This window comes from Streptomyces sp. cmx-18-6 (genome assembly GCF_046548915.1).
Lineage (GTDB): Bacteria > Actinomycetota > Actinomycetes > Streptomycetales > Streptomycetaceae > Streptomyces.
In genome coordinates this window covers 1-56,438 of sequence record NZ_JAEBEP010000012.1, presented here as the reverse complement: position 1 = coordinate 56,438, position 56,438 = coordinate 1, and the positions used below count along the sequence as shown (strand labels likewise).

Below are 56,438 nucleotides of genomic sequence, written 5' to 3'. Positions count from 1 at the left end.
TCGAGGGCCGTCAGCGCCCCCTCGTCGCCCGCCGCTTCGGCCCGCGCCCGCGCCACGGCGAGGAGATAGGTCGGCTTGCCCTCGCGGATGTCGTCGCCGGACGGCTTCCCGGTCCGTTCCGGGTCGCCGAAGACCCCGAGCAGGTCGTCCCGCAACTGGAAGGCGATGCCCGCATACCGGCCGGCCGAGCGCAGCGCGGCCGTGGTGCGCTCATCGGCGCCGGCGAGAGCTGCCCCGATCGCGAGAGGCCGCTCGACCGAGTACAGGGCGCTCTTGAGACACGCGGTCCGTATCGCCCGCGCCGCCGAACCGCCTCCGGTGGCCTGGCCGTGCAGATCGAGATACTGCCCGGCGACCATCTCGGTCCTCATGGAGCGCCATACGGCCCCGACCCGCCGTCGTACATGCGCGGACAGCGCGGTCTCCGCCACGGTGTCGTCGGCCCACACCAGCGCGAGATCCCCGGCCAGCACGGCGGCCGACGCGCCGAAGGCGGAACCCCGCTCCGATTCCGGCGGGAGTCCCGCCCGGCCGGCGAGCTGGACGTGCACGGCCGGCCGGCCCCGGCGCAGCCGCGAGCGGTCCATCACATCGTCGTGGATCAGCGCGCAGGTCTGGATGAGTTCCAGCGCGACCCCCAGCCGCAGCGCGGCCGCGGTGGCCCCGGCGTCCGGCGCACCGCAGGCGCGCATCCCCCACCACAGGAGCCGGGGACGCATGCGCTTGCCGCCGTCGAGGGTGAAGTCGCGGACCCGTCCGGCCAGCTCCCCGGCGAAGGAAGCGTCGATCTCCGACGCCTCGGCGACCCGTTCCGTGAGGACCGCCCGCGCGGTACGCAGCACGGCGCCGATCACGTCCGCGTCCACGGACCGGGCCTTCTCGGCTTCCTCCGCCGTCCGGGCAGCCGTCCCGGCTTCCTGAACTGCCCGGGCAGCCGTCCCGGCCTCTTCCGATGACGGATCGTGCCGGATCCCCTCGGCCGCCTCGGACCCCCTGATCGAAGGGCCGGAGCCCGCCGGGGGCGGGCTTTCGGCGAAGGAGTGCTCCACGGCCTGGATACGGGCCACCTCACGTCCTTCCGGTCATGGTGCTGACGAACGACTCGCCTTCCCTTCCCGCCTCGTACCCCGTTCGGATGCGCTTGCTCAGAACCAGTGACCGGGCGCGGGAACACAGGGGGCGGGGAGCGGTGGTCCGAGACGATCACGACAGCCGCACCCTCCCGGCGGAGAAACACCCGGCGGCCCGCCCCGACAAGCGCCACCCCGCCCGTTCGGCCTACGAAAACAGGGAGGCGGACCGTGCGGCGGGGGTTCAGCGTCGAGGTACGGACCAACTCGGCCGTCTAACTCCGTGATTCATGGGCACACGGCTCTCACCACACTAGGAAGGGAAATAAACCATGCTCGGTATAGCCGCGGCAGTCCTGTTCTTCATCGCCTTCCTGATCAACGCGGCGGACATCTCGACGAACGACGTGTTCGCCTCGACGAATGTCATGCTCCTCGGTCTGACCCTGCTCGCCCTGCACGTCGCAGGGGTCGGTTCCGGTCTGCGCACGGGTGCGTCGCGCAGGCGTTGACGCCCAAGGCATGGCCCGCGAGCCGTGGCCCCCTACGCACGACGTAGGGGGCCACGGCTCGCGGGCGCGTGACCTGCGCTGTCCGGCCGCGTCGGCCCCAGGGATGCGGCAGGTGTGGAGGGGACCTTGAGGGGCACCTGTTACGTCGCCCCGGCCGGACCGGCCGGGTCACGCTGTGCAAGCTCACGATTGGCGCGCCGGACGGAACGAGCGGAGCCTTGACGGGTGGCATGACCTACGATTCACGCGCTTTCCGCGTGCAGGAGGCAACCGTGTCCGCTGCTGCCGTGCCCACGTTGACCACGTCCCAGAGGCGAGGCGTCCGCACCCTTCCCGGTGTCTACGCACCGCAGCACGACACGCACCTGCTGCTCAGGGCCCTGGCCCGCGAGACCGTCGCCCCCGGCTCCGAGGTCATCGACCTGGGCACCGGCAGCGGACTGCTCGCGGTGGCGGCCGCCCGCCGTGGAGCGCGGGTGACCGCCGTCGACGTCGCCCGCAGGGCCGTTCTCACCGCCCGCCTGAACGCGCTGCTCGCCCGGCAACGGGTGACCGTGCACCGGGGCGACCTGGCGGACCCGGTGCCGGGACGGACGTACGACCTGGTGCTCAGCAACCCGCCCTACGTGCCCTCGCCCCTCGGCCGGCCTCCCCGGCGCGGAAGCAGCCGGGCCTGGGACGCGGGCCACGACGGGCGGGCGGTGGTGGACCGCATCTGCGACGCCGCCCCCTACCTCCTGCGCCCGGGGGGCGTCCTGCTCATGGTCCACTCCGACCTCAGCGGTACGGAGGCGACCCTGCGGCGCCTGACCCGGGGCGGGCTGCGGGCCGAGGTGAGCGATACGGCAAGCGTGCCGTTCGGGCCCGTCCTGCTCTCCCGGCTCTCCTGGCTGCGCGGCCGGGGCCTGCTGGACGAGCGGGCCGATGAGGAGAAGCTGGTGGTCGTCCGTGCCGAGCAGCTCTGACCGGGCCCGCCCCGCCACCCGCGTCACACTGGGGGCCGAGGGGCCGCTCCTGGTGGAGGGGCCGGTCGAGGTGGTCGGCGACGACGGCACCCGCTACACCTCGCGCCGTTTCGCGGCGGCCATCTGCACCTGCCGCAAGACGCGTACGTACCCGTGGTGCGACACCAGCCACCGCCGCCGGGTCAGGTCCGGACCGGATCCCACGGCCGGCGAGGACGACCGGCCGGACGGGACCCGGGCGACGGACCGGCCCGAGAGGCCGGAGGAGACCGAGAGGCCGGATAAGGCCGGGAGGCCGTACGCGGCTGGCAAGCGCGCCATGACTGAGAAGCGCGACGCGTCCGGGAAGCCCGACGAGACCGAGAAGCGCGACGTGACCGAGAAGCCCGATGAGACCGAGAAGCGCCACGAGACCGATGGAGCCGCCTGATGTCCGCCTACCGTGAGCCGAGGCGACGGAGCCCCCCGCTGCCGGTCCCGCGCGGACCGCTGTCGAGCGAGGTGGTCACCGCCCTGCGCACCGGCCCGGACCACCCGATCGCGGACCTGGACACCACGGCCGCCGACCCCTTCGGCGACGACCTCCAACTCGCCCTCTACGTCCTGTACGAACTGCACTACCAGGGCTTCGCGGACGTGGACGAGGAGTGCGAGTGGGACCCGGCGCTGCTCGGCCTGCGGCGCTCCCTGGAGCGGCCCTTCCTGGAGGCCCTACGCGCCGGAGCGCGCACGGAAGGGGACGTGGACACGGTGCTGGCCGGCTTGCTGGTCGAGCCTGTCGGCGATGACGGCAACAGCGTCAGCCACTTCCTGCGGAAGGACGGCGAGCTGTGGCAACTGCGCGAGTACGCCGCGCTGCGCTCGCTCTACCACCTCAAGGAAGCCGACCCGCACGCCTGGGTGATCCCCCGGCTGTACGGACGGGCCAAGGCCGCGATGGTGGCGGTCGAGTTCGACGAGTTCGGCGGCGGCCGGGAAGCGGACGTCCACGCCCGCCTGTACGCCGACCTGATGACGGACCTGTCCCTGGAGACGGCGTACGGGCACTACCTCGACGTGGCGCCCGCCGACGTGCTCGCGACCGTCAACCTGATGTCCCTGTTCGGCCTCCACCGCTCCCTCAGGGGCGCTCTCGTCGGGCACTTCGCCGCCGTCGAGGTCACCTCGTCGCCCGGCTCGCGCCGGCTCGCCGCAGCGCTGAAACGCGTCGGTGCGGGAGAGGCCGCCCAGCGGTTCTACGACGAACACGTGGAAGCCGACGCCGTGCACGAACAGGTGGTGCGCCGCGACGTCATCGGCGGACTGCTCGCCGACGAGCCGCACCTCGCATCCGACGTCGCCTTCGGGATCGAGGCAACCGGGCTGGTGGAGGACCGTCTCGCCGCCCGGCTGCTCGCCGCCTGGCGCAGCGATTCCACGGCCCTGCGCGCTCCGCTGGACTGACCGGCCAGGACGTGAGGCGCCCGCCGCGGTCTTCCGGCCCGGCGGGCGTCACCGTACGTAACCGCACGAAATGCGATCAATCCGCACTCCGGTGACGCTGGGGCTCCGGTCGCGCACGCGACGTCTGTCGCCGGCCGAGGGACCACGACGGAGGACACCCCCATGAACCTGCCCGACACCCCGGTGGAACGAGCCCGCCGCACCCGCGAACGCGCCGAGGAGCTGGGCCGGGCCGCCGACCGTGCGACCGATCCCGAGCACCGGCAGCGCCTGCGGGAGAAGTCCCGGCGCCTGCTGGGCGAGGAATCGGAGGTTCAGGAAGGGAGTTGAGCGGCGGGCGCCACGACGGCGCCGTCGACGCCGTGACGCTCCAGCGCGTCCGAGACGAAGCCGTCCGCCTTCATCTCCTCCACGAAGGACCCCAGCACGTCCTGAGCCGCCGCCCCCCTGACGTCCGGGATCCCCATCGCCTGCTGGATCACCATGAAACGCCCCGGCAGCACGCGTACCCCGGGAGCGCGCCGGGCCTCGGCCTCCAGCAACTGGCGGATGCCCGCCGCCACTTCGACCTCCCGCGACCGTGCGGCGGCGAGCGCGGGGGCGGCCCCGTGCAGCCGGACGATCTCGGCGTGTTCGATCGCGCGGGTGAGGAAGAGGTCGTAGGCGCTGCCCGAACCCACCGAGATGCGGATCCCCTCGCGGTCCACCTGCCCGTTGTCGGCCAGCTCCGACGAATCCGGCACCAGATAACTGCCCTCGATCAGCACATAGGGCGTGGTGAACCGCAGTCCCTCGCTCCGCGCGGGGTCGACGGCGAAGAAACCGATGTCCGCCTTCTCCGTCCGCACCGCGTCCACCGACGCGGCCGCCTTCTCGAACACCACGAGCTCGACGGGCACCCCGAGCCGCCGGCCGAACGCGTGCGCGAGGTCGACCGACACGCCGACCGGGTCGCCGCCCACCGGGTCCCGGTTGGCCAGGACCGGGTTGCCGAGGTTGATGGACGCGCGCAGTGTGCCGGTGGGCGCGAACGCGGGAACGAGGGCCGGAGCTATCTGCTGCTGGGTCATGCGGGCGAGTCTACGAGCCGCGTGCCGGGCGACGACGGGGCCGGGATCCCCGCCCGCGACTCCGCGGTTCTGCGGCTCCGCGTCACGTCAGCCGCACCTTCACGGTCTGCGTCGCCCCGCGCGTACCGGACAGATCGCCGAACACGAGGCGCAGGGACGCTCCGGTGGCCGCCGACGTCACGGTCGGCGGCTTCGACACGACGGAGGAGACGGCCCTGTTCCAGGTGAGGGTCAGGCTCGTCCGCGTCCGCATGGGGTCGCTGACGCAGACGGTGGCCGTGCCGTCCGGATGCTCGGTGACCATGACGGAGCAGGGGGCGTCCGCGACGAGCGGCCCGACGCTGCCGCCGAACCAGAAGTTGACGGCGGTCAGCCCGAGCGAGGGGACCGACACCCCCTGCTGGTCGTCGGTGTTGGCGAGCACCCGCAGCCAGCCGGGGTCGGCGGCCCGGGCCGCGGTCCGCTGCTCGGACGCGCCGGGCAGCAGCTGATAGGCGTACGAGCCCGCTGACGGGTTCTGGCCGTGGTCGACCCAGAGGGTGAGATAGGCGCGCGTCACCGTGTCCGTGGAACCCCCGGTGTTGATGTCGCGCCACCGCCCCGACCGGTTCTCGCGCAGCGCCCTGACGGTCGCCCCGCCGGGGAACACGTATCCCCCGTGCCCGCCCAGGTGGGCCCAGGAAGCGCCGGTGAGGGTCGCCGACCACGGGCGGGCGACGGGCTTCGCCGAGCCGTCGACGATGAACGGGGCGTTCCCGGTCGGGCCCAGGTTGCGGTTGTCCACCGTGGTCTCCACCGCCGCACCGTCCTGGCAGCGGATCCCGGCGCCCAGGCACACCACGGTGTCGTCGAGGAAGAACCACGACTTCTTCGCCAACAGCGTGCTGGACAGTCCCTTGAGGTACTGCCCCACGGCGGCCCGCTTGCTGTCGGTGACACCGCCGACCCAGTTCACATCGGGGAGCGCCGCGCCCCAGTCGCCGCCCGCTCCATCGGCCAGCGGCTTGCGCGAGGCCGTCACGCCGGGCAGCCGGTAGGGGTCGACGGTCGGCCAGAAGGCGTCGCTGTACTGGCCGTTGGCGAAGGTGTCGCCCCACCAGTAGAGCATTCCCGAACCGGTGTGCCAGCCGCGCAGGTTCTCGCCGTTGCCCGTCTCGTAGTAGGTGATCCGCCGGTCGGCCATGCTCAGGGCGGCGGCCCAGCCCGGCCGCCGGTGGGTGGCCCGGGCCATGTCGGGGAAGAGGCGGTGGCCGGCCGGTTCGGGGAGCGGGGTGAGCGAGGTGTCGTCCAGTACGGACGTGATACGGGCCAGGGAGGTGAGGCCGAGGGAGGGGTTGTTGAGCGGCGGGCTGTAGTAGTCGCGCCGGGACCAGCCCTTGACGAGCGCCCGCCACCGGGCGTTCTCGGCGGCCGACGCGCCCCGGCCGAGCAGCACGATGGACGCCAGGACGGGATGGCCGCGCCGGTGGTCGTCCATCTCGCCCCGGCTGATCGCGCGGCCCGCCACGGAGTCCATCACGAGGCCGTTGTAGAGGAACGGCGCCCAGGCGTTCTCCACCGCGTCGAACACCACCTGCCGCTTGGGGTCGGTCACCTCCCACGTACTCCCCTTGAGCAGCGCGAACAGCAACCCGAGCCCGCCCAGCATCACCGAGCCGTAACTCCCGGTGTAGGGCACGGTGGTGTGCTGGACGAACGACCCGTCGGCATAGAGGCCGTCGCCCTTGGTCACCAGCGGGAAGACGGGGGAGAGGGCGTCCCGGGCCAGGGCGATCTTGGCGGCGGTCCCTCCGACGACCCCGCGCAGGGCCAGCACCCGGCACAGGTCGACCCGGTTCGCCCCGGTGCTCGTGCCCGTGTAGGAGGCGACGGCGGAGTCCGGTACGAAGTGGTCGACGGCGGCGCAGTAGCGCCCGAGCTGCGCCGGGGTGAGGGCGTCGTACATCAGCACGCACACGTCCAGCAGGGCCTGCGGTGCGCCGATCTGCCAGCTGTACCAGTTCCCGTACCGGGTCTGGCCGGCCTTGTAGACCTGGCTGTTGAGGTGGTCGAGGCCGGTGACGATCGCGTCGCGCAGCCCGGTGTTCCCGGTCAGCCCGGTGCCCTGCTGTCGGTGAGCCTGCGCCATCGTGTTCAGCCGGATGAAGCTGTCGGCCATCTTCCCCGAGAAGCCGTACGACTCGGGGTCGGTGTCCGGGTCGGGATCCGCGTACACGGCGTCCGGCCACAGCGACCCGTTCGCCGGAGCCATGGTGTCCGACAGCTGCCGCGCCTGGACGCCCAGGGCCGCCAGCCGGCTCTTGAACGGTTCGGCGGTCGGGCTGAATCCCTCGCCGAGGATCAGCGCGCTCCAGGTGGCGCGCAGTGCGGCGTACGGATCCGGGGCGGCGTCGGCGGCGTCCGCGTGCGGCGCGGCCAGGGCGAGCGCGCTGCCGCCAGCGGCGGTGAGCACGGCGGAGGTGGCGAGGAACGTGCGGCGGGACCAGGCAGAAGTCATGGGTGAGCTCCGGGTCGGGGGTCTCGTTTCCGGCGGAACCGGTGCGCCGGGCGCTGACCGAATCCCTGGATCCGACTGTTCTGAGCGGGCAGGCACTTTCTAACAGCCGTCAGGCAATCCGCTCAATAACTTTGGCCGAATTGATCGTGTCGATCGCTTTGATGGGGGTGTAAGGCGGTGATCCGGGCGGAACGGCTTGTGTGCGTGCGGCGGGTGCGGAGGGTGTCCATGGGATCGTTTCGAGCGGAGGTGATCGATATGATTGGGCTGTCGCGCGGAGCCCGGCGGGAGCCGTACGTCATCGGCGTACCCAACCGGCGTACGTCATCGGCGCACGCGACCGGTGTGCGCCGCCCCGCGAGACCGGTCCTCGCCGCGACGGTCCCAGCCCGGCCACAGCCGTACCGACAAGCCCGCAGCCGTATTGAGAGACCAGGGGAATCCATGCGACTCCACGTCGACCAGCGCCACGAGCGAGTGCTCCAGCTCGTCCGCGAACGAGGCAGCCTGCGGGTGGCCGAACTCGCCGAGGAGCTGGGCATGTCCGCGGTCACCCTGCGCAGGGACGTCGAGGCGCTGGCGGCCCAGGGGCTGGTGGAGCGGCTGCACGGCGCCGTGGTCTGGCCCTCCGGCGCGAGCCGGCCGGCCCCGGCCGTCGCACCTCCCGCCGAAGGGCTCGTCGTGGGGATGGTCGTGCCGACGACCGAGTACTACTACGCCGACGTCGTGCGCGGCGCCCGGGAGACGGTGGAGGCCGCCGGCGCGCGCCTGACCATCGGGCTCTCCCGGTACCTCCCCGACGAGGACGCGGCCCAGGCCCGCCGCCTGCTGTCCACCGGCGCGGACGGCCTCCTGCTGACGCCGAGCTGGGAACGGGGCCGCCCGGAGCCGGGGGAGGGCCTGTGGGCCGGCGAGCAGGAGACGCCGGTCGTCCTGGTGGAGCGCTGGGCCCCGATCGGGCACCCGGCGGCCCGCCTGGACCGGGTGCGTTCGGACCACGCGCACGGAGCGGCGGAGGCGGTCGCGCACCTGGCCGGGCTCGGCCACCGGTCCATCGCGCTCGCCGTGCAGGAGAGCCCCACCGCCCCCCGGCTCAGGGCCGGTTACGCGGCCGCCGTCGCCGCCCTCGGGCTGAGCCCGGTCGCCGCCTCCCCCCTGGAGGACGCGCCGTCGCGCTCGGAGACCGACCGTTTCGAGCGGACGCTGGAGTACCTGTGCGAGGGCGTGGCGAGCGGCGACGTCACCGCCGCCATCGTGCACAGCGACGCCGACGCCATCGTGCTCATCCCGCGCCTCCAGGCCCGGGGCGTGCGGGTGCCCGAAGACCTCGCGGTGATCGCGTACGACGACGAGGTCGCGAGCCTGGCCGACCTGCCGCTCACCGCCGTGGCGCCGGACAAGCGCGGGGTCGGCGCGGCGGCGGCCAAGCTCCTGCTCGCCCGCCTCGGCGTGCCTGACGAGGCCCCCTTCGCCCGCCGCCATCTCGACATCCTGCCCGCGCTGCGCGTGCGGGTCTCGTGCGGAGCGGCGGCCGCCGCCCGCTCCTGACGTGCCGCGCCCTCCGCCGACGTGACACGCCCCTTCAACGACGCAACAGCCCCTTCGCTGGCCGTGCCCCGGGTCAACAGACCTCGCGGGTACGGCTTTTCGCGTGCTCCGGACCGCCGAGGAACGAGTTCCCCACGCACAACACGCGGTGATCGATTCGATTGAATTGGTCGTTTGCTCTTGACGGTGATCGGTTCCGCGCAAAATGATGTGTGGCGTTCGCCTCATCTCCCGCAGTTCGAGGTCCCGTAGGAGCCGGCCCATGTCCTGTACGCCCCGCACCACCCGCCTCGCCCTCGCGGCGTCCGCCGCCTCACTGGCCCTGCTCACCACCGCCTGCGGTGGCGGATCGGGCTCGGACGCCTCGGACCCCGGCGACGGCAAGCCCGTCACGCTCACCTTCTGGTCGGCCACCGCGGGCGCCAAGGAGACGGCCGACGCGTTCAACAAGACGCACTCCGACATCAAGGTGACGTTCTCGCTCGTCCCTGCGGGCCCCGAGGGCGTCACCAAGCTCTCCAACGCGGTGAAGGGCGGCAACGCCCCCGACATCGCGACCATGGACTACTCCGCCCTGCCCGAGTACGCCAGCGAGGGCAACCTCGAGAACCTCACCGACAGCTCCGGCGAACTGGTCGAGAAGGAGTTCCCCGAGGCGGTCCAGTCCCTGGTCAACCTCGGCGGCTCCACCTGGGCCGTCCCCTTCGACGTGACGCCCATCCAGCTCTACTACCGCAAGGACCTCTTCAAGAAGTACGACGTCGAGGTCCCCAGGACCTGGGCGGAATACCGCAAGGCCGCTGAGAAGATCAAGCAGGGCGACCCGGACGTCACCATCACCAACTTCGGCGGCGGCGACCCCGCCCTCCTGTCCGGACTCGCCTGGCAGGCCGGCGCCCAGTGGTACGGCACCGGCGGCGACGCCTGGAAGGTGAACATCGACGAGCCCGCATCGCGGAAGGTCGCCGCCTACTGGGACGGCCTCCTCGCGGACGGTCTCGCCTCCAGGACCCCGCTGTGGGGCGAGGGCGAGACCAAGGAGCGGGCCACCGGCAAGGTCGCCACCATCATCGGAGCCGCCTGGAGCGCGGGGAACTTCCCCGTCAGCTACCCCGACGCCAAGGGCAAGTGGGGCATAGCCCCGCTCCCGACCTGGGACGGCACACCGAGCACCGGCATGTACGGCGGCACCTCCTACATCGTGCCCAAGGGCAGCGAGCACACCGATGCGGCGGCCGAGTTCATCAAGTGGGTCACCACCGACCCCCAGGCCATGACGGCACGCCTCAGCTCCCTCAAGACCCCCAGCAGCGCGCTGCCCGCCAACGAGGGCATGCGGGCCGCGGCGGCCAAGGAGTTCGACAGCTCCTACTTCGGCGACCAGGACGTCTACAAGCTCGCGGGCGAGGCCGCCGACACCATCGTGCCCGGCTGGACCTGGGGCCCGGTCCAGCAGCAGGTCACCTCGGCGCAGATGGCCGCCGGGGGAGACCACACCAAGATGCTGAGCGCCGGGCAGGCCAAGGGCGAGAAAGCGGTCACGGACCGCGGCCTGAAGCTCGACAAGTAGCCCGGCGCCCGACCGGTGGGGCGCGCAACGGAGTTGGGCAGACAGACGACTCCACCGCCCCGCCCCGGCCGCCTCTTCTCCCCTCCCGCCCATCCTGCCGAAGGAGCACCAGGTGGCAGCCCCACTCGTCCGGCCGGCCAAGACCCCTCCACCCCGTGCCGCATCGCCCTCGGACGGCCCCGCCGGCTCGGACAGGCGAGGAGGCCCGGGCGCCCGGCGCGGACAGCGCCGGGCCGTGACCCTGTTCATGGCGCCGTTCTTCGCCCTGTTCACCGCCGTCACCGTCCTGCCGATGTTCTACGCGGCCTGGATGAGCCTCTTCCGCGAGGAGTCCTCCGGCCTCGGCTTCGGCGGAACCGAGCGGGTCTTCGCCGGCTTCGGCAACTTCACCGAGGCCCTCGGCAACGAGGCGTTCCTCCGCTCGTTCGGGAACATCGCGTTCTACTGCGTGCTCTACATCCCCGCCATGGTCGGCGGCGCGCTCGTCCTCGCCCTGCTCGTCGACTCGGCCATGGCCCGGGCCCGCCGCTTCTTCCAGATCGCCTACTTCCTGCCGCACGCGGTGCCGGGCCTGATCGCCTCGCTCATCTGGCTCTACCTCTACACACCGGGGCTCAGCCCGATCACCGAAGTGCTCGACACGCTCGGCGCGAACTGGAACTTCTTCGGCCAGGACGAGGCGATCTACTCCGTCGTCAACATCTCCGCCTGGCAGTGGACCGGTTACAACATGATCATCTTCTACGCGGGGCTCCAGGCGGTCCCGCGCGAGGTCCTGGAGGCCGCGACCGTCGACGGGGCCGGCGCCCTGCGCACCGCCCTCCAGGTCAAGGTCCCCATGATCCGGCCCACCGTCGTGCTGACCCTCCTGTTCACCTGCGTCGGAGCCATCCAGCTCTTCGACGCACCCAAGCTCGTCCAGCTCCGTGCCAACACCATGGGCGAGGACTGGTCGCCGACCATGTTCATCTACACCGCGGCCTTCAAGGGCCACGACTACGGCCTGGCCGCCGCGAGCTCCCTGCTGCTCGCCCTCGTCGCCGGCCTGCTGTCCTTCGTCGTCACCAAGCTCGGCAACCGGTGGAAGGCATCATGAGCACCCAGACAGCCACCCCCGACGCACCGCCCGCCCCCGCGCCCCGCACGGGCACCGCACACCGGCCGCCCCCGCGCCCCCGGCGCACCCGGGGACTCACCTCGAAGGTCGCGGTCAACGCCGTACTGGCCGTCGTCGCCGTCTACACCCTCATGCCGCTGACCTGGCTGGTCATCGCCGCCACCAAGAACTACCGCGACCTGTTCGCCACCAACCCCTTCAGCCTCGGCGACTTCCACCTCCTGTCCAACCTGAACGCCCTGTTCACGTACAACGACGGGTTGTACGGCCGCTGGCTGCTCAACAGCCTCCTCTACACGCTCGTCGCCGCCGCCCTCTCCACCCTGGTCTCCGTCGCCTGCGGCTACGCCTTCGACAAGTACGCCTTCCGGGGCAAGGAGAAGCTGTTCGGCGTCGTCCTCGTCGGCGTCCTCATCCCCTCCACCGTCGTCCAGCTCCCGCTGTACCTGATGGCCTCGGAGCTCGGCCTCGTCGACACCTACTGGGCCGTGCTGATCCCCAGCCTCGTCAACCCGTTCGGCGTCTACCTGGCCCGCGTCTTCTCCGAGGGGTACGTACCGGGCGAGGTCCTCGAAGCGGCCCGGGTCGACGGGGCGGGGGAGCTCAGGACCTTCACCAAGGTCGCCCTGCCGATGCTCGCGCCCGGCTTCGTGACCATCTTCCTGTTCTCCTTCACCGCCAACTGGAACAACTTCTACGGCGCGCTGATGATGCTCAACGACGAGCGGCTCTACCCCGTCAACCTGGGCCTGTTCATGTGGAACCAGAACGTCTACCAGCAGCCGGAGCTGTACCCGCTGGTCATCATCGGCTCCCTGGTGGCCGTCGTCCCGCTGATCATCGCCTTCCTCTGCCTCCAGCGCTTCTGGCGCTCGGGCCTCACCGCAGGAGCCGTCAAGTGAGCCGCCCCGCCACCACCCGCCGCCCCCGTACCGTGCTGGCGATGAGCGCGGAGACCCGCGACGCGATCCTCCGCCCGGAAGCCCTGGACCGCATCGCCCGGATCGCCGACGTGCGACCCGGCCTGCTCGTCACCGACTTCGCGGCCGGCGACCCGGACCGGCGCGCCGCGCTGCGGGACGCCGAAGCCCTCTTCACCGGCTGGGGCTGCCCGCCCCTGGACGCGGCCGCCCTGAGCGCCATGCCCCGCCTGCGTACGGTCGTGCACGCGGCGGGTTCCGTGAAGCACCACATCACCCAGGACGTCTGGGACCGGGGCATCACCGTCTCCACGGCGGCCACGGCCAACTCCCTCCCGGTCGCGGAGTACACGGTCGCGGCGATCCTCTTCGCCAACAAGCACGTCCTGGAGAGCGCCCGCGTCTACCGCGAGGCCCGGACCCGGGTCGACCTCCTCACCGAGTTCCCGGCCATCGGCAACTACCGCCGCACGGTGGGGATCGTCGGAGCCTCCCGCATCGGCCGCCGCGTCGCCGAACTGCTGCGCCCCTTCGACCTGCGCCTCCTCGCCCACGACCCCTACCTCGACGAGGACACCGCACAGGCGCTCGGCGTCGAGCGCACCGACCTGGACACACTGGCCGGGCGGAGCGACGTGGTCACCATCCACGCCCCCGAACTCCCGCAGACCCGGCACCTGTTCGACGCCGGACGGCTCGCCCTCATGAGGGACGGCGCGACGCTCGTCAACACGGCACGCGGCTCCCTGGTCGACACCGACGCACTGGTCAAGGAGCTGGTCTCCGGCCGCCTGAACGCCGTCCTGGACCACACCGAGCCCGAAGTGCTGCCCGCCGACTCGCCGTTGTACGACCTGCCGAACGTCCTGCTCACCCCGCACATCGCCGGCTCCCAGGGCGGCGAGCTCCACCGCCTGGCGGACGCGGCGGTCGACGAACTCGAACGGTACGCACACGGGCTGCCGTTCGCCCACGCGGTGGACCCCCGCACCCTGCACCAGCAAGCCTGACCCCGTACCCGTACACCTCCAGGAGACACCGCCATGCCCCGCGCCCGCCGTGTGCTCGTCGTCGGCATCGACGGCGTACGCCTCGACACCCTCGCCCGTGTCCCGACCCCGCATCTCGATACGGTCGCGAGCTCCGGGTTCCTGGCCCCCGTGGAGGTCGACGACGCCACCCCCACCATGTCCGGTCCGTGCTGGGCCACGATCGCCACCGGTGTGCGCGTCACCAAACACGCGGTATGGTCCAACGATTTCAGCGGCCACCGCCTCGGCGTCTTCCCGGACTTCACCACCCGCCTGGCCCGCCAGGACGGCCGCCGCACCTATGTCGCCGCCGCCTGGGAGCCCCTGGTCACGGTGGCGGACGGCGGGCCGATGTTCCGGCGCCCCACCCGGCTCACCCACCACGCGCCGGCCGCCGACACCCCGGGGGCGTGGGAGGACGCCGACGAGGCGACGGTCCGCGACGCGGTCGCCGTACTGGCCCACGAGGACCCCGAGGCGTCCTTCGTCTACCTCGGGGCCCCCGACGAGACCGCCCACCACCTGGGCTGCGGCACCGCGTACGAGCGGTCCATCGAGGCGGCCGACCGCCGTCTGGGCCGCCTCCTCGCCGCCCTGCGCGCCCGACCTTCGTACGACCAGGAAGCCTGGACCGTCCTGGTCGTCACCGATCACGGGCACCGGGACGAGGGCGGCCACGGCGGGGACGGCGAGGCCGAACGCACGGCGTGGCTGGCCTGCGCGGGCCCGGACGTCACGGCCGGCGCGCGGCCCGTCCGCCCGGTCCGGCACGAGGACGTCGCCGCCCAGGTGTACGCCGCGCTCGACCGGACCCCCGACTCGCACTGGACCCTGGACGGCGCGGCCGTGCCGACCCTGCCGCGGGCCGTGCTGCTCGACATGGACGGCACCCTGGTGGACACCGAACCCCTGTGGCTGGAAGCGGCCCGCGAGGTCGCCGCCGCCCACGGCCACACCCTCACCGAGGAGGAGGGCGGCCACGTCCTCGGCCGCACGTGCGCGGACACGGCGGCCTACCTCAGGACCCTGTGCCCGCGGCCGGTCAGCGGTCCACACCTGGAGACCTCCCTGGAGGACACGTTCCTCGCAGCGGTCGAGTCAGGCATCCACCCGCGCCCCGGCGCCCGCGACCTGCTCGACCGGCTGGCCGACGCGAACGTGCCCACCGCCCTGGTGTCGGCCTCCCCGCGCCGGGTCGTGGACGCGGTGCTCAAGACGCTGGGCGGCGAGGCGTTCCGTACGACGGTGGCGGACGGCGAGACGAACCGCTCCAAGCCCCACCCGGACCCCTACCTCGAAGCGGCGGCGCGCCTTCAACTGCCGCCCGAAGCCTGCCTGGTGGTCGAGGACAGCCCCACCGGCACGGCGGCGGCCGAAGCGGCGGGCTGCCGGGTTGTGGTCGTCCCCTCCGCGACGCCGATCGCGGCGGCGCCGGGCCGCCGGGTGCTGGACGACCTCACGGCACTCGCCCGCGCATGGGGAGCACCACCGCAGGGGTGAGCGGGGCCCTAGAGGACCGTCGCGGAAGGCGCGGGCAGGACCGCGATCAGCCGGCTCACCGTACGAGCCATCGCGTCCCGGCCCCGGGCGAGGTAGGCGCGGGGATCGACGCCCCGTTCGTCCTGCGCGAGGTGCTCCCGTATCGCCCCGGTCATCGCGATGTTCAGGGCGGTGCCGATGTTGACCTTGGCGATCCCTCCGGCCACGGCCCGCGCCAGCTCCTCGTCACAAGCCCCGGACGAACCGTGCAGCACCAGCGGCACCGGCACGGCTCCACGGAGCCGGCCCAGCAGGTCGTGGTCGATCCGGGCGTCCCGGGAGGTCATGGCGTGCGAGGTGCCGACCGCCACGGCCAGCGCGTCCACCCCCGTGGCGGCGACGAAGGCGAGGGCCTCGTCCGGGTCCGTACGGGCCCCCGGCGCATGGGCGTCCAGCGGAGCCCGGCCGTTCTTGCCGCCGACCTGGCCGAGTTCGGCCTCCAGCCAGAGACCGTTCCCGTGCGCCCATACGACGGCGGCGCGGGTGGCCGCCAGGTTCTCCTTGTACGGCAGCCGGGCGGCGTCGAACATCGCGGAGCCGAACCCGCATTCCGCCGCCTGGTGCAGCAGTTCGGGGGAGTGGACGTGGTCCAGGTGGAGCCCGACCGGTACGGCGGCGGCCCGGGCCGTCTCGTGGGCGGCGCGGGCCAGGGGCCGCAGCCGGCCGCCGTGGTACTTGACCGCGTTCTCGCTGATCTGGAGGATCACCGGGGCCCGCGCGGCCTCGGCCCCCTCCACGATCGCTTCCGCGTGCTCCAGGGTGATGACGTTGAACGCGGCGACCGCGCCGCGCCGGGCTGCGGCTTCGGCGATCAGCTCGCCGGTGGCGGCGATGGGCATGGCTACTCCGGGGGTGAGGGCCCTACGACGACGGTGAGGGCCCGTCAGGGGGTGCTGAGGATGACCGAGCGCGTCAGGTGGCGCGGCCGGTCCGGGTCGAGGCCGCGGGCCTCCGCGATGGCCAGGGCCAGACGCTGCACCCGGACCAGCTCCGCCAGCGGGTCGAGCCCACCGGCCACCCAGCGGGCCCCGGTCGCGTGGACCTCGTCCAACAGCCCGGCGGGGGCGTCGCCGAGCATCCAGGTCACGGTGGAACGCGTGGAGATGCTGATCGGACCGTGCCGGTACTCCATCGCCGGATACGCCTCGGTCCAGGCGAGCGCCGCCTCGCGCATCTTGAGCGCCGCCTCGTTGGCGAGCCCCACGCTCCAGCCCTGTCCCAGGAAGGTGAACTGGCCGCACTCCACCAGACCTGCCGGCAACGGCTCGGCCAGCGCGACCTGGGCGTCCTCCACGACCGCGTCGGTGTGCAGGCCCAGATGGGCGCGGAGCAGGGTCAGCGCCGAGGTCGCGAACCGCGTCTGCACCACCGACTTCTCGTCCGCGAAGTCGAGGACCACCGTGTCGTCGGCCATGGCCGCCATGGGGGTGTCGGGGTCTCCGATGACGACGGTCCGCCGCGTGCGGCCTCGGGCCTGCGCGAGCAGGCCGAGCACCTCGGTCGTCGTGCCGGAGCGGCTCAGGGCCACGATCCGGTCGTAGCGGCGGCCGGCGGGGAACTCCGAGGCGGCGAAGGCGTCGGTCTCGCCCTGCCCGCTGCCCTCGCGCAGGGCCGCGTACGCCTGGGCCATGAAGTACGAGGTGCCGCAGCCGACGACGGCGATGCGCTCACCGGCCGCCGGAAGCCGCCCCGCGAGTCCGGACGCCAGGTCCGCCGACCGTTGCCAGCAGTCGGGCTGACTGGCCAGCTCCCGTGCCACATGCGTCATGTGCTCTCCCCATCCCACGCCTGATGCTCGAAGCTGCATATTAGGCGCGAGTTTCGAGCATTATCAAGCAGTGGGTGAGGGTGTTCCGTACCGCCCGGACACAGAAACGCCCCCCGGCGCGGACCGGGGGGCGTGACGATGGCCGGGCGGAGACGGCCGCGATCAGCGCAGTGCCGGGGGCAGTCCTTCCCGGTGGATGATCCCCAGCCGCTGGGTGGCCCGGGTCAGCGCCACGTACAGGTCGCTCGTCCCGTACCGGGCGGGCTCCACCACCAGCACATGGTCGAACTCCAGCCCCTTGGCCTGCCGGGGGTCGAGCAGCACCACCGGCCGCGTGAGGTCGGGCTCCTCGCCCGCCGTGACCCCGTCCAGCGGCGCGGCGATCTCCTCGTGCAGTTCGCGCGGGGCGATCACCGCGAGGCGGCCCTCCCGCGGCGTCAGCTCCGCGACGGCCTGCGCCACCGCCCCCGCCAGGTCCTCACCGGCGTCCCGCGTCCACGGCGCCTCGCCCGTCGACCGCACCGAACCGGGCGCCTGGAACGAGGGGTTCCGCTCCCGTACGACACGGGCGGCCAGCTCCATGATCTCGGCGGGCGTACGGTAGTTGACCCCGAGCGTCACATGCTCGAAGCGGTCACCGACGTACGGCTGGAGGATCTTCTCCCACGAACCGACACCGGCCTCCTCCGAGGTCTGGGCCGGATCGCCGACCAGGGTCAGCGAACGGGTCGGCGAACGCCGCATCAGCAGCCGCCACGCCATGGGCGACAGCTCCTGCGCCTCGTCGACGATGATGTGCCCGAACGCCCAGGTGCGGTCGGCGGCGGCCCGCTCGGCCGCGCTGCGGTGGTCGACCTCCTCATGCCGTTCCGCCATGCGTTCGGCGTCGATGACGTCGTGGGCGGCGAGCACCTCGGACTCCTCGTCCTCGAACTCGTACGTCTCCGAGCCCCGCGACAGCTCCAACAGCCCCTGCGCGTAAGCGATCCGCTCCTGGCGCTCGGCCTCCGCGGCGGCCTGCCAGGCGCTGTCGTCGACCCCGAGCAGCTCCGCCGCCTCGTCGAGCAGCGGAACATCGGCGGGGGTCCACTCCCCGTCGCCGGCCGTACGCCGCAGGGCGGCGGCATCCTCCTCCGCCAGGTACACCGGCTCGGCCAGGAACCCGGCGAGGAACTCCTCCGGGGTGAGCACAGGCCACAGCGTCTCGATCGCCTCGTGCACCTCCCCGCTCATGGCGACGGCCTTGCCGAGCTGCGCGATGTCGTCCGGCCCGAGGAAGTTGGGCCCGCCGTACGGGTCGGCCCCGATGCGCTCGGTGAGCTGCGCCGTCAGGGCGTCGATGATCCGGAAGGCGAAGTGCGGGCGGGCCAGGTTGTGCGGCAGCAGGGTCTCCCGGGCCGCCTGCCGGGCCTCGTAGGCGATCTCCCAGTCCAGGACGAGATCCCCGTCGTCGTGCGGGATCACCAACGGGGCTCCGGGTTCGGGCAGTTGCTGCCGATCGCGCACGGCGAGGGCCAGCGCCTCGGCCATCCGCGCCCCGCCCTTGACGGCGGCGGCGCGGGGCGTGTCGACGCCGGTGGCGTGGACGCCGGGGAAGAGCTCGGCCTGCGTGGCGAGCAGGACGCCGGTCTCGCCGAGAGCGGGCAGCACCTCCGCGATGTAGCGCAGGAAGGCGGGGTTGGGGCCCACGATCAGGACGGCGCGCTTGGCGAGCACCTCGCGGTGCTCGTACAGCAGGAAGGCGGCGCGGTGCAGCGCGACCGCCGTCTTTCCGGTGCCCGGCCCGCCCTCGACGACCAGGACACCGCGGTGCGATGCACGGATGACGCGGTCCTGCTCGGCCTGGATGGTCCGCACGATGTCGCCCATGCGTCCCGTGCGGGCGGAGTTCAGCGCGGACAGCAGGACGGCGTCGCCGTTGCGGTCCTCGAAACCGGTCCGGTCCTCGTCCCCGAGGTCGAGGATCTCGTCATGGAGCTCGGTGACCGTACGGCCCTCGGTGGTGATGTGCCGACGTCGCCGCAGACCCATCGGCAGATGCCCGGTGGCGAGATAGAAGGGCCGGGCGACCGGCGCCCGCCAGTCGATCAGAAGGGGTGTGCGCTCGGCGTCGTCCTCACGGATCCCGATACGGCCGATATGGTGCGCGGCTCCGTCCGAAAGGTCGATGCGCCCGAAACACAGCGAGCCGTCCACCGCGTTCAGCGCGGCGAGCAGACCCGAGCGTTCCGCGACGAGCACATCGCGCTCCAACCGAGCCTGAAGCCCGGTCCCGACCGGCGTCAGCGCCTTCTGGACGTGCTGGGCCGTGACCCCGCGCAGCTCGTCGACCCGCGCGTGGACACGGTCGATGAATTCCTGTTCGTCCCGCAATTCGACGACTTCCCGGCCGACGACTTCCCGGTTTGACAAAACGGCTCCCTGCCGGATATGGTTCTTTCTATAAGGCCCCCGTGTGGGGCCTTTCTCTATGAACGCAGAACAACCAAATGTACGTGAGGATATCCCTGGTGCGCAATTGCGGACCGGGAATTTCCTGTACCGCCGGTGCGTACCGCCGCTCCGTGCCGCCGACCGGCGGCGGGCACTACGCTCAGACGCATGATCGAGACGGAACGCCTGTTGCTGCGCCCCCTTGAAGTCTCGGACGTCGACGCCTTCGTCGAACTCCACTCGGATCCGAGAGTCAACCGATTCGTCGGAGCCTTCTCCCGTCGGCAGGCACAGGACCGGCTGGCTCAGGTCGAGCGGCAGTGGGCCGAGCGTGGCCATGGGCTGTGCGCCGTCCAGCTGCGATCGACCGGGGAGTTCATCGGCCGCAGCGGCCTGCAGTACTGGCAGCAGTTCGACGAGGTCGAGCTCGGATGGACCCTCCGTGCCGAGCACTGGGGGCGCGGGTATGCGACCGAAGCCGCCCGGGCGTGCCTGGAGTGGGGCTTCGCCACCCTCGAAGCCGGGTACTTCACCGCGCTCATGCGGCCGGGCAACGCGTCGTCGGTGAGGGTGGCGGAGCGCCTCGGCTTCTCACCGCGCCGGGAGGACACTCTGTACGGCAGCCCGGTCACGGTCTACGCGGTGGACCGTCCGGCCGCCTGACCTGCGGGACGACGGGCGCAGCGCTCCTTCTCGCGCTCTGGGAAGGGGCGTTGCACCCGTCCAGGTGTATTGCCTCCGGCATGTGCGTGTCCGCCCTGCCGCCCGACCTCTCGTGCGTAACGGTGATGGCTCCGCACCATCCGTTACGCAGTTGCTGAGAAGGAGCACCCATGCTTCGTCGTATCGCCATCACCCTCGCGACCGTCGCCGCGGCCGGCCTCGTGGCGGCCACGCCCGCCGCGGCAGACGGCTGGGAGGGCGGCAAGGCCGGCGCCGGCTACCAGGCGATCGAGGGGCACCGCGGCAACGCCGAGTACACCAACCTCGGTGGCCCGTACGGGATCACCTACGCCAAGGAGAACAAGCAGCACTTCGCGGCGGAGCGCGGCTACTTCTACGCCCAGTACCTCCAGGGCCACTGATCCTTCGACCACAGTCAGGGCCCGCCCCCTCAAGGGGGGCGGGCCCTGTTCCCGTTCACCGGGCCGAACGGTGGCTCAGGACTCGCCGAGATCCGAACTCAGCCAGCGCTGGGGCCGCATGTGGATGACCACCTGCTCGCCGTGCTCCTTCCAGGCGAACTCGACATAGGCGTCGACCTTCTCCGCCGGCAGATAGCGGGACGCGATCTCGACCAACTGCTCACGGGTGGCGGGGAGCGTCGCGACGACCGGGCCCTCGGCGGACACGTAACGGACGGTCGGCGTGACGCGGTCGACCATCAGGGCGAACCGCCCCGCCTCCGCGATGAGTCGGCCCTTGCGGGAGTCGCGCCCCGTCATGACCCAGATGTCCCCGCCGGGCTCGTACTGGTACCAGATCGGCACGGTGAGCGGGGCGCGCCCCTCCTCCGCCGAGTCCACGGCCAGCGCCGCGACATGAGGTTCGGCCAGGAACTGTTCACGCTCGTTACGCGTCAGAGCCACAGGTACTCCTCCATCGACTGGATGTCCTGAGCCCAGGATGCCGCACCCCCCACCCCGCACCCCGGCGGCCGGTCAGACGTGTCGGCGGGCACGGAGCTCCTCGACCGCGACCCTGGCCACCGCGCCGATCACGGCGTCCGCGCGCGGGAGCTTCTTGTCGGCGCGGGCGGCCTGGGTGAAGACCACGGCCGTGTAGACGCTGCCGTCCGCCAGCTCCACCACCCCCGCCTCGTGGCGCAGGGAGCCGAGCGTGCCGGTCTTGCCGTAGACGGTCACCTCGTCGTACGGGAATCCCGAGGCGAGGCGGTGGGTCCACGGCTGAGCGCCCATCGCCGCGCGCATGAACGCGCAGCTCTCGGGCGACGCGGCCTCGTCCGTCCAGATCGCGCGGAGCAGCCGGGCGATGTCGCCCGGTGTGGAGGACGCCTTGTACGTGGGGTCGTAGACGTCCGGCGGGACGACGGCGTCGTTGTCCGCGACCCGGGCCATCGCGGCGTCCAGCGAACCCGCGCCCGTATCGGCGAGCAGCCGGTCGAACGTGCCGACGACCCCTCCGTGGATCCGGGTGCGCGGCAGGCCGAGATCCGCGCACACCCCGTCGACGACGTCGGGGCCGACCGCACGCAGAACGGCATGGGCCGCCGTGTTGTCGGAGACGCTCATCATCTGCACCACCAGATCGCGCAGCGACATCGTCACCGGGTCACGGAGGATGGAAAGGCCCGTGGGGCCGGGGACCCGGTCGGCGGTCTCCAGCGTCAGCCGGCGACGCGGGTCGACCCGTCCCGCGTCGGCCAGCCGGCAGAAGGCGGTCATCAGCGGCACCTTGTAGACGGAGCCCATCGGCGCCTGCTCGTCCGGGTCGACGACCACGCGGGCCGATGGGCGGTGCAGCTCCGCCACATGCAGCCAGCCCCGGACGCCGGCGTCGTCGAACAGGGAGCGGATGGCCCGCTCCACCCCGCCGCGCCGGGAGCCGTTCACGTCGCCGCCTTGCGGGCGAGGACGTCCTCCAGCAACCGCGCCGTGTCGGCCGGGTCCTCGGGCCCGGAAGCGGAACGCCGGGGATTCCAGACCACCCGCAGCCGCAGGGGGAGCGGAGGATCGGTCGCCCGCCGCCGCTCGACCCGCGAGGCGGTCAGCGCTTCGTCCGCCGTGACCAGGACTGCCTGGCCCGCCGCCACCAGCGCCAGTCCGGCCCGTTCGTCGGCGACCACCACCGTGTCCGTACGGCTGCCCCGGCTCGCCAGCGTGTCGACGAACAGGTCGTGGGCGGCGGGCGCCTCCCTCCGGGGCCGTACGGCGACGGGCAGGGGACCCGCAGGCGCACCACCGGGCTCCGCCGACCGGGCGGGGGCGAGGATCCAGGTCGGCAGGAGGATCACCTGTCCGGCGGCGAGGCCGTGCAGGACGGAGGGGTGCCGGACCACGGCGAGGTCCAGGCGGCCCGAGGCGACGTCGGACAGCAGGGTCGCGGTGGGAGCCGTCACCGTGCTGATCCGGGTACGGTCACCGGCCCGGACCGGTGCGGCGGCCACATCGGCCGCCAGGGGCGCGGGCACCTCGGGGGCCAGCCCCAGCCGCAGGCGGCGGCCATCGGCGTGCTCGCGGGCGCCGGCCTCCCGAAGCTCCGCCAGCGCGGCGAGGGCTCTGCGGGCGTGCGGGAGCAGCAGGGCGCCCTCCTCGGTGAGGAACACCCCCCGCTCCCGCTCGAACAGGCGGACACCGAGCATCGCCTCCAGCCGCCGCAACCCCTGGGAGAGGGGCGGCTGAGTGATCCCCACCCGCTGAGCGGCGGTGCCGAAATGCTCCTCCTCCGCCAGGGCGACGAAGATCTCCAGGTGTCGTTCCGTCAGCACTCCGCCCCCTGACATGCGGTGATACGGGTTCTGAATCACCCTGATGCCGAGATCGTATTCGACATGCCGACCGGCGTCGGGATTGACTCCGGTGAGAGGCCGATCACACGGCCCATCCCGTTCCGCCAAGCCGGGGCCGGGCCGTGACCGCGCCCGTCCGCACCTACGGGGCCGGGGCGGTGACCGGGCCCGTCAGCCACCGCCCACCAGCGAGAAGAGGTTCCCGCCTTGCCCACCCGCAGCACTCCCGCCCACGTCTCACGCCGTGCCGCGCTCGCCGCGGTGGCCGGTGTCGCCGCGCTCCCGCTCACCGGCTGCTCGACGGCCGTACGGGACAACGCCTCTCCTCGTCCGTCCGAGGGGACGGGTGGGACGGACGGGGCGGGTGGTACGGGCCCCGCGCCTTCGCGATCGGCCTCGACCCCGCCCCGTACGGACCGCGCCTTCGCCGAACTGGAGCGGAAGTTCGACGCCCGGCTCGGCGTGTACGCGGTGGACACCGGCGACGGACGGCTCATCGCCCACCGCCCCGACGAACGGTTCGCCTACGCCTCCACCTGCAAGGCCCTGCTCGCCGGGGCCGTACTGGCCAAGAAGACCCTCCCGCAGATGGAACGCCGCGTGCGGTACGGCAAAGGGGACCTCGTCGAGCACTCACCCGTCACCGAAAAGCACGTCGCCACCGGAATGACCCTGCGCGAACTGTGCGACGCCGCCATCCGCTACAGCGACAACGCCGCCGCCAACCTCCTCTTCCGTGAACTCGGCGGCCCCCGCGGCCTCCAGCACGCCCTGCGCGGACTCGGGGACCGCGTCACCCGCTGCGACCGCTACGAAGTGGCCCTCAGCGACGCCACCCCCGGCGACCTCCGCGACACCAGCACACCGCGCGCCCTGGCCACGGACCTGCGCGCGTACGTCCTCGGGCCGGCCCTCCCCGCCGAGAAGCGGGCCGTCCTCGCCGACTGGCTGAAGCGCAACACCACCGGCGACCACACCATCCGCGCGGGCACGCCCACCGGCTGGGAGGTCGGGGACAAGACCGGCACCGGCGGCTACGGCACCCGCAACGACATCGCCGTCGTCCGGCCCCCGCGTCGCGCCCCGATCGCGATCGCCGTCCTCTCCCGCCGCGACGTCAAGGACGCCGAACGCGACGACGCCCTCATCGCCGGAGCCGCGCGGGTCGCCCTCGGCGCACTGGCTTAGGCACGCACCCGGAGGAGCCCCGCCCACGCCGGCTCACCCGTCCCGAGCCTGCGTTCGCCCCCTCCTCCACGCGACGCGCAGGACGGCGACAGTCCCGCGCGGCCTCCGCCGGATCAGGGGGACTCGGACAGCAGGGACTTGTCGGTCGCCGCGCCGCGCAGACGGTTCAACACGGCCTTCGCCGCCTTGTCGTAGCAGGTGAACTCGTCGTGCAGGACGGATCCGGCGTTGGCCATCTCGATGAGCGCGGTGAGCTCGAACACGAGCTGGGGCGCGTCGGTCCCCTCGTCGATCTCGCCCGCCCGCTGCGCCGCGCGCACGGCCCCCTTCGAGAAACAGGCCCCAGTCGCGGCGTGCGGCGGCGATCGCGTCGTGGACCCTGCCCTCGCGCGCGTCGTACTCGGCCGAGGCCGAGTGGACGAAGCAGCCGCCCGGGAAGACCCGCTGCCGTGAGTGGTCGAGCCGGCCCGCGCACACCCGCCACAGGTGACCGAGCCCCGGCGGAAGGTCGCGGGCGGGCTGGACGACGCGCTCCGCAGAGATCTCGACGGTCGCCCGGATAGACCTCGACGGCCGCCCGGGTCGTGGCGAGCTGCAACTCCTTCTTGGAGCCGAACAGGGCGAACACGCCGCTACTGCTCAGCTTCCGTCCGGTCGCGAGCCGCCCGGGGGAGAGGCCCTCCAGACCCTCGACGGAAGCGATGTCCACGGCGCGCTCGAGGACGAGCTGACGTGTCCGGTTCCCGCGTGCGATCCGGCCGTCGGCGCGTGGCGCTGTCATGCCCTGCCGCCCCTCCCGAATCGGTTCTCGCGATACGGCTGGAAGAGGTGCCGCTGAGAACTCAGGGTACTGAGCAGGTGCACGACTGTGCGTTCAGTATGTGCGCGGGGGCGTGGCCGCCTGACGGGCGTCGGACGGCCCGCCCTCACCGGGCGTCGTCCACACGTCCGCGTCGAGCGCCTCCAGCAGCCAGTCGTGCGCGGTCCCGGGCGTCGGCTCCGGGCGGACGCCGGGAGGGCTGAGGACCTCGGCCGTCAGTTCCCAGTACCGGTCGATGCGCGGGTCGGCCGCGAGCCGGCCCGCGAGCAGGCGGCGGAATCCCGGGCTGTCGCGGGTGCCGTACGTACGCGCGTACGCGTCCACGAACCCGTCCAGGGCCTCGCCGGGACAGGGCTCCCGGCCCCGGCGCATGTTCCAGCCCGCCAAGTCGTACGCCTCCGCCAGGCCCGCGTACAGCACGGCCGACTCACGGGCCCCCGCAGCGCCGTGCGCACTGGGCTGGCAGGGCGCGCTCCCCCCGCACGGGCGGGACACGAAGGCGTGCAGCCGGGCGAAGGCGAGCACCTGAGCCGGCCGCGGGTCGTCGGGCGGGTGCGGCACCGCCGCCTCCAGGAACGCGGTGACGGACCGTGCGGGCATCTTGACCGGCAGCCAGGAACGCCAGAACCGGGCCAGTGCGGCCGTGCTCGGCACACCCCCGACCGCGCCGATCAGCCGCAGCCGCCCGGAGCGTTCGGCCGGCGGGCAGTCCTGCACCAGCCGCAGCGCGGCCTCCCGCCAGCGCAGGGCCCTCAGCTCGGATCCCAGTACGCGCAGCCGACCGGCGACGGCGTCCTCCAGCGCTCCGCCCGCACCGCTCGCCGCGTCCTGCTCGTCGAGGATGCGCCGCACTTCGGGAACCGGCAGGTCGAGACCGCGCAACGAGCGGATCAGGCTCAGCCGCTCCACGGCGTCCGGGGCGTACCGGCGGTGCCCGCCCGCGCTGCGGGACGCCTCCGGCAGCAGACCGCGGTCCGAGTAGAAGCGGACGGTCTTGACGCTGACGCCGACGCGCTCGGCCAGTTCGCCGATGGAGCACAGACCGTCGTGCGACCGGAACACTCCGCCGTGCGACGAGAACACTTGAACCTCCCTCAGGGGGAGTTCCTACGGTACCGGCGAGCGCTGCCGGGAGATCGGGCCGGTATGCGGGAGACAGCGTGACGAGGAGGAACCATGACCGTATTCATCCTGGTGGCGGGGGCGTTCACCGGCCCGCACGTGTGGCGGGACACGGCCGCGCGGCTGGCCGCGAAGGGAGCCGAGGTGCACACGGCGGCGCTCACCGGCCTCGGCGGGCCGCCCGCCGCCCCCGGCGGGGCGATCGACCTGGAGACGCACATCGCCGACGTCCTCTCCGTGATCGACCAGGTCACGGCCCACTCCGGCAAAGAGGTCGTCCTGGTCGGCCATGACTACGGCATCCATCCGGCGCTGGGCGCGGCCGACCGGCGGGCGCGGTCGATCGCGCGCATCGTCCACCTGGACGCGGGAATGCCGCAGGACGGCGTCCCGGCCCTGGCCGCCGTGCCCGACCGACGCCTGCGTGAGCAGTTGTCCGAACGGGCGGCCCAGGCAGGACCGGGTGCGGCGGCCGGCGAAGTGCCGCCCCCGGCCAAGGAGGAATGGCCGCTCTGGGGAAGCACCGCCGGGCTCCTCGACGCGGCGCTGGACGGGCTCACCGCCCTCGCGGCACCGCAGCCGCTCGGCACGCTGCTCCAGCCCCTGCGGCTCACCGGGGCGCTCACGGCCGTACCGGTCACCGGGGTGCTCTGCACCGGCAGCGGGGCGAGCATCGAGATGCTGCAGATCAGGGTGGACGTGGGCGACCCCGCCCTACAGGCACTGGCCGACCCCCGGGTGACCTTGTTCGAGCTGCCCACCGGCCACTGGCCGATGCTCTCCGGCCCCGCCGAGCTGGCCGACGTCCTGATCGAGGCGGCGGCGGGCGGGGGCCACCGGCTGACCGCCGCCGACGCCGACCATCCCCCCGCGCATCTGCGGCCGTTCCTCCTCGACGTGCCCGACCTGCCCCGCGAACGGACCGGGAACACCGACCTGTACCTGCCCGAAGGACCGGGGCCGCATCCCGCCGCGGTGTTCGTCCACGGCGGCCCCGTACCCATCGGGGCGCGGCCGACGCCCCGGGACTGGCCGACGCTGACCGGATACGCCCGTTACGTCGTCGGGCACGGGGTCGTGGGCGTGACGCTCGACCACCGCCTGCACGACGTGACCGACTACGAGCGGGCGGCCGAGGACGTGGCCGCCGCGGTGGAACGGGTGCGGGCCGATCCGCGGGTGGACGCCGACCGGGTCGCCCTGTGGTTCTTCTCGGGCGGCGGCCCGCTCACCGCGGACTGGCTGGCGGCGCCCCCGGCGTGGCTGCGCTGCCTGGCGGCCAACTACCCGATTCTGTCGCCGTTGCCGAACTGGGGGCCCCTGGACGCCCGGTTCCACCCGGTGCGGGCCGTCGCCCGCGCGGGCAGGCTCCCGATCGTGCTGGTCCGGGCGGGGCGGGAGATGGCCGAGATCGCCGCGACCGTGGAGGAGTTCCTGACCGAGGCCGAACGCCGCGGGGCCGACGTCGAGGTGATCGACGTACCGGACGGCCGCCACGGCTTCGAGACGCTGGACGCGACCGACGACGCACGCGCGGCGGTGCGCCGTGCCGTCGACGCGGTGGTGGCCCGCCTGAGCTTGTCGTCTATCTGATGAGGTCTGTACGGGCTCGAACTCGCCAGACGGACGGCAAGCTGAAGCCGCGTCAGGCGCAGAGGACCGGGCCCCGTGATCGTGGACTGCGCATCTGGCGGACCTCGTCACGGAGGGGGAACGTCGGTCGCGCAGTACGGTGACGTTCGCGCATCATCGGTCTGTGATTCCGGTCGGGGGCGCCGTCAGCCGCGCAGATGGTTACTCGTGGGCGCGGCGAGTGCCGTGCTGGTGTTGGCCGGCGTGGTCTACGCGGTCTGGCAGATCGCTTACGGAGGGCTGGCGGGTGGCGATGCAGCCGGCGTGCTCGGTGTTCCTCTGGGAGCGGCCTGTCTGACCGTAGCGCTCATGGCGCTGCGAAGGCCGGTGGAGGGTGTCGACGCGGAGCTCGCGAGCAGCCGGGCCAAGACGCTGGAGCGGCAGGTCGCCGACGGCGAGGGCAGAGTACATCGGTAGTTGCTGGGCGACGACTCCCAGCACATCGACCCGCGCTACGTCCTGCAGCCCGCTCCGGCTCGCGCCGCGACGGCCCTGCCCGCCGGGCAGATCCATGCCGGGGAGCACCCGCTGCCGGGAGGGGGGTCGCTGCCGGACATGCCGGCCTACTACCGCGTCACCTGCCCCGCCCGGCTCGTCCTCACCGGCCCGGCCGGAACGGGCAATGCAACTCGACTGGGAGCACCGCAAAGCACTCCAGTTCGCGTAACGGCAGATCAGGCCCGATCCAGGCCGTCACTTCGCACCGTCCCGCTCCGACGCTGCCAGGCGCCGCCGGTCAGCAGACGTACGGGGGCGCCTCATCAGGAAGCTCGGATTTCGTGGCTGACGGCGTGGAGATAGTCGTCGATGGCTCGGTGATTCTTCGTGAGGCATTCGATCTTCTCTGCCATCCGGTCGCGTTCGCGTTCGAGTGTCGCAATCATGTCTGGGGTGACGTACGGCAGATGTATCGCCTGCGGACTGTCCAAGCAAGGAAGGATCTGCTTGATGATCCGCGTGGGCAGGCCGACATCGAGCAAGCCCCGGACCTGCCGCACCCGATCGACGACGTAGTCCTCGTAGTGCCGGTACCCGTTAGGGAGCCGTTCGGACTCGATCAACTCTTGTTCCTCGTAGTAACGGAGCATCCGCACCGGCGTGTCCGTGCGCTGAGAAAGCTCCCCGATCTGCATCGCCCACCCCTCACGTCTGGGCTGCGATGCAACCACGCTTGACCCTCACATTAATGTCATACATTGATGATACCGATATGACAAGAACGGATACATCGCCACCTCCTCCGGCCGCTGAGACGCGGTTCCCCATCGCGGGTCTGCTGGCGCTGGCTGCCACGGGGTTCATCACGCTCCTGACCGAGACGATGCCCGCCGGGATGCTGTCGCAGATGAGTCGCGACCTGGAAGTGAGTGAGGCGGCTGCGGGGCAGAGCGTCACGGTCTTCGCGATCGGGGCGATTCTCGCGGCGGTCCCTCTGACGAGAGCTACGATCGGCTGGCGACGCAAGCACCTGCTGCTGTTCGCGATCTCGGGATTCGCGATCGCCAACACTGTTACCGCCTTCTCCGACAGTTTCGTGCTCACCCTGGCCGCGCGGTTCCTCGGCGGCATCGTCGGCGGCATGCTCTGGGCGCTCCTTGCCGGATACGCTCGACGGATGGTTCCCGCGCACCAGCGCGGCAAGGCCATGGCCGTCGCCATGGCGGGCGGGACCGTTGCACTGTCCGTCGGGGTCCCCGCAGCAGCATTCCTCGCCAAGGTCGTCGAATGGCGATTCGCATTCGGGATCATCACGCTGGTGACTCTCGCACTGCTCGTATGGGTGATCGCCAGCGTTCCGAACTTCCCCGGCCAATCCAAGGGCGCACGACTGCCGCTGCTCCACACGTTCCGCCTACCCGGGGTCGCCCCGATCCTCGTCGTGACGTTGACGTTCGTGTTCGCGCACAACATCCTCTTCACCTACATCGCCCCATTCCTGGCCCCGCTCGGCATGGCAGGTCAGGTCGATTCGGTGCTACTCACCTTCGGTCTGGTTTCACTCGTGAGCATCTGGCTCACCGGCGTACTCATCGACCGGCACCTGCGCACGCTCATGATTCTCGCCTGCACGCTCCTGGCAACAGCCGCTCTCATCCTGAGTGTTTTCTCAGGTACCCCCGCTCTCGTGTACGCCGGTGCAGCCCTGTGGGGACTCGCGTACGGCGGTGCCTCAACCCTGCTGCAAACCGCGATCGCTGACGCCGCGGGTGCAGCAGGCGACGTCGCACAAGCACTCCTCACCACATGCTGGAACATCGGGATCGCCGCAGGCGGGATCATCGGCGGTATCACCCTCAACGTGCTGGGACCTCCCTCCCTGGGCTGGATCACACTCGCGCTCCTGCTCCCCACGCTCGCTATCGTCATAGGCACACGTCGACACGGATTCACCAGCCGTACATAACACGAGACCACTTCCGCACCGGGCAGCGACCACAGCATCGTTGCCCAGGTCACCCAACGCGGCCACCGGGCGCTCCACGGCGTCTTCACTATCCGTTCAGCACTGGTCATGTTCCCAACGGTGCACCCATCGTGGCGGGCTGACGTCAGCCGCCGGAATGACCTCCCCTCCCCCTGTCGGGTGAGCGGTCTCCGAGGCCCAGGTGTTGCTCCACGGAGCGTGACGTCTCAACGGTCTGTCCGCAGGGAATCCGGACTGGCCGCCATCAGACCGTTGGACAAAGAACAAGCTGAGGGCCTGAGCCGGTCCCCTCCTCCGGAGGGAGGGGACCGGCGGCCTGGTCCCCCGGTGAGAGCGCCGGGGACCGGGTCCGCGTCCTACGCCGGGACGGGCAGGGGCCGGGGGAGCGGGGCCGTGAGGGAGTCGGCGCCCGCCGGGACGGGGACGGCGCCGAAGATCGCGTCCTGCTCCCGCTGGAGGCGTTCCTTGCGCTCGGGGCTGGTGGAGGGGAGCCGCTGCTCCTCGTACAGCCGGTGCGTCGCCTCCTGGGCGTGCTTGCTCGCCGGCGTGTGGAACTGGATCTCGAACAGCTGCCCGGAGCGAGGGGCTCGCCAGCCCGTGTTCAACGCCTTGTAACCCTTGGCGCGCCCCCAGGTGTTGGACCACTTGGTGCTGTCGTTGCCCCAGGCCGCGAGGGTGTGGGAGACCGTGGTGACGCCGGATGTGTAGACGGTGTCCTCCCACTGGAGGGTGTAGCGCACGGTGTCCGTGATGCCGGCCAGGACGGTGTCGACGTTCCGGCCCGGGGCGTCCACGAGCGCGGTGGCGACCTTCCGCTTCAGGGAGTCGGGAGACTTCAGACGCTGGTCGAAGCCGATGACTTCGGCCCCCGAGACGGCCGCGGCGGCACGGACCTGGACGCTGATCGTGCGTTCGGCCTGACGGGCGCGTTCCAGATAGACGTCGACCTTGTCATCGTCGTCGGGGCTCAGAGCGAGGCCGCCCTCGCCCTTCCACCCCTCGGGCTCGTCCGCGGCGGCGACGGATCCGAGGGACAGGGCGACGACGGCCGCGCACACGGCTGTACGCGTCATGGCGGGGTGGAGAGCGCTGATCATGCGACGGCTACCGGTCTTTCTGGCGCGGGGGCGGTCTGGCGTAGTGGATCAACGCCCGGCGCGCTCGGCCGGTGGCGGCCCGCCCGCCCTTTCCACCCGGACGGCCTCCGGCCCGTCCTTGTCCCGCGCGTTCACCGCCGTCCCCCGGAGCGCGCCGCCCTGCCTTTCCCGGCCGGGGCCGAAAGGCGGGGCGGCGGGGCGGCGGCCGGCTACTCGATGACCAGCTCGACGTCGATGTTCCCCCGTGTGGCCTTGGAGTAGGGGCAGTACGCGTGGGTGGCGTCGACCAACTGCCGCCCGACCTCGTCCGTGAGGGAGTCGGGCAGCTCCACGCGCATGACGACCGAGAGCCCGAAGCCGCTGCCGTCCTTGCCGATGGAGACCTCGGCGGTCACGGAGGCGTCCTTGGCGTCCACCTTCATCTCGCGGGCGACCGACGTCATCGCGCTGGCGAAACAGGCCGCGTACCCGGCCGCGAAGAGCTGCTCGGGGTTGGTGCCCTTGCCGTTGCCGCCGAGCGCCGGGGGCAGGGCGAGGGGCAGGTCGATCTGACCGTCCGAGCTCACGGCCCGGCCCTCGCGGCCGTTGGCGGTTGCGGCGGCGGTGTACAGCGCGTCCATGGGGCGACCCTTCTCGTCAGGGCTGCGACCGGGCCGGCCGCAACCACGCATATAAAGATTGCACACAACTAAGTTGTGCACAACTCAATGGTGTCATCGGTACGCTGGTCGCATGCCCTCCGTCCCGAGCTCCCCGCCCGACCTCCCCTCCGTACCCGACGCGGAACTGCTGCGCCTCGACCACCAGGTCTGCTTCTCGCTGCACGCCGCGTCGCGCGCGTTCGGCGGCTACTACCGGCGAGCGCTGAAGGACCTCGATCTCACCTACTCCCAGTACCTGGTCATGCTGGTGCTGTGGGAGGAGGGCCCCCAGTCGGTCACGGCCATCGGGAAGCGTCTCCATCTGGACTCCGGGACCCTTTCGCCGCTGCTGAAGCGCCTGGAGACGGCAGGACTGGTCAGGCGGGAACGCAGCCGGGAGGACGAACGCTCCGTCCTCGTCGAGCCGACCGATGACGGCACACGTCTGCGCGAACGCGCCCTGTCCGTCCCCCGGGGGGTGCTCGCCGCGACCGGTCTGTCCCTGGAGGAGGTCCTCGGGCTCCAGGAGCTGCTCGGCCGCGTCACCGCCGCTTTGGGGGAGGCGGCTGACGCCCGTTGACGACGCGGAGGCGTCAGCGGGGGAGCGAGCGGCGGCCCGGGACCCGGCTCTCGGCCGGCGGTGATGTCGTCGCCCCGGCCTGAACCGCCTCAGTCGCGGACGATCCGAGGGGCGGGCCGCTGGCGCCGGCCGATGTTCCTCTCCAGCAGCTCGGTCGAGGCGCGCACGCCGACCGATGTGCCGGGCGAGAACTCCGGGAGACGCCCGTCCGCCCGCTTCAGCTCGCCGAGCGCGGCGTCGATGGCGGTGTGCGCGGCGAACAGGCAGGGGGTGCTGTAGATGGCCACCTGGCATTCCAGGTCGGTGAGTTCGGAGAGCGAGAGCCTCGGCGACTTACCGCCCGCGATCTGGTTGAAGAGCAGAGGTTTGTCGTTGATGACTTTCCGGATACGACGGATCCACTCGACGTCCCGCACCCCGTCGACCAGCACCACATCGGCATCAGTCTCCGCGAGAGCCTGCGCGCGGCGCAGAATGTCCTCCTCCTCGGTGGCATCGGTGCGGGCCACGACCACGAGATCCCGCCGGCTCTCGAGGACGAGGTTCAGCTTTTCGAGGTACTCCTCCAGCGGCAGCACCCTTTTGCCGTCCGCGTGGCCGCACCGGCGCGGGCGCTTCTGATCCTCCAGAATGACGCCGGACGCCCCGATCCGCTCCAGTCGCCGTACGACGTGGCACGCCACCTCCGGGTCGACGTAACCGTCGTCGATGTCGACCAGCAGGTGGTGGGACGGGAAGGCCGAGCGGAGCCGTTCGACGAACGCGACCATGTCCGGCCACGCGATGAAGCCGATGTCCGGCATCCCGTAATGGGAAGCGGCGAACCCGAATCCGGACACGAAGAAGCCGTCGTAGTGCCGGGCGGCGACCGACGCCGAGTACATGTCGTAGATGCCGACGAGCGGGGTCGTTCCGGGTGTGTGCACCTGTTCGCGCAGCGCGCTTCCGTAGCGCATATGTGTCTCCTTGCCTGCGGCCGTGACCCGGCTGCCGGCGGGGTGGTGCGCGCACGGAGCGGAATAGGGCCCGACAGGTCCGTGCGCGGTTCGACGAGGGATGCCGGAGAGCCGCGTGGTTCTCGGCGGACGACGAGGGGCCATGCGGCGACGGCGTGCGCACTCGACGAAATCCATGATCCCTTTGCGAGTGCTCGCACAGATATACCGGCATCCCGGGGGCATCGCCCGGCGACACGCGGCTTCCCGCCGCCTGCCGGGAAGCGCCGCGGGCTTGAGGCTTCGCGGGGGTCAACTGGGGCGCGAGCGGGAAGCCATGGAGGATCCCGGCGTACCGCTTCCGGCCGGGACGGCGGGAAGGCTGAATGCTGATCAGGCGCCCGCTGGTTGCGAGAGGATGGGTAACGTCGCTCTACGTGGAGCGGGTTGAGCGCGGAGAGGGTGCGGATGCCTAAGCAGAGCAAAGTCGAGGAGGGCGTTCAGCCGGAACGCCGACTGGCTCGTCCGGGACCCGCGGCCGGTGGTCCGGAGGGGCTCCTGGGATTGCAGGCCAGTGTCGGCAACACCGCTGTGGTGGGCATGCTCCGCCGGGCCGGTCACCGCGGAGCGGCCGAGGAGCAGCACCAGCACGGGCCCGGGTGTGGTCAGGAGCAGGGGCCGGCCGTCCAGCGCTCCTCCGTTCACGACGTGCTGCGCGGTCCCGGCCGGGCGATGAGCCCTTCGACCCGTACGGAGATGGAGGCGCGGCTCGGCGCCGACTTCTCCGACGTGCGGATCCACGACGGCGCCGGGGCCAGGGCCTCGGCCGAGGGTGTGGGCGCCCGCGCCTACACGTCGGGCAGTCACGTGGTCATCGGTGCGGGAGGAGGCGACAAGCACACCCTCGCCCATGAGTTGACGCACGTGGTGCAGCAGCGTCAGGGGCCCGTGGCCGGTACGGACAACGGGGCGGGTCTCCGGGTCAGCGACCCGTCCGACCGGTTCGAGCGCGAGGCGGAGGCGAACGCACGGCGGGTGATGGCTCAGCCGATGCCCCAGCCGCTCCAGCGCGCTCACGAGCACGCCGCCCCGCACACCGACCGTGCCACCCCCGGAGGGACGGTGCAGCGGATGCCGAGCGCTCGTCCGACGGTGAACGCCGGCACCGCCGACGAATGGGAGGCGCACAACACGCAGGGCCGCACCGATGGCGTCGTCCTCAGCGGCCACGGCTCGTGGGACCGGGCGAACGCGGAGTTCCGGGTGCCCACGGGCGTGAAGTTGTACACGTACTGCATGCACGGGAACACCGTCCTCGACGCCAACGGGGCCCGTGTGGAGACCGGCGACAAGGACTTGCTGCCCCAGAGGATCCGCGACGGGCGCAACACCATGCCCGACTACACGATCCACGCTCCGGGCGGGCTGGACATTCACGGATCACCGGTGGCCGTCACCGCCACCGGCGCCGGCTACGACGTGCAGCTCGACCCGACCCAGGCCGCCACGGTGTCGGTGGCCGGCCTGACGGACCCGCAACTGGCCGGTCGCTCCATCACCTTCACCCACGACATCCAGCTGTCGGCGATTCTGAGGCCGGGAATGGGCGACGTCCACTTCGCCGCGTGCCTGCACCTGGATATTCCGGCCATGCGTGACAGGACGCGTAATCAGTCATAGAAGCCTTCTCCGGGATCGGCCGGTATTGATCTTCCGGCGTTGATCCTCCGGCACTGATCCTCCGGTGTCGATCCTCAGCGTGACGATGTCCGGTGACGTGACCGCGTTCGCGGTCCGCCCATGGAAAATGCCGCGCGCCGTGATCTTCGGCCATTCCGGCCGCCCCGTACGGCTGCACGCCGTTGGGGCCGGGTTGGCGGCCTGTTCGCGGTTCGAGTGTATTTCCAGAGTGTGTCGAGTGTTTTTTGTCATGGTGGGGTTTCTGGTGACGCCGAGAAATGCGGTGGGCGTGCCCCGAGGGGAAGGATCCGGTGTGAGTTGGCCAGCGCAGGTGACGGGGCAGCGGGTGTCCGCCGAGCTGTATGTCGAGGTACAGCAGTTCTACGCGCGGCAGATGCCGCTTCTTGAGGAGCGGCGGCTGGAGGAGTTCCTGGAGACGTTCACCGAGGACGGTTCGATCGAGCACCGGCCGGGCGGGTGGCGGATCGAGGGGCGTGAGCAGTTGCTCGCCGAGATGCGGCAGCGTCGCGGCGACCCTGACCAGCCTTTGGTCGAGGAGGTGTCGGCGCGTGAGGCGCGGGAGAAGAACATCGCGTACTACGACGGGCTGGTCTACCGCTACTGGTTCGACCGGATGCGTGTCGAGCCGCTGGGTGAGGGCGCTCTGCGGGTCAGGTATCAGGCCATCGTGAGCATGACCGACTTCGCCGGCAAGGTGAGTTTCGAGCCGACCACCGTCGTCGAGGACGTCCTGGTGGGTGTCGAGGGGGAGTTGTACACCCGCTCCCGGCTCGTCACCCATGACTCGCCCAACTGGGCGGACAAGATCCACAACCCGTCCTGAAGGAGCCGTTCCGGCAGCCGTGTCCCGGCGGCCCGCTTGCCGTGGAGGTTCTCTTGACCACTCGCCCGGTGCCGGCCGAGAGCCTGGGGCACTTCGCCGTCGACACCGCCCGTGGGTCCTGGTCGCGGACGGGTGACGTGGAGGGATGGCTGGCGGAGCGTCTGCGGGCGCATCGTTTCCGTGTCGACCGGATTCCCTTCTCCGCTCTGGAGGGCTGGTCCTTCGCCGAGGGAACCGGGAATCTCCGTCACCGCAGCGGGGGCTTCTTCAGTGTGGAGGGCCAGCGGGTCACGGTGGATTCCGGGCCGGTGCGGTGCTGGGAACAACCCGTCATCCACCAGCCGGAAGTGGGAATTCTGGGCATCCTGGTCAAGGAATTCGACGGGGTCGCGCACTTTCTCATGCAGGCCAAGATGGAGCCGGGCAACCGGAATCTGATCCAGCTCTCGCCCACCGTGCAGGCGACCTACAGCAATTACACCAAGGTGCACCGCGGAGCGGACGTGCCCTATCTCGATCACTTCCTGGCGCCCGCCCCCGGCAGTGTGGTGGCCGATGTCCTGCAATCCGAGCACGGGTCCTGGTTCCACCGGAAGCGGAACCGGAACATGATCGTCTTCACCCGTGACCAGGTGCCGCCGGCCGAGAACTTCCGCTGGCTGACGCTCGGGCAGATCGGCGAGCTGCTGCGCGCGGACAACGTGGTGAACATGGATGCCCGTACGGTCCTTTCCTGCCTGCCGTCGCCCGGCGCCGGGGATGCCAGGGAGGAGAGGGAAGCGCTGTCCTGGTTCACCGCGGAGCGCTCCCGTCACACCGTCCGTGCCGAACTGCGCCCCCTGAACTCCCTGGCGGGCTGGCGGAAGGGTCCCTTCGCCGTCGAGCACGAACGGGGCCGGTACTTCGACGTGGTGGCGGTGTCCGTCGAGGCCGGCAGCCGGGAGGTGGGCGGCTGGACCCAGCCGCTGATCGAGCCGCGCGGTCTGGGCGTCACCGCCTTCTTGACCCGCTGGGCCGACGGGGGCCCGCAGGTGCTCGTGCACGCCCGGGTCGAGGGCGGTTTCCGGAACACCGTGGAACTCTCTCCCACCGTCCAGTGCCTCCCGGACAACCATGCGTGGCTGCCGCCGGGCGACCGGCCCCCGTTCCTCGACGCGGTGCTGCGGGCCCGTCCCGAGCAGATCCACTACGAGGCCGTCCATTCCGAGGAGGGGGGACGCTTCCTCAACGCCGAGAGCCGCTACCTGCTGGTCGAGGCCGGCGAGGAGGACGTCCCCGACGTTCTGCCGCCCGGCTACCGGTGGGTCACTCCCGCTCTGCTCAGCCGTCTGGTGCGGCACAGCCACTACCTCAACGTCCAGGCGCGCAGCCTGCTCTCCGTGCTCACCACCGGGGCCTGCACGCTCGAGCGCGGGTCGAGCGGACAGGGCGACGATGTCGGACATGCTTCGACAGCTCGGCCCGCGCGCCCTCAACCGCACCTATCTTGAACGGCAGTTCCTCCTCCGGCGGAGCCCGGCCACCTCTCTGGAGGCCGTGGGGCACCTCGTGTGCCTGCAGGGCCAGGAGTCCAACTCCCCGTATCTGAGCCTGTGGTCCCGGCTCGCGCGCTTTGCGCACGGCGATCTCACGACGCTGCTCCAGGACCGCCTCGTCGTGCGCTCCAAGCTGCACCGCAACACCCAGCACCTGATCCTGGCCGACGACTTCCGCACGGTGCGGCCCCTGCTGGAGCCGGTGCTCAAGCGCGCCCGGCAGGGCGCCTTCGGCCGGGCCATCGCCGGTCTCGACCTCGCGGACCTCGCCGGAGCCGGGCGTGAACTGATGTCCGGCCAGGGAGTCACCCGCCCGCAGCTGGGCCGCCGGCTCTGCGAACGCTTCCCCGGGCGGGACCGGCAGGCACTGACGTACGCCGTGCAGTCCCTGGTCGCCCATGTGCACCCGCCGCCCAGCGGCACCTGGGGGGATCGGACGGCCACGCCTCTCGTCCTCGCCGAGGAGTGGATCGGCGGGCCCCTGGAGGCCGAACCCCGGATCGAGGACGTAGTGGTGAGGTATCTGGCGGCGCACGGTCCGGCGAGCGTGATGGATGTCCAGGCGTGGTCCGGGCTGACCCGGCTGCGGCCGGTGCTCGACGGCATGAGGGCGAGACTGCGCACGTACAGGGACACCTCGGGCCGGGAGCTCTTCGATCTGCCCGACGCCCCGATCGCCGAACCGGACGGGCCCGCGCCGGTGCGTTTCCTGCCCGCCTTCGACAACCTCATCCTGAGCCATGCCGACCGTACGCGGGTGATCGCCGACGAGGACCGGCAACGGGTGATCACCGGCAGCGAGGTGCGGCCCGTCTTCCTCGTCGACGGCTTCGTCAGGGGGATCTGGTCACTGCGGGCGGACGGCGGCGTACAGGTCACGCCCTATCGGCCCCTGACCTCACGGGAGGCCGACGAAACACGGCAGGAGGCCGAACTGCTGCTCGACTTCCTGGCGGAACCGGTCACCGGCCGCGTAGTGGAGGGAGCGGCCGAACCGAGGCCGCCGGTCGTGATCGAGTGAGACCGCCCGCGGCCCGCACAGGGGCTCGCCCCGTACGGGCCACGGACCGTCTCACACCTTCTCGGCGGCCTGCCCGCCGACGGTGTCCCACATCGCCCGCAGGGACTCGGGCAGGCTGTACCGGGGCTGCCAGCCCAGCCGCCGCCGGGCGAGTGAGGCGTCCACTTCGACCCAGTCCGCGCCGGGACTCTGGCTCCGCACCTCGGCCCGGCGCATCCGGACCGACTCCGGCGGCAGACCGCTGATGGCCACCAGGGTGCGGACCAGCTCCTGGATGTCCACCGCCTGGCCGCTGCCGATGTTGAACACCGGCTCGGGAACCTCGAGAGCGGCGGCGTCGCAGACCGCGGCGGCCGCGTCCCGGACGTCGACGTAGTCGCGGCGCGCCGGCGCCACCGTTATGTCGAGGCCCTCGGCCGGATCGGCCTGGCGCAGCCGGACGGCCAGCGAGCCGAGGAAGGTCTCCATCGAGGGGTGGGGCCCGATGGTGTTCGTCATCCGCAGCACCGTGCCCCGGCACTCGCCGCGTCGCACCGCGTCGAGTACGAGTCGCGAGGCGGCGAGCTTGGACCGCCCGTAGAGCGAGACCGGATCAGGCGTCACGTCCTCGCCGGTGGCGGCGCCCCGGGGGAGCGGACCGTACTCGTGGACGCTGCCCAGTTGAAGGAGCCGCACGGAGCCGGGAAGCAGCCTCAGCGCGGCGAGCAGGCGCTCCACCGGGCGCAGGTTGGCCCGGGTCATCTCCTCCTCGCTCCCGCCCCAGCCCAGGGTGGCGTTCACCACCGTGTCCACGCCCTCCTCGGCCAGTACCGAGGCCAGCTCGCTCGCGGTGGTGCGGCCGACGTCCAGGGACAGGAACCGGTGGCCGGGCGGCTGCGGGACCTCGCGACGGGCGATCGCGACGACTCGCGCACCCCGTTCCGCGAACGCGGCACAGACATGCCGGCCCACGCAGCCGGTTCCTCCCAGGACCGCGACCCGATGAGGCGGATGGGCCGTCAAGGTGTCCTCCTCCGGTCGCGGACGCAGTCCGCGTAGCGGGGCAGCAGTCCCAGGTCGGCGGCCGCGGCGAGATCGGGCGCGAGCCGGTCGCGCTCGGAGAGGAGCAGACCGACGTCCTGGGGCCAGGGAAGGGCGAGATCGGCGTCCAGCGGCGAGATGGCCTGCTCCAGTTCGGCGCGGTAGCCGGTGGACACCAGGTACGACATGACCGTGTCGTCCTCCAGGGCGAGGAAGGCATGCCCCACCCCCTGGGGGTAGTAACCCGCCCGACAGGTGTCCTCGTCCATCTCGATGCCGTCCCAGGCGCCGAACGTCGGGGAGCCCAGGCGGAGATCGACGACCACGTCGAGGGCCCGGCCGCGGGCGCAGTGGACGTACTTGGCCTGGCCCGGGGGAGCGGTGGTGAAGTGGATGCCGCGCAGCACCCCCCGAGCGGACCGGCTGTGGTTGGTCTGCGCCACGGGGAAGGGGTGACCGACCGCCGCGAGGAAGGAGGCTTCCTGCAACGGGGAGACGAACAGGCCCCGGGGATCGGCGTGGACCTCGGGGGTGAACTCGAAGGCGCCGCTCACGGCGAGTTCACGCGTACGCATGGCTGACCACCATCCTTGGGACAGGTTCGGACAAGTCCGCACGCCGTGGACCGTGCGGGCGCCGGCGCAGCGACGGCCGCCGCCCGCCTGCGACCGGCCCGGCTGCGGACGCGGCCGTCGCCCTGCGCGCGTGTGCGGCGAAGGGGCCGCCCGGCCGCATCACCCTCGCAGCCAGGACTTGAACCCCTGTCGAGTGCCGATAGGCCCCGGGGCGGGCGCAGCGGCCTCCACGGGCGCGCGAGCCGTCCTCCACGCGGGGCGCGCATTTTTCGGCTTCTCAACGACTTGGCCGAGGAGCGCCCATGGGAACGGCTCGATTCACCCCCTTGCGAACCAATGAGCAGTCCAGGCTGCCCTCACTGACCGGCCTGCGGTTCGTCGCGGCCCTGATGGTGTTCCTGTGCCACACGGGAACCAGTCTTCTCCCACGCCTGGAGAGCGGCCGGCCGGCCGAGTACCAGCGCTTCTTCGACTCCGCCGGACCCACGGGGGTGTCGTTCTTCTTCGTGCTCAGCGGCTTCATCCTCACCTGGGTGGCCCGCCCGGACGACAGCAGGCGAAGCTTCTGGCGGCGGCGTCTGGTGAAGATCTTCCCCAGCCACCTCGTCACCCTGGCCGCCGCCGTGATCCTCATGCTCGCAGCCGGTGTCGCGGTGACCTTCGCCAACACAGGACCCACCCTCCTTCTCGTCCAGGGCTGGATACCGTTGCAGGACGTCATCCTGAACTACGGCTCCAACACCCCCAGTTGGTCGCTGGCCTGCGAGCTGCTCTTCTACCTCGCGTTCCCCTGGCTCCTCGTCCTGGCCAGACGCATCAAGGCGCAGCGGCTGTGGGGCTGGGTGGCGGCCACGACCGCCGGCATCCTCGCGATCCCGCTCCTGGCCCAACTGCTGCCCGCCGAGCCCTACATGCCGCTGACGACGGACTCCTGGTGGGCGACCTGGTTCACGTACTACTTCCCCGGCACCCGGCTGCTGGAGTTCGTCCTCGGCATCCTGATGGCCCTGGTGGTCCTCAACAAGCGCTGGACAGGGCTCAGGCCCGCAACCGCCCTGCTGCTCGCGGCCGCCGCGTTCGTGGGCGGCGCCTACCTGCCCGGGGTGTACAGCTCGGTGGCCCCCACCGCGCTTCCGCTGGCTCTCGTGATCGCGGCGGTGGCGACGGCCGACGTGCGCGGCCGGCGCACCCTGTTCGACAACAAGGCGGCCATCTGGCTGGGAGAGATCTCGTACGCCTTCTACATGGTGCACTTCCTGGTGGTCTCCTACGGGCCCATCGGCGCCATCCACCCCGAGAACTGGGCGAAGCCGCTCAGCGTGGGGGCGGCCCTCGCCCTCGCCGGCTGGACCCTGGTGATCAGCCTCGTACTCGCCTGGCTGCTGCACGTCCTGGTCGAGAACCCGGCCATGCGCCGCTGGAGCCGGTCCGCCGCGGCGAGGACTCCCGAACCCGCGCCGGTTCCCGTACGCGGGGCGGAAGAGCCCGTGCGAGCCCCGGCCTCCGCGCCCTGACCCCCCGGCCCACGGGCCGACAACCCCGGCACCGCCCGGCCGGGCGGTGCCGGCGGCACCGCGCTCGAGCGGCACGCGAGCCGCGCTGGGTAGGAAGGTCCTATCGCCCGGCGCCGCGTCGGTGGAGCACTGAGGAGTGTTATGGAGTCCGTCGCCCCCGTCCTGTCGTGGCCCGAGGTGTCCGCCCGGCGACTGGACAGGAGTGCCCTTTCGGCCCCGTCCAAGACGGCCGGCCCCGCCGAGACCGTCGCCGCCCTGTGCGGCGCGCACGCCCAGGTCCTCTCGGGGGCCGAGCTCTCCATCGCGATGCGCCTCCAGGACGCCACCCGCAACGACGTCCGGGCCGCGCTGTGGGAGCACCGGACGCTGGTGAAGATGCACGGGCCTCGGGGCACGGTGCATCTGCTGCCGACCGCCGACCTGCCCATGTGGATCGGCGCTCTGGGCTCGATGCCGGGGACCGCCAGCCCCTTCGCGGCCGACGTGCGGATGACGCCGGATCAGACCGACGAGGTCGTCGCGGCCGTGGGGCAGGTGCTGGCGTCGGCGGAACTGACCATCGACGAGCTCAGCGAGGCCGTCGTCGAGGCGACCGGACCGTGGGCCGGCGACCTCGTCATGCCCGCCTTCCAGGGCCTGTGGCCACGCTGGCGGCAGGCCATGACCCTGGCCGGTCACCGGGGCGTCCTGTGCTTCGGGCCCAACCGGGGCCGCAAGGTGACCTACACCAACCCGCAGCGGTTCCTCCCCGGCTTCCGGCCCGCGGAGGGCGCGGTGGCACAGGCGCAGTTGGTCCACCGGTACCTGCACGCCTACGGGCCCGCGACGCCGCAGCACTTCGCCCAGTGGCTGAACATTCCGCGCGGCTGGGCCACCGAGCTGTTCCACTCCCTGGAGGGGGCGACGGAACGGGTGCGGTTCGGGGACACGACGGCCTGGGTGAACGCGGGGGACACCGCGATGCCCTCCACACCGCCCCGCGGCCTGCGCCTGCTGCCCTACTTCGACGCCTACGTGGTCGCCGGCCGGCCTCGTGAACTCCTCTACCCGGGCAGGGCCGCCGAGCGCGCCCTGGTCCCCAGCGGCCAGGCCGGCAACTATCCGGTGCTCCTGATCGACGGCGCCGTCGCGGGCGTGTGGCACCAGCGGCGTTCGGGCCGCCGGATCCACATCACGGTGGAGCCGCTGTCGCCGCTCGACGCCTCCGCGCTGCGCCGGCTCGACGAGGAGGTCGAGCGTGTCGGGGTGATTCTCGAGGGCAGGCCCGAGCTCGTCGTCGGAACGGTGACCACGGGCGCCCACGCGTGAGGGCCCGAGGCACGTGCGGACCGGCGGGCGCGGCCCGGACCACAGGGTGAGCCGGGCTTCGCGTCCGCGGCAGGGTCCGGCGGGCGGGGCCTGAACCGGATCAGTGCTCGGTACGCCGGGCGGGGCCTGGATCGGATCAGTGCTCGGTACGGCGGGCGGGACCTGAACCGGATCAGCGCACGGCGCACACCGGGCGGGCCCTGGACCGGATCAGCCGCTTCCGGTGCGACACGAGTGTCCCTCAAGGCTCCTGCCGGAGACTCGCGAAGACATTCGTCCCCTCTCACCGGAAAGGCGAAGAGGCCCATGAGCTCCGCCAGTGAAGCAGCGGCACCCCCCGTTGCCGACCCCCGGCGCTGGGTAGCCCTGGCCGTGTTGCTGACCGCGACGCTGCTGGACCTGCTCGACGCCACGATCATCAACATCGCCATCCCGACCATCCAGCGGGACATCGGCGCCTCCGACACGGCCGTCCAGTGGATCACCGCGGGGTACACGCTCTCCTTCGCCGTCGGACTCATCACGGGCGGCCGGCTCGGGGACATCTTCGGGCGCAAGAGGATCTTCCTGATCGCCGTGGTCGGGTTCACCGTCGCCTCGGCACTCTCCGGGATCGCCCTGGGGCCCGACATGCTGGTCGCCAGCCGTGTCTTCCAGGGGCTCACGGCCGCCCTGATGGTGCCTCAGGTCCTCGCGATCATGCAGGTCACCTTCCCGCCGCACGAGATGGGCAAGGCTTTCGGCATGTTCGGCGTCGTCTGCAGCATCGGCGCGGTCTCCGGACCCATCGTCGGCGCGCTGCTCACGGAGTGGAACCTGTTCGGCCTGGAGTGGCGTCCGATCTTCCTCGTCAACGTCCCCCTGGGCATCGCCGGCCTGATCCTCGGCAGGCGCTACCTCACCGAGTCGAAGGCGCCCTCGGCTCCACGGCTCGACCTCGCGGGGGTCGCCCTGGCGACCCTCGGCCTGCTGATGCTGCTGTATCCGCTCACCCGCGGTCAGGAACTGGGCTGGCCCCTGTGGACCGTGTCGTCCATGACCGCGAGCCTGCTCGTCTTCGTGCTGTTCCTCCTCCAGCAGCGCTCTCGGATCCGCCGCCGGGCCTTCCCCCTCGTCGAGCTGTCGCTCTTCAACATCAGAAGCTTCTCGGGCGGCATCTCGGTGCAGCTGATCTTCGGCACGTCCTTCGGGCTCTTCTCCCTGGCCGGGGCCCTCTACATGCAGGTCGGCCTGGGCTGGACGCCGCTGCGCGCCGCCCTGACCAGTCTGGTCTTCGGCGTGACCATGGCGGTCTCGGCCCTCGGCTCCCTCCAGAAGCTGGTGCCCAGGTTCGGCCGCAAGGTGCTCCAGGGCGGTGCGCTCCTGCTGATCGTCGGTCTGTCGCTCTACGGCTGGCAGGCGGACCGTTACGGCGTCGACATCACCCCCGCACATCTGATCGTGCCGCTCATCATCGCCGGTGCGGGCATGGGCATGATCATGGCCCCGCTGACGAGCGCGGTGCTCTCGCAGGTGCCCGGCGAGCACGCCGGCTCCGCGTCGGGCCTGGTCAACACGGTCAACCAGCTCGGCCTGTCCCTCGGCCTCGGCCTGACCTCGGTGGCGTTCTTCAACGTCGCCAAGGACCTGGGCTCCGAGTCCGCCTCGGACGGCGCTCCGTTCGTGGGCGCCTTCACCCACTCGCTGTGGTGGGTGATCGGCGGCATGGTGCTGGCCTTCTTGCTGATGTTCACCCTGCCCAAGGCGGCGCAGGCGCAGTTCGCCGCTCCCGAGCCCGCTGGGCCCGGCGACGACTCCACGGCGGACGCGGCGGCCCCCGGGACTGACGTGACTCCCGACCCTGAGGCGGCCCCCGCCCCCGAAGCGGTCTCCGTCCCCGACACGGCGCCCGTCCCCGAGGCGGTCTCCGCGTCCGCCCCAGGACCCCGCGCCCCGGAGGCCGCGTCCCGGCCCGTCGCCGAACACCACACCGGCTGAACCGAGCACACCCGCCCGAGAACACGGCCGCGGGCCCCCGCCCCCCAAGAGGCCGGGGGCCGCGGCCGTGGCTCATGCCGGGCCCGCTGGGATCACCAGGGCATCCGGCCACCGTCGTTGACGAACGCCCCGGTCGGCCCGCCTGAGTCGAGCGTGGCCACCCGGATCTCGACGGCCGCGCCCTCCGCCGCCGTCAGCTGTCCCACGCCGTGGTTGATGTCGGTGACGACGAAACCCGGCGAGCAGGCGTTGACCTTGACGGACGTGCCCCGCAGCTCGTTCGCGTACAGCACGGTCAGCATGTTCACCGCTGCTTTCGACACGGAGTAGCCGGTGATGGCGGGCATCTCGGACCCTTCGAGCCAGGCCGGAATGCCCATCTCGCTGGAGACGTTGACGATCCGGCCGGCCGGGGACCGGCGAAGCAGGGGGAGGAACGCGTTGGTGACCGCCACGAGACCGTAGACGTTGGTCTCGAAGGTGGTCCGCAGCGCGTCGAGCGACACATCGCTTGGTTGCGCGGCCGGCCACTCCACATTGATGCCGGCGTTGTTGACCAGGATGTCGAGACGCCCCCACCGCTCCTCGACCTGGTGCACCGCGGCCCGCACGGAGTCCTGGCACGTGACGTCCAGCGGCACATGGTGCGCGTCGACGCCCCCCGCGCGCAGGGTCTTCACGGCCGCCTCGCCGCGGGCCGCGTCCCGGGCGCCGACCAGGACGCGCATCCCCAGTTCGCCCAGCCCGCGGGCGGTCTCGTAGCCGATGCCCTTGTTGGCGCCGGTGATCAGGGCAGTCTTCACTGTGGCAGTCATACGGGGAGACTGACACGGGGCGCTCGGGCCCGGCTCGTCCCCAGCTCGGTGGAACGCCTCGTCCCAAGCCCGGCGGAACGCGGTACGCGGGAGGGGCCGCCGTTGCCGGTGGCCCCTCCCGCGTACCCGTTCCACCGTCAGACGGCGGCCCCACGGGGCTGGGCCTCGACGATGCTCAGGGACGACTCCGTGCCGATGACGCGCTCCACCTGGAACCCGGCCTCGGCGAGCAGCCCCACGTACTCCTCCTGCGTGCGCTCCTGGCCCCCGGCCATGACCAGCATGGCCAGGTCGAACGCCTTGCTGGGGTGCGGTGCGTCGCCGCCGGGGATGACCCGCTCGATCAGCAGCAGCCTGGCGTCCGCCTTCATGGCCCTGCGGATGCCGCCCAGGATCGAGACGACCTCCCCGTCCGTCCAGCCGTGCAGCACCGACTTCATCGTGTACAGGTCCCCACCGGCGGGGATCTCGCCGAAGATGTCCCCGCCGACGACCTCGCAGCGGTCCTCGATCCCGGTGTCCGCGATGCGGTTGCGCTCGACCACGTGCGGAAGGTCGAACAGCACGCCGCTCTCCCCGGGGCACGCCTCCAGCACGGTGGCGAGCAGGGTGCCGTCCCCGCCGCCCACGTCCACGATCCGGCCCGACCCGGCGAAGTCGTACGCCTTGACGATCGCCGCGCGCTCCACCCTGCTGTGCTCGTGCATCGCGGTGTCGAAGTCGGCGCCCTCCTCCGGGTGTTCCTTGAGGTACTCCCAGACGGGCTGCCCGAACGCCTTGGTGAACGTGCCCTCTCCCGTACGCAGCGCGTGCTGCGCGTACTGGAATGTCCGGGCGGTCAGCCGGCCCTGCTGGGCGAGTGTCGTGCGCACCGACAGCGGGTGGTCCGAACGCAGCCGCCGGCCGGTCTCGGTCAGCGAGAAACGGCCCGCGGAGTCCTCGTTGAACACTCCGCAGCCCGCGAGGGTGCGCAGGAGCCGGTGCAGGCTCGGCGCGTGCACCCCCGCGGGACCGGCCAGCTCGACCGCCGACCGGGGCTCCTCGGCCAGCAGGTCGGCCACCTTCAGCTCGGCCGCCAGATGCAGCGCGGCGGCGTAGATGAGGCCGTCGCCGAGTTCGAGGAGCCGCAGGCTGCCGTCCAGTTCGAGTGTGCTGTCCATGGGCCGCTCGCCCTCCTTGGTGGTGTGGGGACCGTGGTCGCCGAGGGTCGCCGTCATCAGCGGGCCACGGCTTCCACGAGACTGTCGGGGCCCGAGCTGTCGATGACCCGGGTCAGACGCAGACCGGACCGCTCCAGCAGCTCCTCGAACTCCGACCGGGTGCGCTGGCGGCCTGTGGTGCCCACCAGCGTCTCCAGGTCCAGGAGTTTGGCGACGGACGGCTCCGGCCCGTCCGGCACCACGGGCTCGCCCAGCAGGACGGTGGCGTGATCGGGCATCGCCGCCCGTACGTTGCGCAGGATCTCCACCGAGCGGTCGTCGTCCCAGTCGTGGACGACCGCCGTCAGGACGTACGCGTCGGCCCCGGCGGGGACCTTCTCGAAGAACGACCCGCCGACCACCTCGCAGCGGTCCGCGACGCCCGCGCCCGCCAGCACCGGGTGCGCACGCTCGACCACGTCCGGCAGGTCGAGCAGGATGCCCCGGAGGCCCGGGTGGGAGGACAGGATGCCGGCCAGATAGGCCCCGTTGCCGCCGCCGATGTCGGCGACCGTGCCGAACCTGCCGAAGTCGTAGGCGCCGAGGGTGGCGTAGATGGCCGAGGCGACGGAGGTCATCGCGCCGTCGAAGACCGCCGCATCCTCCGGATGGGTGCGGTAATAGTCGAACTGCGGCTCCCCGTGGGCCAGGACGAAGGCCGGCTCGCCCGAGCGCACGCTCTCCAGGAGGTGGCTCCAGGCCGCCCGGTGGAAGTGCGAGCCGAAGTGCGTCGCGAGGCCCCGCAGCGACGGCGAGCGGTCACCGCGCAGCAGTTCGCCCTGCGGCGTGAGGGCGAAGCGGCGGCCCGGCAGTTCGGCCAGCACCCCGAAGTCCGCCACGACCCGCAGCACCCGGTACAGGCTCGGGGCGTGCGCGTCGACCTCGGCGGCGATCTCCTCCACCGGCCGAGGCCCCCCGGCGAGCACGTCCGCCACCCCCAGGCGCGCCACCACACTGATGGCCTGAGTGACGAATCCCCCCATCAGCAGCGGCATCAGGGCCGCCTCCGCAGGCACCTCCGCCGATGTCGGCGGGTCCAGCTCGCTTGCCGTGTCGGTCATCGCCTCGTCCCCTTCGGGTGGCACCGGTACTGCTCTGTCGAAGCCACCGTGCAGGAGCGGCCTCAACCTCCGCTCGAGGCGTGCTGCATCCTCCGTACGGCCTCCAGGAGCCGTGCCCGTTCGCGCAGCGCGCCCGAGGGGGCCCACCCGGAGCGGACGGCGTCGCAGAACCGCTCCACGGTGTTGGCCACCTGGTCGTCGGCTGTCGCCCCGACCGTCCTGACACCGCACGCGTTCTCGACGCGGATCTCGGGGACGAGGTCCGCGGGAGGCGTGAAGGCCCGGTCGACGGTGATGCGCCCGGTGCTGCCCCAGAGCTCGTAACCGCTGCGGTAGGCGTGGGCCAGACCGAAGGACAGATGGGCGGTGACCCCGCCGGGGGTGCTCAGGAGCACGGCCCCCGCCGTGTCCACCCGGTGCCCCGGGGTCCGGGCCAGGTGCGCGCCCACCACCCGCAGCCCGGTCCCCAGGAAGTGGACGGCGGCCCCCACCGGGTAGACGCCGGTGTCCCTCAGCGCGCCGCCCCCCAGCTCCGGCCGGTACCGGATGTCCTCACGCGGCAGTTCGGGAATCGCGAACGCGGCCTGCAAGGAGCGCAGTTCGCCGATCGCGCCGTCCGCGAGCAGCTTCCTGACCACCTCGTGCTGGCTGTGCTGGGGGAACATCACGTTCTCCATCAGCGCCAGCCGGCGTCCGGCCGCGATCCGCAACAGCCGGTCCGTCTCCCGCACCCCGTCCGCCAGCGGCTTCTCGGCCAGCACGTGCTTGCCCGCCAGCAGGGCCGCCTCCGCCCACCGCGCGTGCAGCGCGGCCGGCAGCGGTACGTAGACGGCGTCGACGCCCTCGTCGCGCAGCAGCGCCTCATAGCCCTCTACGGCACGGCAGCCGTAGAGGCCGGCGGTCTCCCGGGCCCGCGAGCCACTCCGGCTGGCCACCGCCGCGACCCGGACACGGGGGGACGCGGCGAAGGCGGGGAGCATCCGGCGTCTGGCGATGTCGGCGCAGCCCAGCACGCCGATACGGACGGGGGCGGTCTGCTGGTCGGCGGCCAAGACGGCTCCTTCTCGCTGCGGAGGTGCGGAGGTGCGGAGGTGCCCTCGTACCGGGGCCCGGGTCCTTTGTCCCGCGCGCCGCAGGACCGCAGCTCGAGCGACTGTCGAGCCGTAGGGCCGAGAGTGACGCCACCCTTGCGGCGCACCGAGCGAGAGGAGACGCGATGAGCGAGACGGCCACCGGCCCCAGGGCCGCGGTCCGGACACCGGTCGGCACCTGGAAGGAGGAACTGTTCCTGACGCGCGGGACCTACACCAGCATTCTGCGCTTCACCGAGACCGGCGCGGCGCTGCTCCTGCGCGGCCCGCGTCCCGGGTGCGTGGGCGCGGGCCGCTGGGAGGCGACGGGCGACAACCGGTTCACCTTCCGGATCGCGGAGCTCGTGTTCGAGGAGGACGGCACGTACACCGGGTGGGTGGACATCGAGCAGCAGGTCGTCCTGGACGGCGACACCTTCACCAGCACCGGAGACTCCCACGTCTACGACGCGCAGGACCGCCTCCTGGAGGAGGCCGCGGTCACAGCGCGCGGCACCCGCCACTGACCCGCCCCGGCACCGGTGCGCGGCCGGGGCCACACGTCTCATGCGGTGCGCGAGCGGCTCTGTGCCGCCGCTCATGCCGGTGAACCCAAGGTGGCCGCGACCGACCGCGGGCCCACTCCCGACGTCCCCGACACTGGAGACACACGATGACTTCCGTCCAGCCCGACGTGAACGAACTGAGCAAGACGCTCTCGGAGCACATGAACGGCTACCTCTACACCGCCTGCCTCTACGCGGTGACCCGCTTCGGCGTGGCCGACCACCTCGTCGACGGCCCCCGCACCTCGTCGGAGCTGGCCGAGCTGACCGGAGTGAGCGGACCCCATCTGCACCGCGTCCTGCGCTACCTGGCGACGCGGGAGGTCTTCCGGGAGGACGCCCACGGCCGGTTCCACCTGACCCCGATGGCCGAACTGCTCCGCCCGGGCGTGCCCTCCTCCCTCCACGACAGCTTCCTGATGCTGGGCAACGAGGAGCTCTACTGGAAGCCCATGGGCAGACTGCACGAGACCGTCCGCACCGGCCACACCGTCTTCGACGACCTGTACGGCGCGCAGTTCTTCCCCTACCTCCAGACGGTCCCCGAGCTCGCCACCCTGTTCAACTCCGGGACCGCGGGGTTCTCCCGGCAGTGGATCGACCAGATCACCTCCACCTACGCCTTCCCCGCCGGCGCGAAGGTGCTGGACGTCGGCGGCGGACGGGGCGACCTGCTGCGCGGCGTGCTCACCGCCAACCCCGGCATCACCGGCACCCTGTACGACCAGGAGTCGGTCCTCGCCGAGCACCGCCTCGACGTGCCCGAGCTGTCCGGCCGCTGGAGCACCGAGGCCGGTGACTTCTTCACGAGCGTGCCCGCCGGCTACGACTACTACCTCCTGAAGTCGGTACTGCACGACTGGAGCGACGAGGACTGCCTGCGGATCCTGGAGTCGGTGCGCCGGGGCATGGGCGAGGGAAGCCGCCTGCTGGTCGTCGACCCGGTCATCCCCAGCGGCAACGAACCCGACGCGAGCAAGACCATCGACGCGATGATGATGGTCATCCACGACGGCAAGGAACGCACCGGGAAGGACTTCGAGGAGATCCTCGGCAAGGGCGGGTTCACCATCGACCGGATCGTGCCGACCCCCGGCCTGATGTCCGTCATCGAGGCGGTCGCCACCTGACCGGGGCGCCGCTCCCGCCCTCGCCGGGGCGGGACGGGCCGGGCGGGACCGGCAGGGCGGGACGGCCAGGGCCCTGAGCGCGGGCGCCACCTGCCGGCAGGGGCGCCATCTGGACCGCGGGGCCGGATCAGCCGCCGACCGGGGCCTTGGGGAAGAACTCGGCGTTCTGGACGTACTCCATCGCTTCCACGAACCGGGGATCCGACATCCGGCGCCGCTGCTCCTCGGGACCCACGTCCTGCACGTGCGTCTGGATCCACCACAGATTGCCCAGCGGGTCACGGACCCGTCCGACCCGGTCCCCGAAGAACAGCTCGGTCACCTCGGTCACCGAGGTGCCGCCCGCCTCGACGGCCCGCCGGTGCACGGCGTCGGCGTCCTCGACGAACAGGCGCAGGAACGCCGGGGTCGCCGGCCAGTGCGGCGCGTGCCGGTCGAACATCATCACCACCGCGTCCCCGATCCGGACCTCCGCGTGCTCGATCCGCCCGCCCGCCCCCACCAGACGGCTCAGCTCCTCGCCGCCGAAGGCTTCCTTCAGGTAGTCGATGAGCCGGGCGGCATCGGCCGAGATGATCCAGGGCGTCACTGCGGTGTAGCCGTCGGGGATCGCCTTGACGTCCATACCGTTCCTCCTCGCGTGAAATGTGCCGTGCTCCGCCCACGCTAGGCGCGGACGGGGAGGCCGAAGCGCGGTTACCGCATGTCCCGCCGAGGTTTCACCCGGGGGGCGTCTGTTCCCCTCTCTCGGCTTGACCGCAGACCGACCGGGCCTCCAGCAACCCCTCCTAGCGTGCGAGGACATGAGGATTTCCGTGTGAGGGGTTGCGAAATGAGCGAAGAGGACATCATCGATCTGGCGGCGCTCGGAGAGGACTTCGCCCGCGATCCGCATCCCGTCTACGCCGAGCTCCGCGCCAGGGGACCGGTCCACCGGGTGCTGCTGCCGGAGGGCTTCACCGCCTGGCTGGTCGTCGGGTACGAGGCCGCGCGGGCGGCACTGGCCGACCCCCGCCTCTCCAACGACATGCGCAACGCGAAGGACGCGGATCTCACCGACCTCGTGGCCGACACCCCGAACATGCTCATGTCCGACCCGCCCCGGCACACCCGCCTGCGCAAGCTGGTCGTGAAGGAGTTCACCCCTCGGCGCATCCGCGCCCTCGAAGGCCGCGTCGAGCAGATCACCCATGAGCTGATCGACGCGATGCTGGCCCGCCCCGAGGGCACCGCCGACCTCGTCACCGACTTCGCCTATCCGCTGCCCGCGACGGTCATCTGCGAACTGCTCGGCGTCCCGTTCGACGACCGGGGCAAGTTCCACGCCTGGTCCACCGAAATCACCAAGCGCCTCGGCGACGGCGGAGCACAGACCGCCATGGGCGAACTGGTGGGCTATCTGACGGCGCTCCTGGAGGACAAACGCGAGCGGCCGGGCGACGACCTGCTCAGCGCCCTGGTCCAGACGAGCGGCGAGGACGAGGACACGCTGTCCACCGAAGAGCTGGTCGGCATGGCGGTCCTCCTGCTCATCGCCGGCCAGGAGACGACGACCGGGCTCATCGCCAACGGCATGCTGGCCCTGCTGCGCCACCCCGACCAACTGGCCGACCTGCGGGCCGACTTCTCCCTGCTGGAGGGTGCGGTGGAGGAGATGCTGCGCTACAGCGGGCCGACCGGCACATCGCTGCACCGCTTCACCACGGCCGCCGTGGACATCGGGGGAGTGGTCATTCCGGGCGGCGGCGAACTGGTGCTGATCGGCAACACACCGGCCAACCAGGACCCGGAACGCTTCCCCGACGCCTCCCGCTTCGACATCCGCCGCGACGCCGGCGGCCACCTGGCCTTCGGGCACGGCATCCACGCCTGCTTCGGGGCCCCGCTGGCGCGCGTGGAGGCCAGGGCCGCGGTGCGCGCCCTGCTGGAGCGCTGCCCCGACCTCACCCTGGACATCGACCCGGGCGCCCTCAAGTGGCACCCCAGCGTCATGATGCGCGGTCTGACCGACCTCCCGGTGCGCGTCCGCGCCACCGTACCGGCCGGCTGACCCCGCCCGCCCGCTCCGCCCACCGCGCACGACGGCGCCCCGTCCCCTCGCAGGGGCCGGGGCGCCGTTCGCCGTGCTCAGCGATCCGTGCCGAACCGGACGGGCAACCGCTCCAGGCTGCGGAGGAAGAGCGTCGGCGGACGCCAGGCGAACTGCTCGGGGTCGATGTCCAGGGCGAGGCCGGGGCAGCGCTCCAGGAGCGAACGCAGCGCGATGCCCGCCTCCAGCTTGGCCAGCGGGGCGCCGATGCAGGCATGGATGCCGTGCCCGAACCCGATGTGACCGCGAAGCTCGCGCGGGTCCCGCAGGATGTTGAAGCTCTCGGGATCGGAGAACCGCTCCGGGTCGCGCGACGCGGAGGCGAGCCCGGACATGACCACCTCGCCGGCGGGTATCTCCGTGCCCCCGATGACGACGGTTTCGGTGGTGTACCGGAAGGCCGACACCTCCACCGGCCCCTCGTAGCGCATCGTCTCCTCGATCGCGCTGTCGAGGAGGGAGTAGTCCGCCCGCAGGGCGGCGAGCTGCTCGGGGTGCCGCAGCAGGGTCGCCACCGCGCTGGCGATCAGGTTGTTCGTGGTCTCGTGCCCGGCCACGAGCAACAGGAAGGCCATACCGAACAGTTCCTGGTCCGTCAGCCGGTCGCCGGCGTCGGTCGTGCGCACCAGATCGCCCAGCAGATCGTTCCCGTTGTCGGCCCGCTTGCCGGCGATGAGGCTCCCCAGGTATCCGGCCATGGCCTCGCCGGCCGCTTGCCCGGCCTCCTGGGACGGCGGCGCCGACATCTCGCTCGACCAGCGGTGGAAGTCCTCACGGTCCTTCTCCGGTACGCCGAAGAGCTCGCAGATGACGGCCAGCGGCAACTGGAGGCTGAACGACCTCACCAGGTCGGCGCGCCCCGCCGGCACCATGGCGTCCAGGAGTTCGTCGGTGATCTCCTGGATCCGGGGCCGCAGCGCCTCGATGCGCCGCGGGGTGAACTCCTTGGCGACCAGCCTGCGCAGCCGGGTGTGGTCGGGCGGATCGGCCTGCAGCATGTTGGTGCCGATCGCGCTGCGGCCCATGTCGGGCCAGGCGGTCAGGTAGCGCGCGTCCGTGCTGAACCGCCGGTCCTTCATCATGGCCCGCGCCTCGTGGGGATCCACGATCAGCCAGCCGATCCTGCCGTCCATGACCCGGGCGCGGTGGACGGGTCCGAGCGCCCGCAGCTTTGCGAAGTACGGATAGGGGTTCGCGGTGAACGCGGGGTCGGCCCCGGTCAGGTCGGCGATGATCTCCGTCCCGGCAGGGGCTTCGTGGACACGGGGTGCCGGCGTCGCTTCTGCTTCGGTCTGCGTCATGGCCGAAAGGTAGGGGAGCCCACTCGATCGGCGCTCAGGAACGACTCATGCCGGAGGCGGCAGACCCCGCGGGACGCACATGAGCCGGCCGCCGCCCACCGGCCCCCGCCTCGAGCCGCCCTCGACCCGCGGGTGTGAGCCTGCCGCCGCACCGTCGCGACCCGCCCTGCGGTGCGGGGGCCGAAACCCGCCCCTGGGGATCACCCCGGCCCAGCACACGGAGGAGCAACCCATGCGCGTGATGATCGTTGTGTGGCCCCTGACGTCACATCTCTACCCCGCCCTCCCCCTGGCCCACGCGCTTCAGGGCGCCGGGCACGAGGTCCGGATCGCCTCGCACCCCTCCCTCACCCCGGCGGTCACGGGAGCGGGACTGACCGCCGTTCCCCTCGGCACGCCCGAAACCATCGCATCGCCCACCACCGTGGGCGACGCCATCCTCTCCGAGGACCACCGCGACCGGCTGGCGAAGGCGCTCGCCGTCGACCCCGTCCGCGAGGCCGACATCTGGGACACGCTGAGCACCTACACGCTGGCCTCCTCCCGCGTCTTCCACCCGGCCGACGCCGCCGGGACCTCGGGCTGGGGCGGAGTGGACGACCTGGTGGACGCGGCCCGCGCCTGGCAGCCGCACCTGGTCCTGTGGGACCCCAACTGGCCGGGCGCCGCGGTCGCCGCCACCGCCTGCGGAGCCGCACACGGCAGGCTGCTGTGGGGCGGCGACTTCCTCGGCTGGGCCGACCTCCGCAGCCACGAGCACCGCGACGACCTGGCGGCGGCCGGCCTCGACCACCCGGTCACCGAGACCGTACGGGCCTCCGCCGAACGCCACGGCGTCGAGGTCGACGACACCCTGGTCCTCGGGCAGTTCACCCTGGACCCGAACCCGCCGGACATGCGGCTGCCCAGCAGGGCCCGCACCGTACCGCTGCGACGCGTCCCCTACACGGGCTCCTCGGAGGTCCCCGACTGGCTGCGTGCGGCCCCCACCCGCCCGCGCGTGGCCCTGTCGCTGGGAGTCACCCAGCGGATGTTCGCCAACGACAAGGTGATGATCCCCGCCCTGCTGGACATGGTGGACGGGCTGGACATCGAGGTGATCGCCACACTCGACGCCGCCCAGACGCAGGGACTGCGCCTGCCCGGCAACGTACGCACCGTCGACTACCTCCCGCTGAACCTGCTCCTTCCGAGCTGCGCGGTGATCGTCCACCACGGCGGCATCGGCACCACCTCGGCCGCCGTGGCCCACCAGGTGCCCCAGCTCGCCGTGGTGGACGACCGGGGCATCGCGTACGCCCCCAACGCCGAGTACGTGGTGCGCCACGGGGCCGGCCTGCACGCGCACCCGGTGCACCTGTCCGCCCAGGAGATGCGCGCCCAGCTCCTGCGACTCCTGGAGGAGCCCTCCTTCCGGGAGGGGGCCCGCCGGGTGCACGCCGACTGGCTGGCGATGCCGAGCCCCCACGACACCGTGCCGCTGCTGGAGGACCTCGTCGCACACCACCGGGACCGGGGCTGAGGGTTCACCGGTGCTCCGCTCCCGACCCAGAGCCGCTCAAGCCTGCACGCCGACACTCACCACGCCGCGCGGACCGGTCGCACCCGGTCCGCGCACCTCGGCGTCCCGGCGGCGGCTCACCGGCCCGCTGAGACGCAGGGCCACCGAGTCCGGACCAGCCCCGCCACCCCCTCATCAGCGAGGAGCAGCCCGTTATGACGACGGCTACCAACCGCCAGGACTTCAAGGTCGCCGACCTTTCTCTCGCCGCCTTCGGCCGTAAGGAGATCACTCTCGCCGAGCACGAGATGCCCGGCCTGATGTCGATCCGCAGGGAGTTCGCCGCCACCCAGCCGCTGGCCGGCGCCCGGATCACCGGATCGCTGCACATGACCGTGCAGACCGCCGTGCTCATCGAGACCCTCGTCGCCCTCGGCGCCGATGTGCGCTGGGCCTCCTGCAACATCTTCTCCACCCAGGACCACGCCGCCGCGGCCATCGCCGTCGGCCCGAACGGCACCCCGGAGGCCCCGGCGGGCGTTCCGGTCTTCGCCTGGAAGGGCGAGACGCTGGAGGAGTACTGGTGGTGCACGGAGCAGGCGCTGACCTGGCCGAACACCCCCACCGGCGGCCCGAACATGATCCTGGACGACGGTGGCGACGCCACTCTCCTGGTCCACAAGGGCGTCGAGTTCGAGAAGGCCGGTACGGCCCCGGATCCGTCGACGGCGGACAGTGAGGAGTACGCGCACATCCTCACCCTGCTGAACCGCACCCTCGGTGAGGCCCCGCAGAAGTGGACCCAGCTGGCGTCCGAGATCCGCGGCGTGACGGAGGAGA

The 56,438-nt window shown here is 71.9% G+C and carries 51 protein-coding genes and 1 pseudogene (1 of these 52 running past the window's edge); 29 read left to right on the top strand and 23 right to left on the bottom strand.

The genetic code is table 11. The features are described 5' to 3' along the window. Positions 1-1,067: the 5' portion of a polyprenyl synthetase family protein gene (locus ACLJPL_RS25810; protein WP_411083323.1), read on the bottom strand. It extends 310 nt beyond the left edge of the window; only the first 1,067 of its 1,377 coding nucleotides appear in the window; it begins with the start codon at positions 1,065-1,067; its stop codon lies beyond the left edge, outside the window. A 335-nt stretch (positions 1,068-1,402) separates the two neighbouring features. Here ACLJPL_RS25810 and ACLJPL_RS25805 point away from each other — a divergent pair, with 335 nt between their 5' ends. From ACLJPL_RS25805 to ACLJPL_RS25785, 5 genes are all read left to right on the top strand, one after another. After that, positions 1,403-1,582, top strand: coding sequence for a hypothetical protein (locus ACLJPL_RS25805; protein WP_411083322.1), 180 nt, complete (start codon positions 1,403-1,405; stop codon positions 1,580-1,582). Positions 1,583-1,812: 230 nt separating this feature from the next. Next, positions 1,813-2,547 (top strand): HemK2/MTQ2 family protein methyltransferase, encoded by a 735-nt coding sequence (locus tag ACLJPL_RS25800; protein ID WP_411083321.1) that lies wholly within the window; start codon positions 1,813-1,815, stop codon positions 2,545-2,547. Then, positions 2,531-2,977: a CDGSH iron-sulfur domain-containing protein gene (locus ACLJPL_RS25795; protein ID WP_411083320.1), complete on the top strand. Its 447-nt coding sequence runs from the start codon at positions 2,531-2,533 to the stop codon at positions 2,975-2,977. The genes ACLJPL_RS25800 and ACLJPL_RS25795 overlap by 17 nt, the downstream gene beginning before the upstream one ends. Further along, the gene (locus ACLJPL_RS25790) at positions 2,977-3,990 is read left to right on the top strand and encodes an iron-containing redox enzyme family protein (protein WP_411083319.1); all 1,014 of its coding nucleotides are present in this window, start codon (positions 2,977-2,979) and stop codon (positions 3,988-3,990) included. The genes ACLJPL_RS25795 and ACLJPL_RS25790 overlap by 1 nt, the downstream gene beginning before the upstream one ends. Before the next feature lie 162 nt (positions 3,991-4,152). Then, positions 4,153-4,320, top strand: a complete 168-nt coding sequence (locus ACLJPL_RS25785; protein WP_411083318.1) for a DUF6381 family protein — start codon at positions 4,153-4,155, stop codon at positions 4,318-4,320. Here the strand turns inward: ACLJPL_RS25785 and ACLJPL_RS25780 are convergent. Continuing rightward, positions 4,305-5,060 carry a transporter substrate-binding domain-containing protein gene (locus ACLJPL_RS25780; RefSeq protein WP_411083317.1) on the bottom strand — a complete coding sequence of 252 codons (756 nt, stop codon included), beginning with the start codon at positions 5,058-5,060 and terminating at the stop codon, positions 4,305-4,307. The genes ACLJPL_RS25785 and ACLJPL_RS25780 overlap by 16 nt on opposite strands. Positions 5,061-5,142: 82 nt before the next feature. Then, entirely contained in the window at positions 5,143-7,557 is a 2,415-nt protein-coding gene (locus ACLJPL_RS25775; protein ID WP_411083316.1) for a polysaccharide lyase 8 family protein, read from the bottom strand. A 444-nt stretch (positions 7,558-8,001) separates the two neighbouring features. Between ACLJPL_RS25775 and ACLJPL_RS25770 the strand changes: the two genes are divergently transcribed. From ACLJPL_RS25770 to ACLJPL_RS25745, 6 genes are all read left to right on the top strand, one after another. Further along, positions 8,002-9,105 (top strand): substrate-binding domain-containing protein, encoded by a 1,104-nt coding sequence (locus ACLJPL_RS25770; RefSeq protein ID WP_411083315.1) that lies wholly within the window; start codon positions 8,002-8,004, stop codon positions 9,103-9,105. Positions 9,106-9,367: 262 nt separating this feature from the next. Next, positions 9,368-10,675, top strand: a complete 1,308-nt coding sequence (locus tag ACLJPL_RS25765; protein ID WP_411083314.1) for an ABC transporter substrate-binding protein — start codon at positions 9,368-9,370, stop codon at positions 10,673-10,675. A gap of 112 nt (positions 10,676-10,787) precedes the next feature. Further along, a complete protein-coding gene (locus ACLJPL_RS25760; RefSeq protein ID WP_411083313.1) occupies positions 10,788-11,771 on the top strand; it encodes a carbohydrate ABC transporter permease in 984 nt (327 codons plus the stop codon). Continuing rightward, complete coding sequence (locus tag ACLJPL_RS25755; RefSeq protein ID WP_411083312.1) at positions 11,768-12,694, top strand: carbohydrate ABC transporter permease; 927 nt, start codon at positions 11,768-11,770, stop codon at positions 12,692-12,694. The genes ACLJPL_RS25760 and ACLJPL_RS25755 overlap by 4 nt, the downstream gene beginning before the upstream one ends. Positions 12,695-12,735: 41 nt before the next feature. Next, on the top strand, positions 12,736-13,722 hold the full coding sequence (locus ACLJPL_RS25750; protein ID WP_411083467.1) for a hydroxyacid dehydrogenase: 987 nt from the start codon (positions 12,736-12,738) through the stop codon (positions 13,720-13,722). A 33-nt stretch (positions 13,723-13,755) separates the two neighbouring features. Continuing rightward, positions 13,756-15,243 (top strand): HAD-IA family hydrolase, encoded by a 1,488-nt coding sequence (locus tag ACLJPL_RS25745; RefSeq protein WP_411083311.1) that lies wholly within the window; start codon positions 13,756-13,758, stop codon positions 15,241-15,243. 8 nt (positions 15,244-15,251) lie between these two features. Here ACLJPL_RS25745 and ACLJPL_RS25740 read toward each other — a convergent pair whose 3' ends face one another. The 3 genes from ACLJPL_RS25740 to ACLJPL_RS25730 form a co-directional block, all read right to left on the bottom strand. Next, complete coding sequence (locus ACLJPL_RS25740) at positions 15,252-16,121, bottom strand: class II fructose-bisphosphate aldolase (protein WP_411083310.1); 870 nt, start codon at positions 16,119-16,121, stop codon at positions 15,252-15,254. Positions 16,122-16,165: 44 nt separating this feature from the next. Beyond that, positions 16,166-17,050, bottom strand: a complete 885-nt coding sequence (locus tag ACLJPL_RS25735; protein ID WP_411083309.1) for an SIS domain-containing protein — start codon at positions 17,048-17,050, stop codon at positions 16,166-16,168. Between the two features lie 162 nt (positions 17,051-17,212). Beyond that, entirely contained in the window at positions 17,213-19,423 is a 2,211-nt protein-coding gene (locus ACLJPL_RS25730; RefSeq protein WP_411083466.1) for a HelD family protein, read from the bottom strand. 228 nt (positions 19,424-19,651) lie between these two features. Between ACLJPL_RS25730 and ACLJPL_RS25725 the strand changes: the two genes are divergently transcribed. Together ACLJPL_RS25725 and ACLJPL_RS25720 are read left to right on the top strand one after the other, a co-directional pair. Next, positions 19,652-20,146 (top strand): GNAT family N-acetyltransferase, encoded by a 495-nt coding sequence (locus tag ACLJPL_RS25725; RefSeq protein ID WP_411083308.1) that lies wholly within the window; start codon positions 19,652-19,654, stop codon positions 20,144-20,146. A 170-nt stretch (positions 20,147-20,316) separates the two neighbouring features. Then, positions 20,317-20,568, top strand: a complete 252-nt coding sequence (locus ACLJPL_RS25720) for a hypothetical protein (RefSeq protein WP_411083307.1) — start codon at positions 20,317-20,319, stop codon at positions 20,566-20,568. A gap of 75 nt (positions 20,569-20,643) precedes the next feature. Here the strand turns inward: ACLJPL_RS25720 and ACLJPL_RS25715 are convergent, their stop codons facing one another. The 3 genes from ACLJPL_RS25715 to ACLJPL_RS25705 form a co-directional block, all read right to left on the bottom strand. Further along, positions 20,644-21,072, bottom strand: a complete 429-nt coding sequence (locus tag ACLJPL_RS25715) for a pyridoxamine 5'-phosphate oxidase family protein (RefSeq protein WP_411083306.1) — start codon at positions 21,070-21,072, stop codon at positions 20,644-20,646. Between the two features lie 72 nt (positions 21,073-21,144). Then, positions 21,145-22,056 carry a serine hydrolase gene (locus ACLJPL_RS25710; RefSeq protein ID WP_411083305.1) on the bottom strand — a complete coding sequence of 304 codons (912 nt, stop codon included), beginning with the start codon at positions 22,054-22,056 and terminating at the stop codon, positions 21,145-21,147. Next, complete coding sequence (locus tag ACLJPL_RS25705) at positions 22,053-22,931, bottom strand: LysR family transcriptional regulator (protein WP_411083304.1); 879 nt, start codon at positions 22,929-22,931, stop codon at positions 22,053-22,055. The genes ACLJPL_RS25710 and ACLJPL_RS25705 overlap by 4 nt, the downstream gene beginning before the upstream one ends. A gap of 228 nt (positions 22,932-23,159) precedes the next feature. Here ACLJPL_RS25705 and bla point away from each other — a divergent pair, with 228 nt between their 5' ends. Continuing rightward, a complete protein-coding gene (bla, locus tag ACLJPL_RS25700) occupies positions 23,160-24,140 on the top strand; it encodes a class A beta-lactamase (protein ID WP_411083303.1) in 981 nt (326 codons plus the stop codon). Positions 24,141-24,253: 113 nt separating this feature from the next. Here bla and ACLJPL_RS25695 read toward each other — a convergent pair. Continuing rightward, positions 24,254-24,921 (bottom strand): annotated as a pseudogene (locus tag ACLJPL_RS25695) (TetR family transcriptional regulator C-terminal domain-containing protein). A gap of 93 nt (positions 24,922-25,014) precedes the next feature. Further along, positions 25,015-26,022: a MerR family transcriptional regulator gene (locus tag ACLJPL_RS25690; protein WP_411083465.1), complete on the bottom strand. Its 1,008-nt coding sequence runs from the start codon at positions 26,020-26,022 to the stop codon at positions 25,015-25,017. 114 nt (positions 26,023-26,136) lie between these two features. Between ACLJPL_RS25690 and ACLJPL_RS25685 the strand changes: the two genes are divergently transcribed. After that, a complete protein-coding gene (locus ACLJPL_RS25685) occupies positions 26,137-27,675 on the top strand; it encodes an alpha/beta fold hydrolase (RefSeq protein ID WP_411083302.1) in 1,539 nt (512 codons plus the stop codon). An 800-nt stretch (positions 27,676-28,475) separates the two neighbouring features. Here the strand turns inward: ACLJPL_RS25685 and ACLJPL_RS25680 are convergent. Then, a complete protein-coding gene (locus ACLJPL_RS25680; protein ID WP_073790054.1) occupies positions 28,476-28,847 on the bottom strand; it encodes a MerR family transcriptional regulator in 372 nt (123 codons plus the stop codon). 53 nt (positions 28,848-28,900) lie between these two features. Between ACLJPL_RS25680 and ACLJPL_RS25675 the strand changes: the two genes are divergently transcribed. After that, positions 28,901-30,118, top strand: a complete 1,218-nt coding sequence (locus ACLJPL_RS25675) for an MFS transporter (protein ID WP_411083301.1) — start codon at positions 28,901-28,903, stop codon at positions 30,116-30,118. A 377-nt stretch (positions 30,119-30,495) separates the two neighbouring features. Here ACLJPL_RS25675 and ACLJPL_RS25670 read toward each other — a convergent pair whose 3' ends face one another. Both ACLJPL_RS25670 and ACLJPL_RS25665 read right to left on the bottom strand, forming a co-directional pair. Then, positions 30,496-31,212: an ATP nucleotide 3'-pyrophosphokinase gene (locus tag ACLJPL_RS25670; protein WP_411083300.1), complete on the bottom strand. Its 717-nt coding sequence runs from the start codon at positions 31,210-31,212 to the stop codon at positions 30,496-30,498. Positions 31,213-31,445: 233 nt separating this feature from the next. Next, the gene (locus ACLJPL_RS25665) at positions 31,446-31,856 is read right to left on the bottom strand and encodes an organic hydroperoxide resistance protein (protein ID WP_411083299.1); all 411 of its coding nucleotides are present in this window, start codon (positions 31,854-31,856) and stop codon (positions 31,446-31,448) included. A gap of 112 nt (positions 31,857-31,968) precedes the next feature. On the opposite strand from ACLJPL_RS25665, the gene ACLJPL_RS25660 reads away from it, so the two are divergent. Continuing rightward, complete coding sequence (locus ACLJPL_RS25660; RefSeq protein ID WP_411083298.1) at positions 31,969-32,457, top strand: MarR family winged helix-turn-helix transcriptional regulator; 489 nt, start codon at positions 31,969-31,971, stop codon at positions 32,455-32,457. A gap of 89 nt (positions 32,458-32,546) precedes the next feature. On the opposite strand, the gene ACLJPL_RS25655 is transcribed toward ACLJPL_RS25660, so the two are convergent. Continuing rightward, positions 32,547-33,413 carry an oxaloacetate decarboxylase gene (locus ACLJPL_RS25655; RefSeq protein ID WP_411083297.1) on the bottom strand — a complete coding sequence of 289 codons (867 nt, stop codon included), beginning with the start codon at positions 33,411-33,413 and terminating at the stop codon, positions 32,547-32,549. 543 nt (positions 33,414-33,956) lie between these two features. Between ACLJPL_RS25655 and ACLJPL_RS25650 the strand changes: the two genes are divergently transcribed. The 4 genes from ACLJPL_RS25650 to ACLJPL_RS25635 all read left to right on the top strand — a co-directional run bounded on the left by ACLJPL_RS25650 (position 33,957) and on the right by ACLJPL_RS25635 (position 38,472). After that, positions 33,957-35,072 (top strand): DUF4157 domain-containing protein, encoded by a 1,116-nt coding sequence (locus tag ACLJPL_RS25650; protein WP_411083296.1) that lies wholly within the window; start codon positions 33,957-33,959, stop codon positions 35,070-35,072. 313 nt (positions 35,073-35,385) lie between these two features. Next, a complete protein-coding gene (locus ACLJPL_RS25645) occupies positions 35,386-35,916 on the top strand; it encodes a nuclear transport factor 2 family protein (protein WP_411083295.1) in 531 nt (176 codons plus the stop codon). Positions 35,917-35,969: 53 nt separating this feature from the next. Next, entirely contained in the window at positions 35,970-37,406 is a 1,437-nt protein-coding gene (locus ACLJPL_RS25640; protein WP_411083294.1) for an NDP-hexose 2,3-dehydratase family protein, read from the top strand. Further along, the gene (locus ACLJPL_RS25635; RefSeq protein WP_411083293.1) at positions 37,360-38,472 is read left to right on the top strand and encodes a winged helix DNA-binding domain-containing protein; all 1,113 of its coding nucleotides are present in this window, start codon (positions 37,360-37,362) and stop codon (positions 38,470-38,472) included. Before ACLJPL_RS25640 ends, ACLJPL_RS25635 begins: the two co-directional genes overlap by 47 nt. Positions 38,473-38,523: 51 nt before the next feature. Here the strand turns inward: ACLJPL_RS25635 and ACLJPL_RS25630 are convergent, their stop codons facing one another. Both ACLJPL_RS25630 and ACLJPL_RS25625 read right to left on the bottom strand, forming a co-directional pair. Then, entirely contained in the window at positions 38,524-39,474 is a 951-nt protein-coding gene (locus ACLJPL_RS25630) for an NAD-dependent epimerase/dehydratase family protein (RefSeq protein WP_411083292.1), read from the bottom strand. After that, complete coding sequence (locus tag ACLJPL_RS25625; RefSeq protein WP_411083291.1) at positions 39,471-40,067, bottom strand: dTDP-4-dehydrorhamnose 3,5-epimerase family protein; 597 nt, start codon at positions 40,065-40,067, stop codon at positions 39,471-39,473. The genes ACLJPL_RS25630 and ACLJPL_RS25625 overlap by 4 nt, the downstream gene beginning before the upstream one ends. Before the next feature lie 326 nt (positions 40,068-40,393). Between ACLJPL_RS25625 and ACLJPL_RS25620 the strand changes: the two genes are divergently transcribed. The 3 genes from ACLJPL_RS25620 (at position 40,394) to ACLJPL_RS25610 (ending at position 44,866) form a co-directional block, all read left to right on the top strand. After that, entirely contained in the window at positions 40,394-41,581 is a 1,188-nt protein-coding gene (locus ACLJPL_RS25620) for an acyltransferase family protein (RefSeq protein WP_411083290.1), read from the top strand. A 141-nt stretch (positions 41,582-41,722) separates the two neighbouring features. Then, the gene (locus ACLJPL_RS25615; protein ID WP_411083289.1) at positions 41,723-42,889 is read left to right on the top strand and encodes a winged helix DNA-binding domain-containing protein; all 1,167 of its coding nucleotides are present in this window, start codon (positions 41,723-41,725) and stop codon (positions 42,887-42,889) included. Between the two features lie 306 nt (positions 42,890-43,195). After that, the gene (locus ACLJPL_RS25610) at positions 43,196-44,866 is read left to right on the top strand and encodes an MFS transporter (protein ID WP_411083288.1); all 1,671 of its coding nucleotides are present in this window, start codon (positions 43,196-43,198) and stop codon (positions 44,864-44,866) included. Between the two features lie 92 nt (positions 44,867-44,958). Here the strand turns inward: ACLJPL_RS25610 and ACLJPL_RS25605 are convergent, their stop codons facing one another. The 4 genes from ACLJPL_RS25605 to ACLJPL_RS25590 form a co-directional block, all read right to left on the bottom strand. Further along, a complete protein-coding gene (locus tag ACLJPL_RS25605; protein ID WP_411083287.1) occupies positions 44,959-45,681 on the bottom strand; it encodes an SDR family oxidoreductase in 723 nt (240 codons plus the stop codon). A gap of 137 nt (positions 45,682-45,818) precedes the next feature. Next, entirely contained in the window at positions 45,819-46,841 is a 1,023-nt protein-coding gene (locus tag ACLJPL_RS25600; RefSeq protein WP_411083286.1) for a methyltransferase, read from the bottom strand. Between the two features lie 56 nt (positions 46,842-46,897). Then, complete coding sequence (locus tag ACLJPL_RS25595; protein ID WP_411083285.1) at positions 46,898-47,941, bottom strand: methyltransferase; 1,044 nt, start codon at positions 47,939-47,941, stop codon at positions 46,898-46,900. Positions 47,942-48,003: 62 nt separating this feature from the next. Then, positions 48,004-48,993 carry a Gfo/Idh/MocA family protein gene (locus tag ACLJPL_RS25590; protein ID WP_411083284.1) on the bottom strand — a complete coding sequence of 330 codons (990 nt, stop codon included), beginning with the start codon at positions 48,991-48,993 and terminating at the stop codon, positions 48,004-48,006. Between the two features lie 164 nt (positions 48,994-49,157). On the opposite strand from ACLJPL_RS25590, the gene ACLJPL_RS25585 reads away from it, so the two are divergent. Together ACLJPL_RS25585 and ACLJPL_RS25580 are read left to right on the top strand one after the other, a co-directional pair. After that, entirely contained in the window at positions 49,158-49,538 is a 381-nt protein-coding gene (locus ACLJPL_RS25585) for a hypothetical protein (protein WP_411083283.1), read from the top strand. 146 nt (positions 49,539-49,684) lie between these two features. Continuing rightward, positions 49,685-50,707 carry a methyltransferase gene (locus ACLJPL_RS25580; protein WP_411083282.1) on the top strand — a complete coding sequence of 341 codons (1,023 nt, stop codon included), beginning with the start codon at positions 49,685-49,687 and terminating at the stop codon, positions 50,705-50,707. Positions 50,708-50,834: 127 nt separating this feature from the next. On the opposite strand, the gene ACLJPL_RS25575 is transcribed toward ACLJPL_RS25580, so the two are convergent. Continuing rightward, a complete protein-coding gene (locus ACLJPL_RS25575) occupies positions 50,835-51,332 on the bottom strand; it encodes a VOC family protein (RefSeq protein ID WP_411083281.1) in 498 nt (165 codons plus the stop codon). Positions 51,333-51,539: 207 nt separating this feature from the next. Here ACLJPL_RS25575 and ACLJPL_RS25570 point away from each other — a divergent pair, with 207 nt between their 5' ends. Beyond that, positions 51,540-52,757: a cytochrome P450 family protein gene (locus ACLJPL_RS25570; RefSeq protein ID WP_411083280.1), complete on the top strand. Its 1,218-nt coding sequence runs from the start codon at positions 51,540-51,542 to the stop codon at positions 52,755-52,757. Positions 52,758-52,834: 77 nt separating this feature from the next. Here the strand turns inward: ACLJPL_RS25570 and ACLJPL_RS25565 are convergent, their stop codons facing one another. Beyond that, positions 52,835-54,097: a cytochrome P450 family protein gene (locus tag ACLJPL_RS25565; protein ID WP_411083279.1), complete on the bottom strand. Its 1,263-nt coding sequence runs from the start codon at positions 54,095-54,097 to the stop codon at positions 52,835-52,837. A gap of 232 nt (positions 54,098-54,329) precedes the next feature. Between ACLJPL_RS25565 and ACLJPL_RS25560 the strand changes: the two genes are divergently transcribed. Further along, positions 54,330-55,619, top strand: a complete 1,290-nt coding sequence (locus ACLJPL_RS25560) for a nucleotide disphospho-sugar-binding domain-containing protein (protein WP_411083278.1) — start codon at positions 54,330-54,332, stop codon at positions 55,617-55,619. 194 nt (positions 55,620-55,813) lie between these two features. Then, positions 55,814-56,438: adenosylhomocysteinase (locus ACLJPL_RS25555; RefSeq protein WP_411083277.1), on the top strand; the 625-nt coding region annotated here is incomplete at its 3' end.

Coding starts and splice junctions, on each gene's coding strand:
- ACLJPL_RS25805 (WP_411083322.1), top strand. CDS start 1,403: ATGCTCGGTATAGCCGCGGCAGTCCTGTTCTTCATCGCCTTCCTGATC.
- ACLJPL_RS25800 (WP_411083321.1), top strand. CDS start 1,813: ATGACCTACGATTCACGCGCTTTCCGCGTGCAGGAGGCAACCGTGTCC.
- ACLJPL_RS25790 (WP_411083319.1), top strand. CDS start 2,977: ATGTCCGCCTACCGTGAGCCGAGGCGACGGAGCCCCCCGCTGCCGGTC.
- ACLJPL_RS25785 (WP_411083318.1), top strand. CDS start 4,153: ATGAACCTGCCCGACACCCCGGTGGAACGAGCCCGCCGCACCCGCGAA.
- ACLJPL_RS25780 (WP_411083317.1), bottom strand. CDS start 5,060: ATGACCCAGCAGCAGATAGCTCCGGCCCTCGTTCCCGCGTTCGCGCCC.
- ACLJPL_RS25775 (WP_411083316.1), bottom strand. CDS start 7,557: ATGACTTCTGCCTGGTCCCGCCGCACGTTCCTCGCCACCTCCGCCGTG.
- ACLJPL_RS25770 (WP_411083315.1), top strand. CDS start 8,002: ATGCGACTCCACGTCGACCAGCGCCACGAGCGAGTGCTCCAGCTCGTC.
- ACLJPL_RS25765 (WP_411083314.1), top strand. CDS start 9,368: ATGTCCTGTACGCCCCGCACCACCCGCCTCGCCCTCGCGGCGTCCGCC.
- ACLJPL_RS25755 (WP_411083312.1), top strand. CDS start 11,768: ATGAGCACCCAGACAGCCACCCCCGACGCACCGCCCGCCCCCGCGCCC.
- ACLJPL_RS25750 (WP_411083467.1), top strand. CDS start 12,736: ATGAGCGCGGAGACCCGCGACGCGATCCTCCGCCCGGAAGCCCTGGAC.
- ACLJPL_RS25745 (WP_411083311.1), top strand. CDS start 13,756: ATGCCCCGCGCCCGCCGTGTGCTCGTCGTCGGCATCGACGGCGTACGC.
- ACLJPL_RS25740 (WP_411083310.1), bottom strand. CDS start 16,121: ATGCCCATCGCCGCCACCGGCGAGCTGATCGCCGAAGCCGCAGCCCGG.
- ACLJPL_RS25735 (WP_411083309.1), bottom strand. CDS start 17,050: ATGACGCATGTGGCACGGGAGCTGGCCAGTCAGCCCGACTGCTGGCAA.
- ACLJPL_RS25725 (WP_411083308.1), top strand. CDS start 19,652: ATGATCGAGACGGAACGCCTGTTGCTGCGCCCCCTTGAAGTCTCGGAC.
- ACLJPL_RS25720 (WP_411083307.1), top strand. CDS start 20,317: ATGCTTCGTCGTATCGCCATCACCCTCGCGACCGTCGCCGCGGCCGGC.
- ACLJPL_RS25685 (WP_411083302.1), top strand. CDS start 26,137: ATGACCGTATTCATCCTGGTGGCGGGGGCGTTCACCGGCCCGCACGTG.
- ACLJPL_RS25680 (WP_073790054.1), bottom strand. CDS start 28,847: ATGCAGATCGGGGAGCTTTCTCAGCGCACGGACACGCCGGTGCGGATG.
- ACLJPL_RS25675 (WP_411083301.1), top strand. CDS start 28,901: ATGTCATACATTGATGATACCGATATGACAAGAACGGATACATCGCCA.
- ACLJPL_RS25670 (WP_411083300.1), bottom strand. CDS start 31,212: ATGACGCGTACAGCCGTGTGCGCGGCCGTCGTCGCCCTGTCCCTCGGA.
- ACLJPL_RS25665 (WP_411083299.1), bottom strand. CDS start 31,856: ATGGACGCGCTGTACACCGCCGCCGCAACCGCCAACGGCCGCGAGGGC.
- ACLJPL_RS25660 (WP_411083298.1), top strand. CDS start 31,969: ATGCCCTCCGTCCCGAGCTCCCCGCCCGACCTCCCCTCCGTACCCGAC.
- ACLJPL_RS25655 (WP_411083297.1), bottom strand. CDS start 33,413: ATGCGCTACGGAAGCGCGCTGCGCGAACAGGTGCACACACCCGGAACG.
- ACLJPL_RS25635 (WP_411083293.1), top strand. CDS start 37,360: ATGCTTCGACAGCTCGGCCCGCGCGCCCTCAACCGCACCTATCTTGAA.
- ACLJPL_RS25625 (WP_411083291.1), bottom strand. CDS start 40,067: ATGCGTACGCGTGAACTCGCCGTGAGCGGCGCCTTCGAGTTCACCCCC.
- ACLJPL_RS25615 (WP_411083289.1), top strand. CDS start 41,723: ATGGAGTCCGTCGCCCCCGTCCTGTCGTGGCCCGAGGTGTCCGCCCGG.
- ACLJPL_RS25610 (WP_411083288.1), top strand. CDS start 43,196: ATGAGCTCCGCCAGTGAAGCAGCGGCACCCCCCGTTGCCGACCCCCGG.
- ACLJPL_RS25605 (WP_411083287.1), bottom strand. CDS start 45,681: ATGACTGCCACAGTGAAGACTGCCCTGATCACCGGCGCCAACAAGGGC.
- ACLJPL_RS25600 (WP_411083286.1), bottom strand. CDS start 46,841: ATGGACAGCACACTCGAACTGGACGGCAGCCTGCGGCTCCTCGAACTC.
- ACLJPL_RS25595 (WP_411083285.1), bottom strand. CDS start 47,941: ATGACCGACACGGCAAGCGAGCTGGACCCGCCGACATCGGCGGAGGTG.
- ACLJPL_RS25585 (WP_411083283.1), top strand. CDS start 49,158: ATGAGCGAGACGGCCACCGGCCCCAGGGCCGCGGTCCGGACACCGGTC.
- ACLJPL_RS25580 (WP_411083282.1), top strand. CDS start 49,685: ATGACTTCCGTCCAGCCCGACGTGAACGAACTGAGCAAGACGCTCTCG.
- ACLJPL_RS25575 (WP_411083281.1), bottom strand. CDS start 51,332: ATGGACGTCAAGGCGATCCCCGACGGCTACACCGCAGTGACGCCCTGG.
- ACLJPL_RS25570 (WP_411083280.1), top strand. CDS start 51,540: ATGAGCGAAGAGGACATCATCGATCTGGCGGCGCTCGGAGAGGACTTC.
- ACLJPL_RS25565 (WP_411083279.1), bottom strand. CDS start 54,097: ATGACGCAGACCGAAGCAGAAGCGACGCCGGCACCCCGTGTCCACGAA.
- ACLJPL_RS25560 (WP_411083278.1), top strand. CDS start 54,330: ATGCGCGTGATGATCGTTGTGTGGCCCCTGACGTCACATCTCTACCCC.